35 protein-coding genes (1 of these 35 running past the window's edge) are annotated in these 57,671 nt (G+C 72.9%); 17 read left to right on the top strand and 18 right to left on the bottom strand.

The genetic code is table 11. The features are described from left to right. The 9 genes from AB0M79_RS23335 to AB0M79_RS23295 all read left to right on the top strand — a co-directional run. A protein-coding gene (locus tag AB0M79_RS23335; protein WP_364217300.1) for a pyridoxal-phosphate dependent enzyme crosses the window boundary here: on the top strand, window positions 1-798 show its 3' portion. Its footprint begins 219 nt before the window's first position; 798 of the gene's 1,017 nt are visible here — the last part of the coding sequence; its start codon lies off the left edge, out of view; it ends in the stop codon at window positions 796-798. A gap of 3 nt (window positions 799-801) precedes the next feature. Beyond that, window positions 802-1,875, top strand: a complete 1,074-nt coding sequence (locus tag AB0M79_RS23330) for an ornithine cyclodeaminase (RefSeq protein WP_364217298.1) — start codon at window positions 802-804, stop codon at window positions 1,873-1,875. Between the two features lie 90 nt (window positions 1,876-1,965). Continuing rightward, entirely contained in the window at window positions 1,966-2,337 is a 372-nt protein-coding gene (gene panD, locus AB0M79_RS23325) for an aspartate 1-decarboxylase (protein WP_357534205.1), read from the top strand. 177 nt (window positions 2,338-2,514) lie between these two features. Then, window positions 2,515-14,214, top strand: coding sequence for an amino acid adenylation domain-containing protein (locus AB0M79_RS23320; protein ID WP_364217296.1), 11,700 nt, complete (start codon window positions 2,515-2,517; stop codon window positions 14,212-14,214). Further along, a complete protein-coding gene (locus AB0M79_RS23315; RefSeq protein ID WP_364217294.1) occupies window positions 14,211-19,724 on the top strand; it encodes an amino acid adenylation domain-containing protein in 5,514 nt (1,837 codons plus the stop codon). The genes AB0M79_RS23320 and AB0M79_RS23315 overlap by 4 nt, the downstream gene beginning before the upstream one ends. Continuing rightward, the gene (locus tag AB0M79_RS23310; protein ID WP_364217292.1) at window positions 19,718-20,791 is read left to right on the top strand and encodes a saccharopine dehydrogenase NADP-binding domain-containing protein; all 1,074 of its coding nucleotides are present in this window, start codon (window positions 19,718-19,720) and stop codon (window positions 20,789-20,791) included. Before AB0M79_RS23315 ends, AB0M79_RS23310 begins: the two co-directional genes overlap by 7 nt. Next, window positions 20,788-22,047, top strand: coding sequence for a Gfo/Idh/MocA family oxidoreductase (locus tag AB0M79_RS23305; RefSeq protein ID WP_364217290.1), 1,260 nt, complete (start codon window positions 20,788-20,790; stop codon window positions 22,045-22,047). The genes AB0M79_RS23310 and AB0M79_RS23305 overlap by 4 nt, the downstream gene beginning before the upstream one ends. After that, window positions 22,044-22,817, top strand: a complete 774-nt coding sequence (locus AB0M79_RS23300) for a thioesterase domain-containing protein (RefSeq protein ID WP_364217288.1) — start codon at window positions 22,044-22,046, stop codon at window positions 22,815-22,817. The genes AB0M79_RS23305 and AB0M79_RS23300 overlap by 4 nt, the downstream gene beginning before the upstream one ends. Before the next feature lie 159 nt (window positions 22,818-22,976). After that, window positions 22,977-25,376, top strand: a complete 2,400-nt coding sequence (locus AB0M79_RS23295) for a helix-turn-helix domain-containing protein (RefSeq protein WP_364217286.1) — start codon at window positions 22,977-22,979, stop codon at window positions 25,374-25,376. An 11-nt stretch (window positions 25,377-25,387) separates the two neighbouring features. Here AB0M79_RS23295 and AB0M79_RS23290 read toward each other — a convergent pair whose 3' ends face one another. From AB0M79_RS23290 to dpgA, 13 genes are read right to left on the bottom strand one after another with little or no spacing between them, the layout of a single operon-like run. Next, on the bottom strand, window positions 25,388-27,133 hold the full coding sequence (locus AB0M79_RS23290; RefSeq protein ID WP_364217284.1) for an ABC transporter ATP-binding protein: 1,746 nt from the start codon (window positions 27,131-27,133) through the stop codon (window positions 25,388-25,390). Then, the gene (locus tag AB0M79_RS23285) at window positions 27,130-28,821 is read right to left on the bottom strand and encodes an ABC transporter ATP-binding protein (protein WP_364217282.1); all 1,692 of its coding nucleotides are present in this window, start codon (window positions 28,819-28,821) and stop codon (window positions 27,130-27,132) included. Before AB0M79_RS23285 ends, AB0M79_RS23290 begins: the two co-directional genes overlap by 4 nt. Before the next feature lie 53 nt (window positions 28,822-28,874). Next, window positions 28,875-29,630, bottom strand: a complete 756-nt coding sequence (locus AB0M79_RS23280; protein WP_364217280.1) for a protein phosphatase 2C domain-containing protein — start codon at window positions 29,628-29,630, stop codon at window positions 28,875-28,877. Beyond that, window positions 29,621-31,270, bottom strand: coding sequence for a hypothetical protein (locus AB0M79_RS23275; RefSeq protein WP_364217278.1), 1,650 nt, complete (start codon window positions 31,268-31,270; stop codon window positions 29,621-29,623). The genes AB0M79_RS23280 and AB0M79_RS23275 overlap by 10 nt, the downstream gene beginning before the upstream one ends. Beyond that, a complete protein-coding gene (gene pseB, locus AB0M79_RS23270; RefSeq protein WP_364217500.1) occupies window positions 31,267-32,268 on the bottom strand; it encodes a UDP-N-acetylglucosamine 4,6-dehydratase (inverting) in 1,002 nt (333 codons plus the stop codon). Before pseB ends, AB0M79_RS23275 begins: the two co-directional genes overlap by 4 nt. A gap of 34 nt (window positions 32,269-32,302) precedes the next feature. Next, window positions 32,303-32,980: a PIG-L deacetylase family protein gene (locus AB0M79_RS23265; RefSeq protein ID WP_364217276.1), complete on the bottom strand. Its 678-nt coding sequence runs from the start codon at window positions 32,978-32,980 to the stop codon at window positions 32,303-32,305. Beyond that, a complete protein-coding gene (locus AB0M79_RS23260; RefSeq protein WP_364217274.1) occupies window positions 32,980-34,740 on the bottom strand; it encodes a carbamoyltransferase C-terminal domain-containing protein in 1,761 nt (586 codons plus the stop codon). Before AB0M79_RS23260 ends, AB0M79_RS23265 begins: the two co-directional genes overlap by 1 nt. Then, complete coding sequence (locus AB0M79_RS23255; protein WP_364217272.1) at window positions 34,733-35,947, bottom strand: DegT/DnrJ/EryC1/StrS family aminotransferase; 1,215 nt, start codon at window positions 35,945-35,947, stop codon at window positions 34,733-34,735. The genes AB0M79_RS23260 and AB0M79_RS23255 overlap by 8 nt, the downstream gene beginning before the upstream one ends. 12 nt (window positions 35,948-35,959) lie before the next feature. Next, window positions 35,960-37,273, bottom strand: a complete 1,314-nt coding sequence (locus tag AB0M79_RS23250) for a peptide ligase PGM1-related protein (RefSeq protein WP_364217270.1) — start codon at window positions 37,271-37,273, stop codon at window positions 35,960-35,962. After that, window positions 37,270-38,643 carry a PLP-dependent aminotransferase family protein gene (locus AB0M79_RS23245; RefSeq protein ID WP_364217268.1) on the bottom strand — a complete coding sequence of 458 codons (1,374 nt, stop codon included), beginning with the start codon at window positions 38,641-38,643 and terminating at the stop codon, window positions 37,270-37,272. The genes AB0M79_RS23250 and AB0M79_RS23245 overlap by 4 nt, the downstream gene beginning before the upstream one ends. Next, window positions 38,640-39,956 (bottom strand): (3,5-dihydroxyphenyl)acetyl-CoA 1,2-dioxygenase DpgC, encoded by a 1,317-nt coding sequence (dpgC, locus tag AB0M79_RS23240; protein WP_364217266.1) that lies wholly within the window; start codon window positions 39,954-39,956, stop codon window positions 38,640-38,642. The genes AB0M79_RS23245 and dpgC overlap by 4 nt, the downstream gene beginning before the upstream one ends. After that, window positions 39,953-40,759: an enoyl-CoA-hydratase DpgB gene (dpgB, locus tag AB0M79_RS23235; protein ID WP_364217264.1), complete on the bottom strand. Its 807-nt coding sequence runs from the start codon at window positions 40,757-40,759 to the stop codon at window positions 39,953-39,955. The genes dpgC and dpgB overlap by 4 nt, the downstream gene beginning before the upstream one ends. A gap of 10 nt (window positions 40,760-40,769) precedes the next feature. Further along, window positions 40,770-41,879, bottom strand: coding sequence for a 3,5-dihydroxyphenylacetyl-CoA synthase DpgA (gene dpgA, locus AB0M79_RS23230; RefSeq protein WP_364217262.1), 1,110 nt, complete (start codon window positions 41,877-41,879; stop codon window positions 40,770-40,772). Window positions 41,880-41,905: 26 nt separating this feature from the next. On the opposite strand from dpgA, the gene dpgD reads away from it, so the two are divergent. Further along, window positions 41,906-42,706 carry an enoyl-CoA-hydratase DpgD gene (gene dpgD, locus AB0M79_RS23225; protein ID WP_364217260.1) on the top strand — a complete coding sequence of 267 codons (801 nt, stop codon included), beginning with the start codon at window positions 41,906-41,908 and terminating at the stop codon, window positions 42,704-42,706. Window positions 42,707-42,755: 49 nt separating this feature from the next. Here the strand turns inward: dpgD and AB0M79_RS23220 are convergent, their stop codons facing one another. Continuing rightward, window positions 42,756-43,883: a glycine amidinotransferase gene (locus AB0M79_RS23220; protein WP_364217258.1), complete on the bottom strand. Its 1,128-nt coding sequence runs from the start codon at window positions 43,881-43,883 to the stop codon at window positions 42,756-42,758. A 524-nt stretch (window positions 43,884-44,407) separates the two neighbouring features. On the opposite strand from AB0M79_RS23220, the gene AB0M79_RS23215 reads away from it, so the two are divergent. Continuing rightward, window positions 44,408-45,634 (top strand): cytochrome P450, encoded by a 1,227-nt coding sequence (locus AB0M79_RS23215; RefSeq protein ID WP_364217256.1) that lies wholly within the window; start codon window positions 44,408-44,410, stop codon window positions 45,632-45,634. Window positions 45,635-45,670: 36 nt separating this feature from the next. Beyond that, window positions 45,671-46,711: a methyltransferase gene (locus tag AB0M79_RS23210; protein ID WP_364217254.1), complete on the top strand. Its 1,041-nt coding sequence runs from the start codon at window positions 45,671-45,673 to the stop codon at window positions 46,709-46,711. Window positions 46,712-46,815: 104 nt separating this feature from the next. Here AB0M79_RS23210 and AB0M79_RS23205 read toward each other — a convergent pair whose 3' ends face one another. Both AB0M79_RS23205 and AB0M79_RS23200 read right to left on the bottom strand, forming a co-directional pair. Further along, window positions 46,816-49,077: a cellulose binding domain-containing protein gene (locus AB0M79_RS23205; protein ID WP_364217252.1), complete on the bottom strand. Its 2,262-nt coding sequence runs from the start codon at window positions 49,075-49,077 to the stop codon at window positions 46,816-46,818. Between the two features lie 284 nt (window positions 49,078-49,361). Further along, the gene (locus tag AB0M79_RS23200) at window positions 49,362-50,207 is read right to left on the bottom strand and encodes a maleylpyruvate isomerase N-terminal domain-containing protein (RefSeq protein ID WP_364217250.1); all 846 of its coding nucleotides are present in this window, start codon (window positions 50,205-50,207) and stop codon (window positions 49,362-49,364) included. 104 nt (window positions 50,208-50,311) lie between these two features. On the opposite strand from AB0M79_RS23200, the gene AB0M79_RS23195 reads away from it, so the two are divergent. Next, a complete protein-coding gene (locus tag AB0M79_RS23195) occupies window positions 50,312-50,776 on the top strand; it encodes a hypothetical protein (protein ID WP_364217248.1) in 465 nt (154 codons plus the stop codon). Window positions 50,777-50,809: 33 nt separating this feature from the next. Here AB0M79_RS23195 and AB0M79_RS23190 read toward each other — a convergent pair whose 3' ends face one another. Then, complete coding sequence (locus AB0M79_RS23190; RefSeq protein ID WP_364217246.1) at window positions 50,810-51,067, bottom strand: hypothetical protein; 258 nt, start codon at window positions 51,065-51,067, stop codon at window positions 50,810-50,812. A 292-nt stretch (window positions 51,068-51,359) separates the two neighbouring features. On the opposite strand from AB0M79_RS23190, the gene AB0M79_RS23185 reads away from it, so the two are divergent. From AB0M79_RS23185 to AB0M79_RS23170, 4 genes are all read left to right on the top strand, one after another. Next, on the top strand, window positions 51,360-52,181 hold the full coding sequence (locus tag AB0M79_RS23185) for an ABC transporter ATP-binding protein (RefSeq protein ID WP_364217244.1): 822 nt from the start codon (window positions 51,360-51,362) through the stop codon (window positions 52,179-52,181). An 83-nt stretch (window positions 52,182-52,264) separates the two neighbouring features. Then, entirely contained in the window at window positions 52,265-54,715 is a 2,451-nt protein-coding gene (locus tag AB0M79_RS23180) for an FtsX-like permease family protein (protein ID WP_364217242.1), read from the top strand. Further along, a complete protein-coding gene (locus tag AB0M79_RS23175; RefSeq protein WP_364217240.1) occupies window positions 54,709-56,055 on the top strand; it encodes a sensor domain-containing protein in 1,347 nt (448 codons plus the stop codon). The genes AB0M79_RS23180 and AB0M79_RS23175 overlap by 7 nt, the downstream gene beginning before the upstream one ends. Beyond that, entirely contained in the window at window positions 56,040-56,675 is a 636-nt protein-coding gene (locus AB0M79_RS23170; protein ID WP_364217238.1) for a response regulator transcription factor, read from the top strand. Before AB0M79_RS23175 ends, AB0M79_RS23170 begins: the two co-directional genes overlap by 16 nt. 143 nt (window positions 56,676-56,818) lie before the next feature. On the opposite strand, the gene AB0M79_RS23165 is transcribed toward AB0M79_RS23170, so the two are convergent. After that, window positions 56,819-57,148 carry a hypothetical protein gene (locus tag AB0M79_RS23165; RefSeq protein ID WP_364217236.1) on the bottom strand — a complete coding sequence of 110 codons (330 nt, stop codon included), beginning with the start codon at window positions 57,146-57,148 and terminating at the stop codon, window positions 56,819-56,821. Between the last annotated feature and the right edge of the window lie 523 nt (window positions 57,149-57,671).

Here is a 57,671-nt window from a genome sequence, read left to right as displayed (position 1 = left end):
GGCAACCTCGGGCTCGGCATGGCCCGCCTGCTCGCCGGCCTCGACTGCCGGCTGATCGCGGTCATCGACCCCAAGACACCGCCGGCCACCCGCGACGCGCTCACCAGAGCCGGCGTCCAGGTATGCTTCGTCGACGAACCCGACGGGTACGGCGGATACCTGCTCACCCGGCTGCGCACCGTACACACCCTGTGCGCGACCAACCCCGGCTACCGCTGGCCCGACCAGTACGGCAGCTTCGCCAACCCGTGGATCCACCAACTGACCACCGGGCCGGAGATCGCCGAACAGGGCGGCCCCGACCTCGACGCGGTCTACGTGGCGGTCTCCACCGGCGGCACCCTCGCCGGCATCTCGGCCCACCTGCGCACCCTCGACCGGCAGATCCGGATCGTCGCCGTCGACGCCCACGGGTCCCTGGTCACCGGCGCCCCGCCCGGCCGCCGCCTCATCGCCGGGATCGGGGCCAGCCGCCGCTCCTCGTTCCTGTCCGAGCACAGCTACGACGCCGCCACCTGGGTCGCCGACGCCGACGCCATCGCCGTCTGCCGCGTCTTCCTGGCCGACACCGGCGTCGCGCTCGGCGGCTCCTCCGGCTGCGTCCTGCACGCCTGCCTGGTCGACCTGGCCGGCGAGCAGCCGCCGACGAATCCCCTGTGCCTGTGTCCGGACGGCGGCGACCGCTACCGCGCGACGCTCTACGACGACGCCTGGCTCGACGAGGTCGGCGCCCGCGAAGAGGTGGAACTCGCCATGAAGAGGCTGCGCGCCGACGGCCTCCAGTTCAAGAATGGATAAACAGTGCTCGACCTACCCGGCTATCCCGACGCCGAACTGCTCTACCTGTCACGCGCACACGTCATCGAGTGCCTGGACGGTGTCGACCCGGTGGCGGTCACCGCGGAGGCGCTGAGGCTGCACACCCTCGGTGACACGATCCTGCCCGACGAGGCGTACCTGCCGTGGCAGACGAAGGCCGGTCACTCGGCCCGCTCACTGGGCATGCCCGGCGCGATCCGCACCGACGACGGCCTGGTCCTGGGCATGAAGGTGATCAACGCCAGCCTGGGCAACCCGGCGAACGGCCTGGCCCGCTCCCAGGGCCTGCTGATGATGCTCGACGCCGAGACCGCCTACCCGTGGGCGGTGATGGAGTCGGCGTACATCAGTGCCCTGCGCACCGCGGCGGTCACCGCGGTGGCCGCGCAGCGGCTCGGCCCCGACCCGATCGGCCGGCTGGCGGTGCTCGGCTGCGGCACGTTGGCCCAGGTGCACCTGCGGCTGCTGCCTTCGGTACTGGAGAAGCTCGCCGAGATCAGCGTCTTCGACCTCGACCCGGCCCGGTCCGCCGGCCTGGCCGACGCGCTGCGGGCCGACCCGGACACCGGACACCTCACGGTGACGAGCGCCGGCACGGCCCGCGAGTGTGTCGAGGGCGCCGACCTGGTGCTCGCCGTCACGGTCACCACCGAGGGCTACATCGCGTACGACTGGCTCAAGCCGGGCGCCCTGATCGCGCACGTCTCGCTCGACGACGTACTGCCCGAGGTGGTCACCCGGGCCGACCTCGTGTTCGTCGACGACTGGGGGCTGGTGAGCCACGACGACCGCCGCCTGCTCGGCCGGATGTGGCGGGCCGGCACCCTGCGCGACGCCGACGGGGCGTACCGGCCGGGGGCGACCCCCGACCCGGACGCCGCGCGGGTGCACGGCAGCCTCGGCGATGTCATCGCCGGACGGCACCCGGGACGATCCGCGCCCACCGACATCGTGCTCAGCAACCCGTTCGGAATGTCCATCCTCGACGTCGCGCTCGGCGCGGTGGTGGCCGAGACCGCGCGCGAGCGCGGCCTCGGCCTGCGCATCCCCCGCTGACCGGCACCACGGACCGTCGCCGTCCACCCAACAGTGGCCGGCCGGCAACGACCGCCGGCCGGCCGTCCGACGCGCCCAGGGAGCGACCCCATGTTCCGCACCATGCTCAAGTCCAAGATCCACCGAGCCACCGTCACCCAGGCCGACCTGCACTACATCGGGTCGCTGACCATCGACGTCGACCTGATGCGGGCCGCCGACATCCTGCCCGGCGAACTGATCCACGTCGTCGACATCGACAACGGGGCCCGGCTGGAGACGTACGCGATCGAGGGGCCCGCCGGCTCCGGGGTCATCGGCATCAACGGCGCCGCCGCCCGGCTGGTGCACACCGGCGACCTGATCATCATCATCGGCTACGGGCTGGTCACCGACGAGGAGGCCCGCAGCCTGGAGCCGAAGGTGGTCCACGTCAACGGCAAGAACGAGATCATCTCGCTGCACTCGAACCCGGGCGTCTGAGCGGACCGCCGGCATCGGGGCCGGCGCGTCCGCCTCTCGCGGACCCGATCCGGCGGCTGGCCCGCCGGTCCGTCGTGGACCGGTCGGGCCAGCCGTTGGCAACTAGTCGCCATGACTATTTCTTGCCGGGTGCGACATGATCGAGGCACCTCGGGGATTGATTACGTTGTCGCTGTGTTGACCGACGGCAATCGCTCATCCGGCGTATCCGCCCAGTTCATCCGTGTCGCCAGGGAGTTCCCGGACCGGGTGGCGCTGCGTTTCCTTTCCGGTGACGATACCGTCACCGAGCGAACGTACGCGCAACTGCTGGCCGAATGCGAACCCGTCGCGGCCGCCCTGGCCGCCCGCTTCTCCCCCGGCGACCGGGCCCTGCTCCTGCTGCCGCCGACCGGGCCGCAGTTCGTCGCCGCCTTCCTCGGCACCGTGCACGCCGGCCTCGTCGCGGTGCCGGTGCCGCTGCCGGCGTCCGGCCGGCTGAACCGTGCCGGCGACCGGCTCGCCGCCATCGTCGCCGACTGCGACCCGGCCGTCGCGCTGGTCGCCGACGCCACCGGCATCCCGGCCGGCACGCTGCCCGACGGGGTACGTGCCCTCGCGCTGGACGAGCTGCCGCCGGCCACCGCGACCGACCTGCCCGACCGCTCCCCCGACGACATCGCGTTCCTGCAGTACTCGTCGGGCTCGACCGGGACACCGAAGGCCGTCTGCAACACCCACGGCACGGTCCTGCACCAGGTCGGCCTGCTGACCGCGATGTGGGGAGCTCCGGAACCGGTCCACGTCGCCGGCTGGCTGCCGCTCTACCACGACATGGGCATGCTCCAGCAGGCGCTGCTGCCGCTGCTCACCGGCGGCACCACCACGATGATGAGCCCGGCCACCTTCGCCGCCGACCCGGGACGTTGGCTGCGCGCGGCCAGCACCTACCGGGCCAACTGGATCGCCGGGCCGGACTTCGGCTTCGCCCGGTGCGTCGAGGCCATTCCCGCCGACGAGGCCGCCACCCTCGACCTGTCCGCGATCCGGTACGTCGCCAACGGCGCCGAGCCGATCCGGGAGCAGACCGTACGCCGGTTCGCCGCGCACTTCGCCGCCGCCGGCCTGCCCGCCGAGGCGGTGACGCCCGCGTACGGGCTGGCCGAGGCGGTGCTCTGTGTGTCCAGCAGCCGGCGCCCGCGCGGCTTCCGGTCGGCCGACTTCGACCCGCGCGCGCTGGCCGAGGGCGTCGCCCGCGAGCCGGACGGCCCGGCCCGGCGGACGCTGGTGTCGTCCGGCAACTGGTTCCACGACCGCGAGGTGTCCATCGTGGACCCCCACACCGGCGCGGAACTGCCGGCGCGCGGCGTCGGCGAGATCTGGGTCAGCGGCCCCGGCCTGCCGACCGCGTACTGGGGCCGGCCGCAGGAGTCGGCCCGGACCTTCCAGGCGGTCCGCGCCGACGGACGCGGCCCCTGGCTGCGCACCGGCGACCTGGGCTTCCTCGACGAAGACGGCGAACTGTTCGTCTGCGGCCGGCTGCGCGACCTGATCATCGTGCACGGCGCCAACCACCACCCGAACGACCTGGAACGCACCGTCGAGCAGCGGGTCGACGCGGTCGCCGTCGGCGGGGCGTGCGCGGTGCAGCCCGACGACGGTGACGCGGTGCTGGTCTTCGCCGAGGTCGACCGGCACCTGCCCGACGCGGCGCTCGTAGAGATCGCCGCCGAGATCCGGGCCCAGATCCACGACCGGCACGAGATCGTGGTCGCCGAGGTGGCCCTGGTGCGCCGGATGGCGCTGCCGAAGACGACCTCCGGCAAGATCCGCCGGACCGCGACGGCGGCCGCCGACCGCGCCGGCCGGCTGCCGGTCCTCCACCGCGACGCCCTCACCACCGCCACGGACGCCCTCACCACCGCCACCGACCCCGCCAACCCGGGCGCCCACGCCACCGACGGCGCGGCCACCTCGTCCGCCGGCCCGGCCGGCTCCCCGGCCACCCAGGGCCACCCGCCGGTCACCGCCGACGCCGCGCCGGCCGCCGACCCCGCCGGCACGCTCGCCGTCGCGCACGAGACGCTGGGCGCGGTGCTGGGCCGCGACCGGGTGCCGATGGACACCGGCTTCGCCGAACTCGGGCTCGACTCCGTACGCGCCACCCGCTGGGCCGCCACCCTCGCCGACCGGACCGGCCGGCCGGTCCCGGTGTCGATACTCTTCCGCCATCCGACCCTGCGCCGGCTCGCCGCCGCGCTGGCCGGCGTCCCGGCCGCCCCCGCGGCACCGGTGCCGGCCACCGCGCCGCCCGGCACCGACGCGGTCGCGGTCGTCGGGGTCGGCGTACGCCTCGCCGGCGGCATCGACAGTCTCGACGCGCTCGGGGCGCTCCTGCACGCCGCCGGCAGCACGCTGCGCCCGCCGCCGCCGGCCCGGGCCGACGACGGTGTCCCGCTCACCCTGCCCGGCGGCTACCTCGACCGGGTCGACACCTTCGACGCGGAGTTCTTCGGCATCGGCGGCGCGCAGGCCCGGGCGATGGACCCGCAGCAGCGGCTGCTGCTCGAGGTCGCCTGGCACGCGGTCGAGGACGCCGGCCTGACCGCCCACCGGCTGCGCGGCACCCGGACCGGCGTCTTCGTCGGCCAGGGGCACCACGACTACGCCAGCCTCCCGCTGCGGATCGGCCGGCCCGACCTGATCCGGGCGATGCACGCCACCGGCAGCAGCATGAGCGCCACCGCCGGCCGGATCGCCCACCACCTCGGGCTGCGCGGCCCGGCCCTCACCGTCGACACCGCCTGCTCCGCCTCGCTGGTGGCCATCGACACCGCGCTGCGGCACCTCGCCGACGGCACCTGCGACCTCGCCCTGGCCGGCGGGGTGAACCTCGCCCTGTCGCCGGAGACCGAGCGGGCCCTCGCCGACGCCGGCATGCTGTCGCCGGCCGGCCGCTGCGCGACCCTGTCCGCCGACGCCGACGGGTACGGCCGCGGCGAGGGCGCCGCCGTCCTGGTCCTCAAGCCGCTGGCCGCCGCCCGGCGTGACGGCGACCGGATCCTCGCCGTGCTGCGTGGCAGCGCCGTCGCCCAGGACGGCGCCTCGTCCGGGCTGACCGTGCCCGACCCGGGCGCCCAGGCGGACGTGATCCGCGCCGCGCTCGCCGCCGCCGGCCTCGGTGCCGGCGACGTCGACGCGGTCGAACTGCACGGCACCGGTACGCCGCTGGGCGACCCGGTGGAGATCAGCGGGCTCGCCGAGGTCTTCGCCGGCCGGGACCGGCCGCTGCTCGTCGGCTCGGTCAAGACCAACCTCGGCCACCTGGAGGCCGCGGCCGGTGTCGCCGGGGTGCTGCGGGCCATCGTCGCCCTGCGCGACCAGGTCTGGCCGGGCAGCCCGACGTTCACCGCCGCCAACCCGCGGCTCGCCGGCACCGGCCTGGACTACCGGTTCCCGGCCGGCACCGAGACGGTCGACCCGGACCGGCCGCTGCGCCGGGTCGGGGTCAGCTCGTTCGGGTTCACCGGGACCATCGCCCACCTGGTGGTGGAGGCCGCACCGGCACCGGGCACCGCCGCACCGGCCACCGACGCCGGGCCGGACCCGGCCGGCTGGGTTCCGCTCGCCGGTGCCGACCCCGAGGCCGTACGCCTTCGGGCCGGCCGGCTCGCCGCCGCGCTGGAGGGGCTGGCCGCCGCCGACCGGGCCCGGCTGCTCGCCGGCTGGCGGCAGCGCCGCGACCACCTGCTGCCCTGGCGCGCCGTGCTCGACGCCACCGATCCGGCGACCCTGCCGGGGCGGCTCGCCAACCCGCCGGTGCCCGTACCGGCCCCGGCGCCGGGCCCGCTGGTGCTGCGGCTGCGCGACGGCGACCCGGTCGGCGCGCTGCTCGTCGGGCTGCGCCGCTGGCTGCCGGGTTGGGTCGCCCCGACCGGTGCCGGGCCCGACTGGCGGCAACTGCTCGACGTGCTGCACGCGCTGGGACTCGGCCCGGACCTGGTGCACGCCGACCCACGCTGGTACGCCGAGATCGGTGCCCACCCCGACGGCGTGCCGCCGCTGACCACCGAGGCACAGCCGGGGCTCGTGCTGGCCGTCGGCGCCGCTTCGTCCGATGTAGACGGCGTCGTGACGCTGGCGGTCGGCGACGGCGGGCGGGCCGGTGTCGCCGAGGCGTACCGGCGCGGCGCCCCGCTGGACTGGACCGTCTTCGACCCACCGGCCGGCGCCGACCCGCGCCTGCCGGCGTACCCGTTCACCGCGCACCGGCACTGGTATCCGGTGGAGCCGGCCGCCGCCGCGCCCGCCGCCGACCCGGCGGCACCGCTGACCCCGGACCGGATCCGGCACGACGTCGCCGAACTGATCGACCGTACGCCGGACAGCCTCGGCGCCGACGAGGACCTGGTCGCCGCCGGCCTCGACTCGGTACGCGTCATGGACCTGGCCGCCCGCTGGCGGCGGGCCGGCGCCGACGTGGCGTACGCCGACCTGCTCGCCCGCCCCACCCTGGCCGCCTGGTCACGGCGGCTGCTGGAGGCGCGCGACGAACCCGCCGCCGACCTTCCGGCCATCGTCGACGAGTACGCGCCGTTCGACCTCACCCCGGTCCAGCACGCGTACTGGGTCGGCCGCGACCCGGCCCAGCCGCTCGGCGGGGTCGGCTGCCACGTGTACGCCGAACTCGACGGCCACGGCCTCGACCCGGACCGGCTCGAACGGGCCGGGTACGCGCTGGCCGGCCGGCACGGCATGCTGCGGGCCCGGTTCGACGCCGACGGGCGGCAGCGGATCGCCACCGAGGCCGCCTGGCCCGGGGTGACCGTGCACGACCTGCGCGACCTGCCGGCCGGTGACGCCGGGGCGGCCCTGCTGGCGGTCCGCGACCGGCTGTCGCACCGGCTGCTCGACGTCGCCGCCGGCGAGGTCTTCGACCTGCGGGTGTCGCTGCTGCCCGGTGGCGGCACCCGGCTGCACGTCAACCTCGACCTGCTGGTCGCCGACGCGGCCAGCATCCAGATCGTGCTCGCCGACCTGGCCGCGCTCTACCACCGGCCGCAGGAGGCGCTGCCGGCGATCGGCACCAGCTTCGCCGCGTACCTGGCCACGTCCGGTGCCCGGGACCGGCGGCGGGACGAGGACCGCGGGTACTGGCGGGAGCGGCTGCCGGAGCTGCCGGCGCCGCCGCAGCTACCGCTGTCGGCGACGACGACCGACGGTGCGCCGCGCTTCGTCCGGCGGACCCGGCAGGTGTCGCCGGCGGCCTGGCGGTCGGTCGTCGGGCAGGCCCGGCGGCACGGCGTTACCCCGTCGATCGCGCTGGCGACCGCGTTCGCCGCCGTGCTCGGGGCGTGGAGCACCCAGCCACGGTTCCTGCTCAACCTGACCCTGTTCGACCGCGACGGCCGGCACCCGGACGTGGAACGGCTGGTCGCCGACTTCACCAGCCTGATCCTGCTCGACGTCGAGGTCGACCCGACGGCCGACTTCGCCGGGCGGGCCCGGACGGTCCAGGAGCGCTTCCGGGCCGACCTGGCGCACGCCGGCTACTCCGGCGTCGAGGTGCTGCGCGACCTGGCCCGCGAGCGGGGCCCGCAGGCGGCCAGCGCGCCGGTGGTGTTCACCAGCAACCTCGGCCGCGACCTGGTCGACGGCGACGTGCGCGACGCCTTCGGCGAGCTGGGCTGGACGGTGTCGCAGACCCCGCAGGTGTGGCTGGACCACCAGGTGATGGAGCACGCCGGTGGGGTGCTGCTCACCTGGGACGCGGTCGACGACCTCTTCCACGACGGGGTGCTGGACGCGATGTTCGGCGCGTACGGCCGCCTGGTGGACTGGCTGGCCGGCGCGGACTGGTCGGCGGTGCCGCCGGCGCTGGTCCCCGACGACCAGTTGGCGGTGCGGGCGGTGGTGAACGCCACCGACCACCCCATCTCCGGAAAACTCCTGCACGACGGCCTCTTCCACCACGCCGCCACCCGCCCCGACCACCTCGCCGTCACCGGACCCGACGGCACCCTCACCTACCAACAACTCGCCCAACAAGCCCTCCACATCGCCGGCTGGCTCGTCCACCACCACAACATCCAACCCGGCCAACCCGTCGCCATCACCCTCCCCAAAGGCCCCCACCAAATCGCCGCCGTCCTCGGCACCCTCACCGCCGGCGCCACCTACGTCCCCATCAACCCCCACCACCCCCACCACCGCAAACAACAAATCCACACCACCGCCGGCATCACCACCACCCTCGACACCACCACCATCACCCAAGCCCTCCACCACCCCAACCCACTAACAAAACCCACACCCATCCCCGACACCACACCCGCCTACATCATCTTCACCAGCGGATCCACCGGACAACCAAAAGGCGTCCAACTCACCCACCGCGCCACCCAAAACACCATCGAAGACATCAACCACCGCTACCAAACCACCCCCAACGACAACACCATCCAAATCAGCCAACTCGACTTCGACCTATCCGTCTACGACATCCTCGGCACCCTCACCGCCGGCGCCACCATCACCACCACCCCCGAAAACCAACACCCCGACCCCCACACCTGGGCCCACCTCATCCACCACCACAAAGTCACCATCTGGAACACCGTCCCCACCCTCCTCGACATCCTCCTCACCACCGCCCAACCCCACCAACTCACCACCCTCCGCCTCGCCCTCACCAGCGGCGACTGGATCCCCCTCGACCAACACCACCGCCTCACCACCAAAAACCCCAACACCCAACACATCGCCCTCGGCGGCGCCACCGAAGCCGCCATCTGGTCCAACCACCACCACATCACCCACATCCCCACCCACTGGACCTCCATCCCCTACGGCACCCCACTACGCAACCAGACCTACCGAATCACCGACCCACACGGAAACGACCGACCCAACTGGGTCCCCGGCGAACTCTGGATCGGCGGACAAGGACTCGCCACCGGCTACACAAACGACCCCGAACGCACCAACACCCAATTCCCCACCCACCACAACCAACGCTGGTACCGCACCGGAGACCAAGGCCGCTACTGGCCCGACGGCACCATCGAATTCCTCGGCCGCACCGACCACCAAATCAAACTCAACGGCCACCGCATCGAACTCGGCGACATCGAAACCCACCTCCACACCCACCCCCACATCCACCACGCCATCGCCACCACCACCAACCAACAACTCACCGCAGCGGTCACGGTCGACGACCCGGTGCCCGCGTCCGCCGGGGCCGCCGTCACCGCCGTGGGCGAGGTGCTGCTCGCCGTACCGCGGCCGTCCACCGTGGCCGGTGACACCGGCGCGGTCGAGACGGCGCTGACCGAACAGGGCCTGGTCCGGCTGCTCGACCTGCTCGACCCCGACGCCTTCGGCGCGCACACGCCGGTCGGGCCGGCGCTGGAGCGGTGGCGGATCGCCACGCCGATGCGCCCGCTGGTGCGGCGCTGGCTGGACTGGCTGGCCGACCGGGAGGTGCTGGCCGGCGCCGGGGACGGGTACGCCGCCGGTCCGCGGCTGGCCGCCGTACGCGCCGCCGCCGACACCGCCGGGCCGGAAAACGCCTCCGAGGGCGCCGCCGCGACCGGCGGCCGCGCACTGGCCGGCGTCGCCGACCGGCTGCGCGCCACCACCGGACGCCTGCTGGCGATCGTGCGGGGCGAACAGGAGGCGGCCGTACTGCTCGACGACCCGGTGCTCGCCCCGGAGGCGCTGGTCGACGCCCAACCGGCGACGGCCGCCGCGCTGGCCGCTCTCGCCGACCGGCTGGCCGCCGCCGCGGACCGGCTCGACCGGCCGCTGCGCGTCGCCGAGTTCGGCGGGCGCGGCGGGCGGACCGCCGCCCGGCTGCTCGCCGGCCTCGACCCGGCCCGCGTCGAGTACACCCTGTTCGACTCCTCCGCCGGACTGCTCGCCACCGCCCGCGAACACCTCGCCGGCCTGCCGCACCCGGTACGGCTGCACCGGCTCACCGGCACCGTCGACGAGTCGGCCCTGCACCGGTTCGACGTGGTCGTCGCCAACAACTCGCTGCACCGCGAGGCCGACCCGGCCGCGGCGCTGGCCATCGTGCGGCTGCTGCTGGCCCCCGGCGGCGTACTGGTCGCCCTGGAGGCGGCCACCCTGTCACCGCTGGCGCTGGTCACCGTCGCCGTACCCGAGCGGGGGTTCGCCGACCTCGACGGCATCCGGCGCGGGCAGCGTGATCCGCTGCTGTCCGCCGACCGGTGGCGCGACCTGCTCGCCGACGCCGGGTTCGCCCTGCCGGCAGTGGCCGGCACCGACGGGGGGCACCGGCCGGCGGAGGCCGGCACCGACCGGGGGAACCTGTGGCTGACCGCCGCCCGTCCCGCCGACGCGCCCGCCGTCGACCTGGCCGAGGTACGCCGCTGGCTTGCCGAACGGCTGCCGGCGTACCTGGTGCCGGCGCGGCTCGCGGCACTGCACCGGCTGCCGCTGTCGGCGAACGGCAAGGTGGACCGGGCCGCGGTACGCGACCTGCTCGCCGACGCCGCGCCGGACACCGCCGGCCCGAGCGACGCCCCGGACACTCCGGCCGAGCGGCTGCTCGCCGGCATCTGGAGCGAGTTGCTGGACGCCCCGGTCGGCCGGGACAGCGACTTCTTCCGGCTCGGCGGCGACAGCCTGCTCGCCACCCGGATGATGGCCCGGCTGCAGGCGGCCGGCGTGACCGGCGCCCGGCTGCCGGCCCTGTTCGCCGCCTCCCGGCTGGCCGACTTCGCCGCCACCCTCGAAGTGGCCGCCCCGGCGGAACGGCCGGCGGGCGCCCCGGAACCGGCGGCGGCGCTGGCCGCCGACGACGACGGCCGCCACGAGCCGTTCGAGCCGACCGACGTGCAGCGGGCCTACCTCTTCGGCCGCGGCGACCAGTTCGCGCTCGGCGGGGTCGGCACCCACTACTACACCGAGTTCGACGGCGTGGACGTCGACCTGGTACGGCTCGAGGAGGCGCTGGCCCGGCTGGTCGACCGGCACGACATGCTCCGGGTCGTCTTCGACGCCGACGGGCGGCAGCGGGTGCTGCGCGACGTACCCCGGCTCACGATCCCGGTGACCGACGGTGCCGGCGACGGCGGCGAGGCGCTGGCCGGGCTACGCGCGGACATGTCGCACCAGGTTCTCGACCCGGCCCGGTGGCCGCTGTTCGACCTGCGGGCCGTCCGGTACGGCGACCGGCGTACCCGGCTCGGGCTGAGCCTGGACAACCTGGTCCTCGACGGGCTGAGCATGCGGATCTTCTACACCGAGCTGGCCACCCTGTACGACGACCCGGACGCGGTGCTGCCGTCGGTCGGGGTGTCGTTCCGCGACTACCTGCTGGGCGCCGGGCCGAGCGCCGAGCAGGTCGCCCGGTCCCAGGACTACTGGCGCAACCGGGTCGTCGACCTGCCGCCCCCGCCGCAACTGCCGCTGCGGACCGACCCGGAGACGGTCACCCCGCGTTTCGTACGCCGGGAGGCGGCACTGTCGGCGGCGGACTGGCGTACGGTCACCGACCGGGCCCGCGAGTACGGCCTGACCCCGTCGGCGGTCCTGCTGACCTGCTACGCCGAGGTGCTCGCCGCGTGGAGCGCGAGCACCGAGCTGACCATCAACCTGACCCTGTTCGACCGGCGGGACGTGCACCCCGACATCAACCACGTGCTGGGTGACTTCACCTCGCTGCTGCTGTTGGCCAGCCGGCCGCGGCCGGGGCAGGGCTTCCTGGACCGGGCCCGCCGGTTGCAGGAGCAGATGTGGCGCGACCTGGAGCACCGGGACGTCTCCGCGGTCTGGGTGCTGCGCGAGCTCGGCCGGCTGGACGGCACCGGCCGGGCGAGCATGCCGGTGGTGTTCACCAGCGCGCTCGGCGTCGCCGACGAGGTCGCCGACCACACGCCGCGCCGGTTCCCCGAACGGGTCTGGGGCATCTCGCAGACGCCGCAGGTGTGGCTGGACCACCAGGTCTACGAGGACCACGGCGGGATCCGGTTCAGCTGGGACGCGGTGGAGGAACTCTTCCACGACGACGTGCTCGACGACATGTTCCGCGCCTATCGCGGGGTGCTGGCCCGGCTGGTCTTCGCCGACTGGACGGAGCCGACGCCGGGCCTGACCCCGGCCAGTCACCTGGCGGTGCGGGCGGTGGTGAACGCCACCGACCACCCCATCTCCGGAAAACTCCTGCACGACGGCCTCTTCCACCACGCCGCCACCCGCCCCGACCACCTCGCCGTCACCGGACCCGACGGCACCCTCACCTACCAACAACTCGCCCAACAAGCCCTCCACATCGCCGGCTGGCTCGTCCACCACCACAACATCCAACCCGGCCAACCCGTCGCCATCACCCTCCCCAAAGGCCCCCACCAAATCGCCGCCGTCCTCGGCACCCTCACCGCCGGCGCCACCTACGTCCCCATCAACCCCCACCACCCCCACCACCGCAAACAACAAATCCACACCACCGCCGGCATCACCACCACCCTCGACACCACCACCATCACCCAAGCCCTCCACCACCCCAACCCACTAACAAAACCCACACCCATCCCCGACACCACACCCGCCTACATCATCTTCACCAGCGGATCCACCGGACTACCAAAAGGCGTCCAACTCACCCACCGCGCCACCCAAAACACCATCGAAGACATCAACCACCGCTACCAAACCACCCCCAACGACAACACCATCCAAATCAGCCAACTCGACTTCGACCTATCCGTCTACGACATCCTCGGCACCCTCACCGCCGGCGCCACCATCACCACCACCCCCGAAAACCAACACCCCGACCCCCACACCTGGGCCCACCTCATCCACCACCACAAAGTCACCATCTGGAACACCGTCCCCACCCTCCTCGACATCCTCCTCACCACCGCCCAACCCCACCAACTCACCACCCTCCGCCTCGCCCTCACCAGCGGCGACTGGATCCCCCTCGACCAACACCACCGCCTCACCACCAAAAACCCCAACACCCAACACATCGCCCTCGGCGGCGCCACCGAAGCCGCCATCTGGTCCAACCACCACCACATCACCCACATCCCCACCCACTGGACCTCCATCCCCTACGGCACCCCACTACGCAACCAGACCTACCGAATCACCGACCCACACGGAAACGACCGACCCAACTGGGTCCCCGGCGAACTCTGGATCGGCGGACAAGGACTCGCCACCGGCTACACAAACGACCCCGAACGCACCAACACCCAATTCCCCACCCACCACAACCAACGCTGGTACCGCACCGGAGACCAAGGCCGCTACTGGCCCGACGGCACCATCGAATTCCTCGGCCGCACCGACCACCAAATCAAACTCAACGGCCACCGCATCGAACTCGGCGACATCGAAACCCACCTCCACACCCACCCCCACATCCACCACGCCATCGCCACCACCACCAACCAACAACTCACCGCAGCGGTCGTACCGAAGGAACCCGATCTCGACCCCGACGAGATCCGGGCCTACCTGGCGCGGCGACTGCCGGCCTACCTGGTGCCGGACCGGATCGTCGTGCTCGACGCCCTGCCGCTGACCCCGAACGGCAAGGTCGACCGGGCCGCCGTGGCCCGGCTCGCCCGGGTCGACGCCACCGGTGCCGACCAGGACCCGCCCCGCGGGCCGGTGGAGACCGAACTGGCCCGGATGTGGTCGGAACTGCTCGACCTGCCCTCGGTCGGCCGGCAGCAGAGCTTCTTCGCCCTGGGCGGCAGCTCGCTGACGGCGACCGGCCTGGTCGAGGAGATCCGGCGCCGCTTCGCCGTACGGCTGTCGCTGCGCGAGCTGTACGCGTCACCGACCATCGCCGGCCTGGCCGACCTCATCGACGAAGAGGTCGTCGCGGAACTCGAAGAAGGAACGCTGTGAACAACGACCCCGACATCCGTGCCCTGGTCATCGAACTGGAACGGGCCGGCGTGCAGCTCTGGGCCGAGGACGGCAGGCTGCGCTTCCGGGCGCCGAAGGGCGCGCTGAGCGCCGAGCGGATGACACAGCTCCGGGAGCACCGGGAAGCGCTGATGCGGCACTTCGACGGCACCGCCGGCGGGCTGGTCACCGACCCCGCGAACCGGCACGAGCCGTTCCCGCTCACCGACGTGCAGTCGGCGTACCTGCTCGGCCGGCACGACGCGTTCGCGTACGGCGGGGTCGCCTGCCACGGCTACTTCGAGGTGGCGTTCACCGGGCTCGACCCGGACCGGCTGGAACGTGCCTGGCAGCGGCTCGTCGACCGGCACGAGATGCTGCGCGCGGTCGTCGACGCCGACGGGCACCAGCAGATCCTGCCCGGGCCGCAGGCGTACCGGGTCGACGTCACCGACCTGCGCGGCGCGGACCCGGACACGGTCGCGGCGGCCCGGGCGGCGGTCCGCGCCGAGCTGTCCCACAAGGTGTACGACCCGCGCACCTGGCCGATGTTCGGGCTGCGGGTCACCCGCGCCGACGACCGCGACCTGCTGCACTTCTCGATCGACCTGCTGATCGCCGACTACGCCAGCATCCAACTGCTGATCGCCGAACTCGACCAGCTCTACCTGGACCCGAACGCGGCGCTGCCGCCGCTGGACATCAGCTTCCGGGACTACCTGCTGACCGAGCGGACGACCCGCGACTCGGCGGGCTACGAGGCGGACCGGGCCTGGTGGGACGCCCGGCTGGACGACCTGCCGGCCGGCCCGGAGCTGCCCACGGTCGCCGCGCCAGCCGCCGGGGCGCCCCGGTTCCGGCGCTGGCAGACCGCCCTGGACCCGGCGCGCTGGGCGGCGCTGCGCGACCTCGCCGCCGGCCGCAAGCTGACCCCGACCGGGGCGCTGCTGGCCGCGTACGCGGAGGTGATCGGGGCGTGGAGCCGACGGTCCCGGTTCACGCTGAACCTGACCCTGCTCAACCGCCCGCCGTCGCACCCGCAGATCGCCCGGCTGGTCGGCGACTTCACCTCGGTGACCCTGCTGACCGCCGGCCCCGACCCGGACGAGCCGGCGGCCACCCGCTTCGCCGACCGGGCCACCGGTCTGCAACGGCGGCTGTGGGAGAACATCGACCACCGGCGGTTCTCCGGGGTCGAGGTGCTGCGCGCGCTCGGCCGGCGCCGCGGCCCGGACGCGGCCCTGATGCCGGTGGTGTTCACCAGCACGGTCGGGCTGACCGAGGGCGGCACCGGCACCGGGTTCACCGGCACCGGCGAGCTGGTGTTCGGGGTCAGCCAGACCCCGCAGGTGTGGATCGACTGCCAGGTGATGGAACACCACGGCGAGCTGCGGATCAGTTGGGACGTACGCGAGGGGGTGTTCCCCGACGGGCTCGTCGACGCGATGTTCGAGGCGTACGCCGACCTGGTCGGGCGGCTCGCGGACGGGTCGGCGGCCTGGGACCAGGTCGGGCCGGTGCCGCTGCCGGCCGCGCAGGCGCTGCGCCGGGCCGCGGTCAACGACACCGCCGCCGACCTGCCGGTGGGGCTGCTGCACGAGCCGGTGTTCGCCCAGGCGGCCCGTACGCCGCAGCGGGTGGCGGTGGTCGCGGACGGCCGGGCGCTGACGTACGCCGAGCTGGCCGGCCGGGCCGCGGAGGTGGCCGGGTGGCTGCGGTCCGCCGGGTGCCGGCCGGCGGATCCGGTTGCGGTCGTCATGGACAAGGGCTGGGAGCAGGTCGTCGGGGTGCTCGGCGTGCTGCTGGCCGGCGGCGTCTACGTGCCGGTGGACACCAACCAGCCGCCGGCGCGGCGGGACCTGATGCTGTCGACCGCCGGGATCCGGCTGGTGCTGACCCAGTCGTGGCTGGACCGTCCGGACGCCAAGACGCTCGACGTCGACACGCTTTCCGGCGGGCCGGCACCGGAGGCCGCCGACGTGGTCCCGGCCGGGGTCGGCCGCGACGACGCGGCGTACGTCATCTTCACCTCCGGCTCGACCGGCACGCCGAAGGGGGTGGTGGTCAGCCACGCCGCGGCGGCGAACACGGTCGCCGACGTCAACGCCCGGTTCGGGGTCGGCGCCGACGACCGGGTCCTCGGTCTGGCCAGTCTCGGCTTCGACCTGTCGGTGTACGACATCTTCGGCCCGCTGGCCGCCGGCGGGGCGGTGGTGCTGCCGGCCGCGGACCGGCGCGGCGACCCGTCGCACTGGGCGGAGCTGGTCGCCACCCGTGGGGTCACGGTCTGGAACTCGGTGCCGGCGCAGTTGCAGATGCTGCACGACTACCTCGCCGGGGCGCCGGACGGTGAGGGGCGTCCGGCGGTGACCGGGCTGCGGCTGGCGCTGCTGTCCGGTGACTGGATCCCGGTCGCGCTGCCGGACGCGGTCCGCCGGCAGGTGCCCGGACTGCGGGTGGTCAGCCTCGGCGGGGCGACGGAGGCGGCGATCTGGTCGATCCACCACCCGGTCGAGGCCGTCGACCCGGCGTGGCCGAGCATCCCGTACGGCCGGCCGCTGGCCAACCAGAGCTTCCACGTGCTCGACGGGGCGATGCGGCCCCGGCCGGACTGGGTCCCCGGCGAGCTGTACATCGGTGGTGCCGGGCTGGCGCTGGGCTATCTCGGCGACCCGGCGCGCACCGCCGAGCGGTTCGTCACCGATCCGGTGACCGGGCAGCGGCTCTACCGCACCGGCGACATCGGCCGCTACCACCCGGACGGGACGATCGAGTTCCTCGGCCGGGAGGACTCCCAGGTCAAGATCAAGGGGCACCGGATCGAACTCGCCGAGGTCGACGCGGCCCTGTCGACGTACCCGGCGATCGGGGCGGCGGCGACCGTCGTCGACGGCACCGGGCCGCTCGACCGGCGGCTGGTCGCCTTCGCCGAGCCCCGGCACCGGCCCGCGCCGCCGGAGGTGGCGGAGGCGACCGCCCGGGTCGCCGACGCGGCCGGCCGGGCGGCCGGCGCGCTGGCCCGCGAGGTCGACGGTACGGCGGTCCGGCAGGTCGTCGACGCGCTGGACCGGGCGGCGCTGCACGCGATGCGGGACGCGCTGCGCCGGGCCGGCGACCTGTTCACCGACCCGGCGGCGGTGCACGGGCTGGCCGACGTGCTGGCGGCGGCCCGGGTCGCGCCCCGGCACCACCGGCTGGTCCGCCGGTGGCTGGCGGCGCTGACCGCGCACGGGCTGCTGGACGCCGTGCCGGGCGGCTGGCGGCTCGGCACGGCCGGGGCGGCGCCCGCCGGCGGCGAGGCGCCGGACTGGGACCGGATCGAGGCGCTGGCGACCGCGCACGGCCACGGCGCCGAGCTGATCCGCTACCTGCGCACCAGTGCCCGGCACCTGCCCGAGCTGCTGCGCGACGAACTCGACCCGCTGGCCCTTCTGTTCCCTGAGGGCAACCTGGACGTGGCCCAGGCCGCCTACCGGGACAACCTGATCAGCCGGTACGTCAACACCGGGCTGGCCGCCGCGCTGCGGGCGATCGCCGCCGCGCAGCCGGCCGGGCGGCCGCTGTCGGTGCTGGAGATCGGCGCCGGGGTCGGCGGCACCACCAGCGACCTGATCGACGCCGTCGACGGGCACCTGGTCGACTACCTGTTCACCGACGTGTCGCCGTTCTTCCTCGCCGAGGCGCGGACCCGGTTCGCCGACCACCCGTGGCTGCGGTACGGCCTGTTCGACCTCAACGCCGACCCGCGCGACCAGGGCTACGAGCCGCACTCGTTCGACGTGCTGGTCTGCGCGAACGTGCTGCACAACTCCACCCACGCCGGTGAGGTGCTGGAGCGGATCACCGAACTGGTCCGGCCCGGCGGCTGGCTGCTGTTCATCGAGGCGACCCGGGACAACTACCCGCTGATGGCGTCGATGGAGTTCAAGGAGGGGCTGACCGACTTCACCGACGAGCGGGCCGCCGCCGACCGGACGTTCCACACCGGACAGTCGTGGCGGGACCTGGTCGCCGGGATCGACGCCGAGCTGGCGTTCTGCCTGCCCGCCGACGACGAGCCGCTGTCCGCGGTCGGCCAGCACGCGTTCGGCGTACGGGTCAAGCCGCACCGCGACCCGGTCGACCCGGACGGCCTGGACGCCCACCTGCGGGCCCGGCTGCCCGGCTACATGCTGCCGGCCCGGGTCTGCACCGTCGACGCGCTGCCGCTGACCGGCAACGGCAAGGTCGACCGGGCGGCGCTGGCCGGCCGGCTGGCGGCCCCGGCCCGGTCCGGCGGCGACGACGGCCCGCTCGACGAGCCGCGCACCGACCTGGAGCGGCGGCTCGCCGACCTGTGGGCCGAGCTGCTCGGCACCGCGCGGATCGGGCGGGACGTCGACTTCTACACCCTGGGCGGCGACTCGCTGCTGCTGTCCAAGCTGGTCGGGATGGTCCGCGACCGGGTGCCGGAGGCCGCCGGTCACACCTGGGACCAGCTCCTGCGGCAGATGCTGCGGACCCCGACGGTCGGCGGTCTCGCGGACTGGCTCGGCGCGGCCGACGGCTCCGGGCCGGTGACCGCCACCGACCGGCAGTCGCCGCTGGTGCCGCTGGCCGCCGGCACCGACGCCGACGCGCCGGTCCGGGTCCTGGTCCACGACGGCAGCGGCACGCTGGCGCCGTACCGGGCCGTGGTGCCGCTGCTGCCCGGCCCGGGCGCGGTGTACGGGCTGGCGATCGCCGACATCGAGAGCTACCTGCGGCACGACCCGGCATCCCTGATCGGCCGGCTCGCCGGGGAGTACCGGCAGGCGCTGGCGGCGACCGGCCGGACCCGGTTCGAGGTGATCGGCTACTGCCTCGGTGGCCTGCTCGCCACCGAACTGGCCCGGCAGCTCACCGAGAGCGGGGCGGAGGTGACCGGGTTGCGGGTGGTCAGCAGCTACCGGGTTCCGTACACCGTCGAGGACGACCTGGTCGCCGAATGGGCCTTCGCGCAGCTCATCGGCGTCGACCCGGCGGTGCTCGGCTATCCCGACGACGAGACCGTGCTGGCCCGGGCGCTGTCGACGGTGCTCGCCGCGACGCCGGGCCGGATTCCGACGGGCGCGTTCGCGGCGCTGGACGGCGATCCGGCGCTGCGGTCGGTCGGTTCCCGGTTCCGCCAGCTCGCCGACCGCTCCCCCGCCGACCGGCTCGCCGCGCTGGCCGCGGCGGCGCCGAACGGACCCGACGGCGACGAACCGCTCGGCACCGTCGGCACCGCCGCCCGGGTGTTCCGGCAGAGCCTCGACGCGGCCAGCCGGCACCGCGCCGACCCGTACGCCGGGGACATCACGTTCCTGCGCCAGAACAGCGAGATCCACTTCCTGCCCGGGCTGGGTGCCGACATGACCGCGTACTGGCACGACATCTGCCTCGGCGAGCTGCGGGTCGTCGACATCCCCGGCGACCACTTCACCTGCCTGCAACCGCCGTACGCGGCGCGGGCCGCCACCCAGCTCGGCGGGACGGTGGCGCCGTGCTGACCGTCGGGGTGCTCGGCGCGAGCGGGGCGGTCGGCCGGCAGGTCGCGCACCTCCTGGCCGGAGCCGGGGTCACGGTCCGGCTGGGCGCCCGCGCCGGGGTGCCCGACGCGCCGGCCGGGGCCGAGGTGGTGGCCGTCGACGTCACCGCCCCGGCGGCGTTGCGCGCCTTCTGCGCCGGCTGCCACCTGGTGGTCAACTGTGCCGGGCCGTCGTACCGGCTCAGCCCGCGGGTCGCCGCCGCCGCGGTCGCCGCCGGTGCGGCGTACGTCGACGCCGGTGGCGACGACCTGCTGCGCGACCGACTGTCGTTCGCCCCGGTGCCGGTGGTGCTCGGCGCCGGGCAGAGCCCCGGCCTGTCCGGGCTGCTGCCGCGCTGGCTGCGGGGCACCGGCGGCGGGCCGGTCGGATCGCTGCGGGCCTGGTTCGGCGGCCTCGACCGGTTCAGCCCGGCGGCCGCCGCCGACATGGTGGCCAGCCTGCACGACGGCTACGGCGAGGCGATGGCCGGCTGGCGGGACGGGGCGGCGGCGCCGCGTACGGTCGAGCCGCTGCTCGACGTGAGCCTGCCGCCGTTCCCCGGCCGGGTGACGGCGTACCCGTTCCTGACCGGCGAGGCCCGCCGGCTCGCCGTCGAACTCGGCGTACGCGACGGCGCGTGGTTCAACGTCTTCGCCGGCCGGCAGACCCTGGCGGTGCTCAACCGGCTGCGGGCCGGGACGGTCGGCGACCCCGCCGGGTCCGACGCGGCCGGCCGGCTGGTCCGGGCCGCCGAGGTCGACCTGGCCGGGCAGCGCCCCTACCAGCTGATGGTCGTCGAGATCACCGACGACCGGGGGACGCGGACGCTGACCCTGCGCGCCGACGACGGCTACCGGCTCACCGCGACGGTCGCGGTCGAGGCCGCCGCGGCGGTGCTGGCCGGCACCGTACCGCCGGGTGCGTGGCTCGCCGCCGATTTGCTGGACCCGGCGGTGGTGGTGGAGCGGCTGCGCCGCGACGCGGCGTGCACCGTGTTCGAGGTGACCGACGGGCCGCGCGCCGCAGCGGTCGAGGAGGGAGTGCTGTGACCCGGCGGCTGCGGTTCGTGGTGTGCGGCACCACCTTCGGGCGGGTCCACCTGGCCGCCCTGCGCGACGGCCCCGCGTGGGGCGAACTGGTCGGGGTGCTGGCCCGGGGCAGCGCCCGCTCGGCGGCCTGCGCGCGGGAGTACGGCGTGCCGCTGTACACGTCGGTCGACGAGTTGCCGGACGCCGTCGACGCGGCCTGCGTGGCGGTCCGGGCCGGGGTGGCCGGCGGTACCGGCAGTGAACTCGCCGCCGCCCTGCTCGACCGGGGCGTCCACGTGCTCCAGGAGCACCCGGTGCACCACGACGAACTCGCCGACTGCCTGCGGCGGGCCCGCCGCAACAAGGTGCTGTACCGGCTGAACGACCACTATCCGCAGCTCGCCCCGGTCCGGGCGTTCCTGCGGGCCGCGGCGGTGCTGCGCCGGCACGGCCCGCCCCGGTACGTCGAGGCGGCCACCAGCATCCAGGTCGCGTTCGCCCTGGTCGACATCCTGTCCCGGGCCCTGCCGGCGATGCGGCCGTGGGCGGTGGCCGAGCCGGCGGCGTGGCCGGAGCAGATGACCGGTCTGCTCGACGCGGCCCCGCCGCTGCGCGGGGTCGACGCGGTGCTCGGCGGGGTGCCGGTCGGCATCCGGGTGCACAACCAGCTCGACCCGCACGACCCGGACAACCACGCCCACCTGATGCACCGGATCTCGGTCACCACCGACGCCGGGACGCTGACCCTGGCCGACACGCACGGGCCGGTGCTGTGGAGCCCCCGGCTGCACGTGACCGGCGCGGGCGCGAACGGCGACGGTCCGGCCGACGGCGCCGGCCCGGCCGGTGACCCGTACCTGGCCCGGCCGAGCACGGCGGTGCTGCCGGGCACCGAGCCGGTCGACTACGCCGACGTGCTGCGTGACCTGTGGCCGGCGGCGATGGCCCGCACGATGGCGGAGTTCGCGGCCGCGGTCACCGCCGGCGAGGACCCGATGCGGCTCGGGCAGTCGCACCTGACGGTGTGCCGGGTGTGGCAGGAACTGACCGGCCGGCTGGGGCAGCCGGAGCTGATCGTGGGCAGCCCGCCGCCACCGGTCGGCGTCGCCGACCTGACCGGCCTCGACCCGGCCGACGGGCCGGCCCCGGGCGACGGACCGGTCCCGATCGGCGCACCGGCCCCGGTCGGCGCGGCGACCGGTCCGGCCGGCGCGGGCGCCGGGGCCGGCGCGGCGGTCCCGAGGCAGCGGGGCACGGAGCCGGCGGTGGCCCGGTGAGGGCGGCCACGGCCGGCGACACGACCTGGCTGCGGCGGTACCGGCCGGTCCCGCACGCCGAGACGCGCCTGGTCTGCCTGCCGCACGCCGGCGGCGGCGCAAGCTCGTTCCGGCGCTGGCCGGCCCGGCTGCCGGCGCACCTGGAACTGCACGCGGTGCAGTACCCCGGCCGCGAGGACCGGCTCACCGACAGTTGCGTCACCGACTTCGCCCGGCTCGCCGACCTGGTCACCGACGCGCTCACCCCGTTGCTCGACCGACCCCTGGCGCTTTTCGGGCACAGCATGGGCGCGGCGCTGGGCCACGAGGTCGCCGCACGGCTGGCCCGGCGCGGCTTCACCCCGGCGCACCTGTTCGTCTCCGGCCTGCCCGCGCCGTGCCACCACCGGCCGGGCACCGTGCACCTCGGCGACGACGAGGCGCTGGTCGCCGAACTGCGCCGGCTCGGCGGCACCGACGACCGGGCGCTGGACGACCCCGAACTGCGCGCGGTCGTGCTGCCGTCGGTACGCGCCGACTACCGGGCCTTCGAGACGCACCGGCCGGCGCTGGTGCCGCCGCTGGGCTGCCCGGTGACCGGGCTGGTCGGGGTGGCCGACCCCACCGCGTCACCGGCCGAGGTGCGGGACTGGGCGCACCACACCCGGGCCGCCTTCGCACTGCGTACGTATCCCGGGGCGCACTTCTACCTGGACGACGTCCACGAGACGGTGGTCGCCGACGTGGTGGCCGCGCTCGGCCCGGCCCGCCGGGTCAGCGACCTGCCCTGACCAGCCGTCCGATGTCCACTGTCGTGATTGGACCGTACCGGGTGGGATCGGTACGGTTCGTCACGGGCTGAGCATGGCGAGCACCACACACCGCTCCCCCGACCGGTGCCGGGTGTGCAAGCATCGATCGGCGTTGCGCGAGCGCGCGTAGGCGGGTGGTTGGGGGAAGCCATACCCATTGATCAGGAGCAGCGTGAGCGGTTCGGCGACCGGCTCCGGAGCCTCCGGCGGAGCCTGGGCCTGACCCAGGAAGGGCTGGCCGAGGCGTCCGGCTCCAGCGTCCGCGGCATCCGGGAGATGGAGCGGGGGCGGGTACGCAGCCCGCAGCGGCGCACCGCCGTCCTGCTCGCCGACGCGCTCCGACTCGCCGGGCCGGAACGCGGCCGGTTCCTCGACCTGGCCCGCGCCGAACGGCAGCCGCCGCCGCACCCGGCACCGGTCGACGCGGCCGCTCCCGCCCAGCCGGCGGTCGTACCCGGTGAGCTGCCCGCCGCCGTCCCCGACCTGGCCGGCCGGTCGGACGCCCTCGACCTGCTCTCGGCGCTGGCCGCCACGGACACCGGGGCCACCCGCGTCGTCGTCCTGCACGGTCCGCCGGGGATCGGCAAGACCAGCCTCGCCGTCGCGGCGGGGCACCGGCTCAGCCCCGCGTTCGGCGACGGGCAACTCTTCGCCGACCTCCAGGACGCCGACCCGGCCGACACGCTCGCCGGGTTCCTGCGCTCCCTCGGGGTGCCGGACAGCCTCGTCCCGGCCTCCCCGGCCGAGCGGGGCGGGCTGTTCCGCACCCTGACCCGCGACCGCCGGCTGCTGGTCGTCCTCGACAACGCCGTGAACGAGGCCCGGGTACGCCCGCTGCTGCCGGCCGGGCGGCACTGCCTGGCCCTGGTCACCAGCCGCCGCCCGCTGACCGGGCTGGCCGGCGCGATCCGGCAGCCGCTCGACCTGCTGGACCCGGCCGCCGGCCGGCAACTGCTGGCCGCGATCGTCGGCGCCGACCGGGTCGCGGCCGAGTTGGCCGCCGCCGACCAGCTCGTCACGCTCTGCGGGCGGCTTCCGCTGGCCGTCCGGATCGCCGGCAACCGGCTCGCCAGCCGGCCGCAGTGGTCGGTACGGCGGCTCGTCGACCTGCTCCACGACCAGCGCCGGCGGCTGACCGTGCTGACCGCCGGGGACCTGGACGTCCGGGCCGCGTTCGAGGTCTCCTACCGCCAACTGGACCCGGCGGCGGCCGCGGTGTTCCGGCGCGCCTCGCTGGTTCCCGGCACCGACTTCGACGAAAGCCTCGTCGCCGCCGTCGCGGGCACCGACGAGGAGGCCGCGGCGCTCGCCGTGGAGGAACTGGTCGAGGCCGGGGTGCTGCTGTCCGCTGGCGACCGGTACCACTTCCACGACCTGGTCCGGCTCTACGCCGCCGAACGTCTCGACCACGAGGAGGACCCGGCCGACCGGGCCGCCGCGCACGACCGGATGGTCGGCTGGCTGCTGCGCCGCACCGAGCGGGCCGGCGTCGTGTTCGAGCCGGACGCCGACCGGGCGGACGCCCTCTTCGCCGACGACCGGACGGCGGCGTCCTGGTTGGACCGCGAATCCGGCAACTGGCTGGCGGCGCTGCGCGACGCGGCCCACGCCGGCCGGCACACCGACGTGGTCCGGGTGGCCCGCTCCTTGCACTGGTACTCCGACGCGAACAGCCACCGGCACCCCTGGGACGAGATCTTCTCGCTCGGGGCGGCCGCCGCCCGGGCCGCCGGCCACCCCCGCGACGAGGCCGCGCTGCTGAACTTCCTCGGCTGGGCACACTACTTCTGCCGGGACCGCAACGCCGAGGCCCAGACCGTCCTGGACCGCGCGCTGGAACTGGCCCGGCGGATCGGGGACCGCCGGGAGGAGGCGTGGGCCCTGACGTACTCGGCGGCGATCCTGGTCCGCACCGGCCGCGCGGCGGCGGCCCTCGACCCGTGCCGCCGGGCCGTGGGCCTGTTCCGTCAGGCCGGGTACGCCCTCGGCGAGCACTGCGCGGCGAGCGCCCACGGCGCGGCGCTGGCCGCGCTCGGCCGGTACGCCGAGGCAGCCGACCTGCACCGGGAGGTGCTCGCGTTCTACCGGCGGGACAACGGCCTCACCCGTACCGGTGCGCAGGTCACGCAGGGCGCGGCGATGATCTCCCTCGGCGGGGCCCTGGCCGGCCTCGGCCGCTGGCGGGAGGCCGCCGACGAGTTCGACCAGGCCCGGCGCAACTTCCAGCGGTGCGGCGCGACGTTCAGCGAGGCCCATGCCACCTACCGGTACGGGCTGGCGGCGCGGGAGCTGGGCGAGGTCGACGCCGCGACCGACGCGCTGCGGCAGGCGCTGGCGCTGTTCGCCGCGCTCTCCAGCCCGTGGTGGGAGGCGCGGACCCTGCACGTCCTCGCCGCCCTGGCCGACGACGACCGGCCGGCGGAGGCCCGGGCGCTACGCCAGCGGGCGCTGGACCGCTGTGGCGAACTGGACGCCCCGCAGGTGCGTACGCTGCGGGCGGCGCTGCGGCGGGAACTGTCCGACCAGCCCGCCGGGTAGACTCCGCGGCCCTAGCCGTGCCAGGAGCGCCAGAGGGCCGCGTAGGCGCCTCCGGCTCGTACGAGTTCGTCGTGGCTGCCCGACTCCACCACCCGGCCGTCCTCCAGCACCACGATGCGGTCGGCGTCGTGCGCGGTGTGCAGCCGGTGGGCGATGGCGATCACGGTGCGCCCCTCCAGAACCGCCGCCAGGGACCGCTCGACGTGCCGCGCGGCCTTCGGGGCGAGCAGTGATGTCGCCTCGTCCAGGACCACCACCTGCGGGTCGGCCAGCGCCAACCGGGCCAGCGCCAACTGCTGGGCCTCCGCGGGTGACAGTGCCGCTCCGCCCGCGCCGACGGCGGCGTCCAGCCCCCGCTCGGCGGCCCAGTCCCAGGCGTCCAGTGCCTTGAGGATCTTCTCCAGTTCGTCGTCGGTGGCCGAGGGTTTCGCCATGACGAGGTTCTCGCGCAGTGTCCCGGCGAAGACGTAGTGCTCCTGGGTGACGAGCGCGACCCGGCGGCGCAGGTCGTCCAGCGGCAGGTCGGTCAGGGCCGCGTCGTCGATGGTGACCGTGCCGGACGTCGGCGGCTGGATGCCGGCGACGAGCCGGCCGAGGGTCGACTTGCCCGCGCCGGACGGGCCGACGACCGCGAGCCGCTCCCCCGGTTCGACCCGTAGGGTGACATCGCACAGGACGTCGTGGCCCTCGCGGTAGGCGAAGTTGACACCGTCCAGCCCGACCCGGCCACCGCCGCCGGCCGCGGGCACCGGAAGCGACGCGCGGGCCGGGGCGGCACCGTGCACGCCAAGGGTTCTCGCCAGCGACGCGCCGCCGATCTGCAGCTCGTTCAGCCAGTACAGCAGCACGTCGACCGGGACGATGACCTGCTGCACGTAGAGCGTGGCCGTGGTGACCGCGGCCAGGGTGACGTGCCCGTTGAGGTAGAACACGCCGCCGAGCACCAGGGTCGCGGCGACGGGCAGCACGTACCCGACGTCGCTGATCGGCAGGAACACCGAGCGCAGGTACAGCGTGTAGCGCTCCGCCCGGTAGGACTCGGCGATGTCGGCGTCGGCGCGGGCCGTGCGGCGGTGCGCGACGCGCAGGGCCTCGACCGTACGGGCGCCGTCCGCGGTCTCGGTCAGCCCGTCCGTGATGCGCGCGTACGAGGCGCTCTGCCGCAGGTAGCCGTCGCGGGCCCGGCGCAGGTACCAGCGGGTGGCTGCCCACAGCACCGGCACCGCGACCAGGCAGGGCAGGGCCAGCAGCGGGTCCACGAGGATCAGCGCGCCGACGGTCAGCACGATCGTCGTGCCGGCGAACAGCGTGTCGGGCACGGCCTGGCGCACCGCGCGGGAGAGCATGTCGACGTCGCGGGTGGTGCGGTTGACCAGATCGCCGGTGCCGGCCCGCTCGACGACGGCCAGCGGCAGCGCCAGGACGTTGTCGACGAACTCCTCGCGCAGTTCGGCCAGGACCGTCTCGCCGAGGCGGGCGGAGGCGTAGACGGCAGCGGCGAGCAGGATCACCTGCGCCACCACGAACACGAGGATGAGCACGACGGCGTGGGTGACCTCGGCGGTGCCCCGTGACACCTGTTCGATGAGGTTGCCGAGCAGCCGCGGCGCGACCAGGCCGGACGCGGCGGCGAGGGTGTGCAGTGCGAGGGCGCCGAGCAGGGGGCCGCGGTGCCGCACGGCGATGCGGCGAGCCTGGGACCGAACCTCCCGGGCCGATGCGACGGGCAGCGTGTGCGGGGTGTCGTCGGTGTTCACGCCTCGTCCTCCCGGGCGACGATGGGCCGGTACCGGGCATCGCCACGCAGCCCCGGGTACGTACCTTCGCCGACGACCCGGCCCTCGACGACGACGGCGACCCGGTCGGCGGCGTTGAGCATGATCGGGCTGGTCGTGAAGACCACGGTCGTACGCCCGGCCCGGGCCTGGCGCAGGCGCTGGGCGACGCGTGCCTCGGTGTGCGCGTCGACGGCGCTGGTCGGCTCGACGAGTACGAGCACGTCCGGGTCGGCCTGCAGCGCGCGGGCCAGGCGCAGTCGCTGCCGCTGCCCGCCGGAGAACTCCTGCCCGCCGCCCACGACCGTCTGGTCCAGACCGTCGGGCAGCATCTCGATGATGTCGCTCGACGACGAGGCCTCGATCACGGCGCGCAGCCCGTCGGATCGGTCGGCGGGGTCGAGTTCGTTACGCAGCGGGCCGTCGAAGAGCCGGTCCTCGTTGGTGGCGACCAGGATGCGGGCGCGGACCTGCTCCAGCGGCGCGTCGCGCAGCGGCACCCCGCCGAACGTGGCGGTCGTGCCGGTGTGCCGGCCGAGGCGGTCGGCGAGCAGCGCGGCGTCCGACGGGGTCGCGCATGCCACCGCCACGAACCGGCCGGGCTGCACCCTGAGTCCGGCGTCGGGATCGACGAGTTCCGCCGGGCCGTCCGGCAGCGGTGTCGTGCCCGAGGCGTGTTCGGGTTCGATGTTCAGCAGCCGGATCACCCTCGCGGCGGCGACGTTGCCCCTGGTGAACTGGTCGGCGCCGTCGGCGACGCGGCGCAGCGGGGTCGCCAGGAAGACCGCGTAGCCGTAGAAGGCGACCAGCTGCCCGACGCTGAGCCGGCCGTCGAGGACCGACTCCGCGCCCAGCCACACGACGGTGACGAGCAGCAGCCCTGGCAGGAAGGTCTTGGCGGCGTCCAGGGCGGCCTCGACGCCGGCGACCCGTACGCCGGCTCCGCGCACCCGCTGCGACATCTGTCGGTAGCGGTGGGAGAACTGGGCCTCGCCGCCGATGCCGCGCAGCACCCGCAGGCCGCTGCTGATGTCCACGGCGTGGGTGGTCAGCTCGGCCTGCTGGTCGCGCAGGTGCTGCTGGCGGCCGTGCAGCGGTCGCAGGAGCAGCCCGACCGCCCAGACCATGACGGGCACCCCGACCAGTACGACGACGCCGAGCTGCCAGGACGTGGCCAGCATGATGCCGGCCACCACGATGATGACCACGACGGCGCCGGCGAACCGGCCGGTCGTCTCCAGCGCGGCACCGAGCTGGGTGATGTCCGCGACGCCGACGCTCACGACCTCGCCGGTGGAGGCCTGCTTGCGCAGGGTGCCGCCGAGCCGGGCGGCCCGCGCGGTGACGAGTTGCAGTGTGCGGTACGCCGCACCGAGCGAAGCGGTCAGCCCGTACCGGTCCTGCATGAGACCTGTCAACGCCTGCACGACACCGAGACCGAGGATCGCGGCACCCCACCACAGCAGTGCCGGCTGGTCCCGGGCGATGATGCCGTCGTCGATGGCCACGCCGATCGCCGCCGGAATCAACGCCTGGGCGACGATGCAGGCGATGCCGGCGAGAGCGCCGAGCAGGATCGGTACGCGGAACTGGCCCGCGAGCCAGAACAGATAGCGCAGTGACGATCGACAGTCCGGTGTGACAGCTGAGGATTCCGGGAAGTTTCGCACGCACTCTCGCATCCGGGAGACGGCGGACGCCAACAGGAAATGAACTTAACTATTCAATCATGGAAGTGGCAGAGGGCCACCGTCGCATCGTCGTACGCCTTGTCGTCGGGGTCGGCGGGCGGTGCGGCGCGTTCCGCCGCCCGGGTCGCGGCCACCAGCGCGGCGGGCCCGTCGCGCCTCAGCACGGCGAGCAGGTCGTCCCACGTCCAGCCGAAGCGCTCCACCAGCCGGGCCGCCCCGTCGGTGAGCACGGCGGCGCAGTCCAGCTCCGCGACAGGCACCGAGCCGGTCAGCGCCTCGGCGGCGGCGTCCGGCCGCGCCCCGACGACCCAGAAGCCGCCCGGCACATTGCGTCTGTCGTGCAGCCGCGACCAGGGCAGGTGGTAGAAGCGGCGGATCCGATCGTCGGAGACCACCGTGACCCTTCCTCGCCGGTCGCGCAGCAGCAGCACGGCGTCGCCGAGGACAAGGTGCTCGATCCGGTCGCCCCGCAGCCGCAGCATCGCCACGGTCGCCGACGGGCTGCGCGGGTCATCGAGGTCGCAGGTGTCGGCATGGGCTGCGCGGACCGTCCCGGCAGCGTCGCGCAGGAGCACCGGCAGCGGCACCCCGTCCGGGTCCGTGCCGAGGAGCCGGCCCAGTTCGCCCGCGATCGAGCGGGCGAACCAACGGACCCCGTGGCGGCAGCCGGAACCGAAGCCGGGCTCGGCGGTCGCGCCGTCGAGCGCCACGGCGAACGTGTCGCCGGTCACGACGGCGTCCTCGTTGTCACCGCCGGGCGCGGCCCGGCTGAGTGCCGTCACCTCCACGTCTCATCCGCCTCGTAGGCCAGCCACTGGCCGACGGTGCGGATGCCGTCGGCAAGGCCGATGCCGGGTCCGTCCCGCCTGACCGGTCCCCGGCCCGCGGTGTGGGGACCGTCGCCATCCAGGACCGGCACCGGCTTGATCGCCCGCGAGACCAGCACGGCCAGCTCCGCCGGGTCCACCGGCGGGCCCGCGTCGGGCGGGTCGGCCGGAGCGCCGTCGAGCGCCCTGGCGACCGCGGAGGCGATGTCCCACACGTGCGAGTACGACGTCGCCCGACAGGTGCGATCCACGACGATCGGCTGGGCGACGAGCGACCGGGCCACATAGTCGTCGAGCGGTCGGCAGCGTACGCCCGGACCGTACGGGACACCGGTCCGCACGGTCACGGTGCCGCGCCGCGGGCCCGTGCCCACCACCCGGACCGCGCCGTCGGTCACCTCCACCGTCACGTCCTGGCCCCGGTCGACCAGCTCGCCCTCGAGGGTCCGCCGAAGCGACGGCGCCGCCGGCGGCGGGCACGGCACGTCGACCACCCGACGGTGGCCGCCGGGACGGCGGTTCCCGGGCGGGCGGGCGGCCACCGGGCCGTGCAGCCCGGCGACGATTCCGGCCAGCGCGAGCTCACCGAGCGGTTCCCGCAGCGTCAGCAGCTCGTGGGCGTCGACGCTCGTGCACAGGCCGCCCGGGCCGATCGACCGCGCGGCCCGCACCGCCAGCGGGTCCGACGTCAGCGCCGCCACGTCCTGGCCGGGGCGGCGGCTCACCGCACCCGTCGCGTACGCGGTGCGCCACACCTCGAAGAGCACGTCGTCGTCGAACCGCTCGCGCAGCGCGGCGGACCGGTCCAAAGTGGCCTCGAAGGCCTTGACACAGTCGTCCACATCGATGCGCAGCCGGCTACTCCAGCGCTGCGGACCGATCGTCGACCAGCGGCCCGCCGGCTCACGCACGGCGCAGAGCGCGAGGCCGAACTTGTAGAAGGGCAACGCCTCCGGCTCCGCCGCGCCGGCGAGCGACCAGTCCGTGCCGGGCGGCGGCTCCCCGTAGCACGCGGAGAGCCGCAGCCCGTGGGCGTCGTTCTCCGCCACGCTGGGGAAGTCGCCGTGCTCGACGAGGTTCGGCACGGTCACGTACGTGCGGACCCCCCGCGCGGCGAGGTAGCGGGCCATCACCACGTCACCGGCCCAGGTGCCGGCGTGTCGCCGGGCGAACGCCGGGAACCCGGCCCCGACGGCCGCCGGCAGCATCAGCGCGACCGTCGGGGTGTACTCCTGTGCCGCGCGCACCCACCGGGCACCGGCCAGCGCACCGAGCCGAACCGCCGCGCCGGTGCGCGAGCACCAGTTGGCGTGGAACACCACGGCCGCGTCCGGTGCCCCCGCCGCGGCCCGGGCCGCGTGCTCGGCGAAGCCCGGCACCAGGATCGCGTCGTCCTCGAGTACGACATGGTGCGTCGAGCCGGAGGGGATCGACGACCATGCCCTCATCGCCGTACGCAGCCCGGTCCGCGGCCCGTCCGGCCACGGGTCGAGCACGAGCTCCAGCAGCCCCGGCGGGGCGGCGGCCAGCAGCTCCCGGCCGGGCCCGAGCCGGCGCGGATGTGCCATCACCGCGCCGGTGAGCCGAACCGGCCCGCTCACCGCGACGCCACCAGGGTGCCCGACTCCCCCGGCCGGTCGATGACCTCGATCAGCTCGCGCAGCTCCTCGACGCCGAGCCAGGCGGTGTTCAGGTCCGAGCGGTAGCGGAAGCCCTCCTCGACCTGCCGGCATCCCTCCGGGACGGGGTAGCCGGCGCGCCGGATGGTCGGCATGACGACATACCGGTCGGCGGTCTGGAACGTGCGCTGGCTGTCCTCCGCGGCGATCAGCTCCTCGTGCACCTTCTCCCCCGGGCGGATGCCGACCTCGTACGTGGGGCAGCCCGGCGCGATCGCCTCGGCCAGATCCGAGATCCGGATGCTCGGGATCTTCGGCACGTACAGCTCACCGCCCCGCATCACGTCGAAGGTCTCCACGACGAACCGGACCGCCTGGTCCAGGGTGATGAGGAAGCGGGTCATCCGCTTGTCGGTGATGGGCAGGCTCGCGCCGGTACGCGCCAGCCGCCGGAACAGCGGGATGACCGAACCGCGGCTGCCCATGACGTTGCCGTAGCGCACCACGGAGAACCCCGTCGGACCGCCGTCGCTGGAGGTGAAGAGCTTGTCCGCGACCATCTTCGTGGCGCCGTACAGGTTGATCGGGCTGGATGCCTTGTCGGTGGAGAGCGCCACGACCTGCCGCACACCGGTGGCCGTGGCGGCGTCGATGACGTTCTGCGAACCGACGACGTTGGTCTTCACGAACTCCCCGGCGTGCCCCTCGGCCGTGTCGACCTGCTTCAGCGCGGCCGCGTGCACCACGAAGTCCACGCCGCGCATGCATCCGGTGAGCCGATCGCGGTCGCGGACGTCGCCGATCACCGGGCGCAGCCGCGTCTCGGCGGGGAAGAGCTGGCGCATCTCGTACTGCTTGAGCTCGTCACGGGAGTAGACGAGGACCAACTCGGGGTCCAGGTACGTCAACGCGTGCCGGATGAACGCCTTGCCGAACGACCCGGTGGCGCCGGTGACGAGGATGGTGGAGTTACGAAGGATGCTCATCGACATCATTCCTTTTCGGGCCGACCCGTCAGGTGCGCAGTTCACGGATCAGGACGAAGGGCTCGGCGTAGGCCCAGCCGACGCCGCTGCCCCAGCTCTCCGCGTTCGCCCTGATCGCACGTGACGACCGCGGGTGCGGCCACGGCCGGGTCTCGGTCTGGTAGCAGGAGAAGGCGGACACCTTGTCCTCGATGGTGGCGGTGACATCGACGAAGACGTTCGGCGCGAACGACGCCTCGAACGGTGGCGTCCACTCGATGCCGGACGTGGTGGCGTAGCTGAGCACCCGCCGTACCGAACTTCCGGCATAGGGACGCGTCGCCACCATGACCGAGCGGAAGACCGTGCGGTGGTCCATGTTGACGTCCGGATGGACGGTGTAGACCGTGTCGGGGCCGAACTCGTCGACCGCCTCCTCCACGACCCGGTTCACCTCGACGTGCCCGACGGTGTCCAGGCGCATGTCGGGCAGCGTGCGCTGCATGCAGTGCGTCACCCCGAGGGTCTTCGCCGCCGCCTCGGCCTCGCGGAACTTCTGCTGGGCGATCTGCTCGTCACCCGGATACTGCGTCGAACTGCCCTCGGAGACCCACAGCACCGCGACCTCCGCGCTCTCGTGCAGCGCGTGTTTCGCGATGGTCCCGCCCATGCCGAGGATCTCGTCGTCGGGATGGGCCGCGACCACGAGGATGCGCCGCTGTGCCATTACCTGCCTCCTGCCATGTCGGTCGGGTGTTTGCGCACGATGAAGTCGCCGACGGCCAGCACGTCCAGGCCGGTGGCGAAGAACGTCCGCAGCGCGTCCTCCGTCGTGGACACGATCGGCTCACCGCGGACGTTGAACGAGGTGTTGAGCACCACCGGCACACCGGTGCGCTCACCGAACCGCTCGATGAGCCGGTGGTAGCGGGGGTTCGCCGACTCGTGCACGATCTGCACCCGGGAGCTGCCGTCGACGTGCACGATCGCCGGAGCGTCGCGGCGCAGCGCTCCGCTCGCCGGGAACGCCATCGTCATGTACCGCGAGTCGGTGTGGTGCTCGAAGTAGCGCCCGGCCGCCGAAGCGATCATCGACGGACCGAACGGGCGCCACAACTCCCGCTGCTTGACCGCGGCGTTGACCCGGTCGCGGACCTCGACGCTGCGCGGGTCGGCGAGGATGCTGCGCTGCCCGAGGGCCCGCGGTCCCGCTTCCAACCGCCCCTGGCACCAGGCCACGAGCCGGCCCGCGGCCAGGTCGGCGGCGACCGTCTCGCAGACGTCCTCGCTGCGGGTGTACGCGACGCCGGCGTTGCGCAGGACCCGCTCGATCTCCTCGTTGCCCTGCTCCGGGCCCCACGCGAGGGATGCGAGCGGCGGTGGCAGCGCCCCGGTCTCCCGGTGGCAGGTGACCAGCGCGGCACCCACCGCCTGGCCGTTGTCGGCGCAGAGCGGGTGGGCGAAGACGTCGGTGACCTCGGGCAGCGCGAAGATCCGCGAGTTCATCTTCACGTTCAGGCCGACCCCACCGCCGACACAGACATCGGAGACGCCGGTCCGCGCGATTCCCCAGCGAATCAACCGGCACGCCGCCTCCTCCAGCGCCTGCTGCACCGCGAAGGCGAGATCCATGTGCCAGCGGGTCACCGGGTCGCGGGGCAGGCGCGGCGCCGCGCCGAGCAGCTTGACGAGCTTGTCGGTGAACCGCCGCGAGTAGCGGTGCTCCCCGTAGTGGATGTAGGACGGGTCGAGCCGGTACTCGACCCCGTCGGAGGCCGGCAGCAGCACCTGGCCGACGAGGTCCGCCAGGATCGGGTCCGGCCCGCCGTGCGCGGCGAGGCCCATCACCTTGTACTCGCCGTCGTAGGCGTCGAACCCGAGATACTCGGTGAACGCGGCGTAGAACCAACCGAGGGAGTGCGGCATGCACACCTCGCGCAGGGGCGTGAGCACCTCGCCCCGCTTCAGCCACAGGACGGTGGTGTGCTGGTCGCCGGAGCCGTCCAGGGTCAGCACGACGGCCGACTCGAACGGCGACTCCATCGCCGACTGGAACGCGTGGGTGTAGTGGTGCGGCGCGAAGCGGATCGGCGGGAACGTGATGTCGCCGAACTGACGCCGCCAGTGGTAGTGGTGCTTCGCGGTCTGCCCGGCGATGTCGAACTCACGCAGACAGCCGCGCTGCCAGTCCAGGGTGGCCTGGTCCAGCGGCCATTCCCGCGCCATCGCGTCGAAGAACCGCCGCATCCGGCCATCGGTGTAGGCGGCCAGGTCGTAGCCGATGGTGACCGATGCGACCTCGTCGAGTCGCACCCCGACCGTCTCCAGGCAGTAACGCAGCGCCCGGTCCGGGTAGCGCCCCGGCGCGTGCTTCACCCGCAGGAAACGTTCCTCCTCGGCGTAGGCGACGACACGACCGTCGACGACCGCGGCCACCGCTGGGTCGAACTCGGCGGTGGATATTCCGAGAAACACCTGGTCAGACATGTTCGACACTCCTGATCCGCGGGGTGGACCGCACGGCCTGCGCGACGCCGTCGGCGTGGGCCTGGATGCGGCGGACGACCGCGCAGATCCGGTCCACGACGTCGTCGGTCATCCCGCTGTACAGCGGCACCGCGACGACCGCCGCGGCGCGGGCCTCGGTGTTGGGCAGCGGCCCGGACGCCACCTGGCGGTAGGCGGTCTGGCGGTGCACGGGCGGGTCGAAGTAGTTGCGGGTCGGGACGTTCTCCGCGCGCAGCGCGACGACGAGGGTGTCCCGGTCGAGGCCGAACCGCGCCGGGTCGATCGTGAGGGAAAGATCCTTGTGGGTGCTCGTCGCGCCGGGCGGTACCCGCGGAAACTCGATCCCGGGTACGTCGGCGAGCGCCGCGCGGTACCGGTCGACGAGCGCCAACCGGCGAGCCAGCAGGTCCGGGAAGCCCGGCAGCTGGTGCAGGGCGAGCGCCGCGGACAGCTCCGGCATCCGGGCGTTGAGGCCGACGAAGAGGCTGTCGAAGGTGCCCGGGTTGCCGTACTCCCTGGCGGTGCGCAACTCCCGGGCGAGGTCCTCGTTCGCGGTGGTGATGATGCCGCCCTCGCCGGCGGTGAACGGCTTGGTCGGGCTGAGACTGAACACCTCGGCGAGTCCCTTGCCGCCGACCCGCGTACCGTCGGGGTAGACCGCGCCGAACGCCGGGGCCGCGTCGAGCAGCAGCGGCACCCCGCGCGCCGCGGCGACCTCGGCCAGGGCGTCGGCGTCGCACGGGGTGCCGAAGACGTGCACCCCCAGGATCGCCACGGTGCGGTCGTCGACCGCGGCGGACGCGGCCGACGCCGACAGACCGAACCCGCCGGATTCGATGTCGGCGAAGACCGGCCGCAGGCCGTTCCAGCGCGCGGCGTGTGCGCTGGCCATGAACGTGAAGCTGGGCATGACGACCGCGCCGCCCGGGCTCAGGCCGCGCATGAGGAGCATCAGCCCGCTCGTGCAGCTGGACACCGCCACGGCGTGCGCGACACCGAGGAACCGCGCCAACTCGACTTCCAGTGCGGCGAGGTGACCGCCTTTGGTCAGGGTGCCGCCGGCGACGATGTCGCCGAAGACAGCCAGGAGGTCACCGTGCTCGCGCAGCAGTGGCGGCCGCGCCAACGGCGGCGTCTCGGTGAGCAGCGGCCGGCCGCCGAGCAGGACCGGCTCTTTTACCGACATCGGGTGCCCCTCTCAGCTCGGCTGCTGCGGGAACAGCGAGGCGAGCCGCTCCTCCAGCACCCGGATCGCGTCCATGTCGGGCGCCACGGCGCAGTACCAGACCGATCCCGCGTCCGGGTCGTAGGCGCTGCAGAACAGTGCGCCGGTGCGGGTCGCCGGGTCGTAGGCCAGACCGGCGGCCTCGACCGCGTCCACCGCCTCCCGAAACGACGGGGCCCGCCAGCCGACCCGCTCGAACAGGACCCGGTCGCGGGCGAAGTCCGGCCCCACGACCCGGCGACCGAGGACCTCGTGCAGGTGCGTGGAGCCGGTGATCCGGCCGTTGTACTCGGTGAAGTAGACCGCGCCGCCGGGTGTCACGATCGCGTCGGCGGAGAGCCAGCCCCGGTAGCCCATGGCGCGTAGCGGCTCGCAGAGCCGCCGGGCGTGCTCGGTGACCGCGGCCATGCGGTCGGCCGGCTGGTCCGGTGCCGGAATGGCCTGCGCGTTGGCGATCGGCACGTAGAACATCTCGCCGTCGGTGCCGAACTGGATCCCGCCATCGGTGATGAGCAGCTCGGAGAAGACCGCCCGGCTTCCCGGGAAGTACTCCTCGACGACGAGGCGGTGCCGGCCCCCGCTGGTGTACCTGTCCCACTCGGCGGCGATGAACTTCGCGACCGCCGGGCGGTCCGGCATGATCGACACGCGGGGAGCGCCCAGGGGCTGGACGCCCTCGCCGCGGCTGAGGATGTGGTTGCCGACGCCGCCGGAGTAGAACTCGTGCTTGATGATCACCGCGCGGTCCTCGGCGAGCAGATCCCAGATCTCCTGTTCCGCGGCCGCCGGGTTGGCGCAGACGGCGCCCTGCGGGATGGGTACCCCGGCGCCCGCGGCGACGGCCCGGAAGACCGCCTTGCTGTTGACCAGCGCGCCGCCGCCCTGGCTCACGAACGCCTGGCCGGGCAGCAGGTCCGCCGCGCCGACCCGGCGGGCGAGGGCGACGACGGGCGCGGCGGGCCAGGTGGCGAGGACCTGCTCGACCGTACGGCCGGCGAGGGCCGCGTCGAGGTCGGCCAGGAACGACGGGTCGGCGAGGCGGTCCGCGGTCAACCGGGCCGCCCCGTCGGCGCCGGGCGGTGGCACCAGCAGCCGCAGCGAACTCCGGTCGACGCCGAGCACACCGGTGACGTAGTCGACGTAGTCGTCTTCCGGCAGCGCCGGCAGCACCAGTACGTCGCCCTCGCGGGCGAACCAGACCAGCCGCTGCGCCCACCAGGCCGCGCCGGCCTTCTCGAACTCACCGACCAGGTCGATGTCGGTGCTGTTGCCGATGAGCAGTCTCACCGCGTCACATCCTCACTTGTCCGGTTGGTGCGGAAGATCGCGGACGCGCCGGCGCCGTCGTGGTGCGCGGGCAGCCGGCTCAGGAACCGGGCCAGGCGGGCGACGCCCTCCTCGATGCGGTCCGCGGTCAGGTAGCTGCAGGACAGCCGCAGCCGGTTGCGACCGCCGCCGTCGGGGTGGAAGCCCGCCATCGGGGTCCACAGCACGCCGTAGTGCTGCGCGCAGTGCGACAGCAGCGTGAGGTCCGCCGGGACCGGAAGGTCCATCAGGACGAAGAACCCCCCGTCGGGCCGGTTCCACCGCACGGTCGGCGGTGCGACCGGCGCGACGTGGCGGTCCAGCGCGTCGAGCAGCCCGCGCAGGCCGCGCCGGTACGTGGCGGCCCGCGCCCGGCCGAGCGCCGCCAGCGACCCGCCGTGGCGCAGCAGCATGCCACCGACGACGGCCTGGCAGACCGGCGCCGTGTTGATCGTGGTCATGCCCTTGAGCGCGGCCAGTTCGACGGCGAGCAGCCGGTCCCCGCCGGCACCGCGCACCGTCTGGTCGGCCACGACGAAGCCGACGCGCGCGCCGGGCAGGCAGACCTTGGCGAACGAGCCGACCATGACGACCCGGCCGGTCTCGTCGAGTTCCTTGAGGCCGGGCAGTGTGTCGCCGAGCGGCGCGGTGAACCCGTAGACGTTGTCCTCGATGATCAGCAGGTTCTCCCGCTCGGCCAGCGCGAGCAGGCGCCGTCGGTCGGGCAGGCCCATTCGGGTCCCGCCCGGGTTGGCGTAGTCGGGCGCGACGTAGACCGCCCGGACGCGGCGGTTCCGGCCACGCGCCTCGGCGCAGAGCGCGGCCAGCCGGTCGAGGTCCGGGCCGCCGGGGGACTCGGCGAACGGAGCGACGGCGATGTCGAGCAGCCGGGCGGCCCCGGTGATCCCGGGGAAGCACGGGCTGCTCACGGCGAGCACGTCGGCGCCGTCGCGAAACAGCGCCCGCAGGACCAGCAGCAGCGCCTCCTGGGCGCCGACCGTCACGACGATCGCCTCGGACGGCACGTCGGGTCCGCCGTCGGCGCGCAGGGCCGCCGCGACGAGGTCGTTGATCAGTCCGGCGCTCGGCCCGTACTCGAACAGCAGCCGGCGCGCCCGCTCCGGGCCGATGCCACGGGTCCGTTGCACGTGCGCCAGGTAGCTGTCGACGTACCCGGCCAGGTCGGCGCCGGCCAGGTGCGTCAGGTCGGGGGCGCCCGGCGCGAACGAGATCGCCTCGGGATAGCGGGCCATCACCTCGTTGAGGAAGCCGATCGAGCTCAGCGCGGGATCGCGCAGCGACGGGTGCAGCAGCTCCTCGTCGAGGTGGACCCGCACCGCGGCGCCGGTCATGCCGGCGCTCCGGCCCTGGCGACGACGTCGGGGCTGTGCAGTCGGCAGGCCTGCACGTAGGCGAACTCGGCCAGGTAGGCGCGTAACGCGTCGGTCGGTTCCTCGGCGAGGTTGAGCATCCGACGGTTGGCGAGGACCGCCGCGGAGTCCAGTTCGGCGGCCGCGCGTCGCGCCGCGTCACCCACCTCGTCCGGCGGCACGACGTCGTCGCAGAGGAGCCCGGCGTCGGCGTCGCGGGCGTGGACCCGCCGGCCGCCGAGGATGATCCGGCGGGCCAGCCGTGCCCCGGTCAGCCTGGCGAGGCGCAGGTTCGCCGCGCCCGGGACGATGCCCTCCTTCGCCGCCGGCAGGCTGAACCAGGCGTCCGCGCCGGCGACGACCCGGTCGGCGACGAGCAGCAACTGCATGCCGCCGCCGATCGCGAACGTGTCGACCGCCGCGACCCACGGCTTCTGCGCGTCGGTGCCGTCGTCGAGTCGCAGTCCGTGCACGAGCTTGCTGACGTAGCCGAGCTCCCGGCCCAGCAGGAAGCCGGTGAAGGAGATCCGCCCCGCGACGAGGTCACGCAGGTTGATCCCGGCGCTGAACACCCGGCGACCCGCGTAGCGGGGGTGGGTCATGATGCCACCGCGCAGCAGCAGCACCCGTACGTCGTCGTGGAGCAGGGCCAGGTCCACCGCGGTCTCCATCGCGGCGACCTGCGCGTCGTCCTCCGCGTTGAGGCAGTGCAGGTTCTGCATGGTCAGCCGGGCCACGCCCGCGTCGCAGTGCAGAGCGACCGGGCCGAGGTTCAGGCCGCCCTCGGAGCGCAGCCGGGGCAGCAGCTCGACGGCCCGGGCCGTCGGGCGGCGCATCGACTCCAGCAGGTGCGCGCCGGCCGAGGGCGAGCGCAGCAGTCCCCGGAAGAACAGTCCCTGATCGATCTCGCGGCCCTCCTTGTCCCGCTGCGGGAGTGCGCGTTCGGCAGCCAGCTGCGTGCCGGTCGGTACCAGGCCCGGGAAGGCCTCGGCGGCGGCCGCGGCGAGCTCGGCCACGCCCCGGTGGACGCGCAGTCCGTCGGTCAGCGCGGCGTGCACGGCCTCGGCGTGCCGGCCGACGAACCGGTCGCGGGCCGTACGGCAGGCGGCGTGGATGCGGTCGGCGAGGTGCTGCGCCGCGCCGTCGCGGTCGTACCTGGCGGGCAGCGCGGCGAGCAGTTCCTCGCCGCGCCCGGTGTAGGCGGACAGCGTGGCCGCGTCGGCTTCCAGCGGGCCCCCGACGGTAGGCACGTCGGTCTGCCAGCGCTCCACACGGGCCCGCGGATCCGTCCTCATCGGCCCGATCCGCCGTCTGTCTCGTGGCCGGTCCCGTGCTCTGCGGCTTCCCGGTCGGGGTCCGCCGGACGGTCGGGGTCGGCGCGGTCGGCGGTGCCACGGATCCGCCCGGTGGCGTCGCCGCGCGGGTGTGCGCGGCGCAGTTCCCGATCGCAGGCGGCCAGGTGCGACCCGAGCGCGTCCTCGAACGGCGTGGAGGCGGCCTCCAGCAGCAGCTGCCGTCGGACCCGCAGGTCAGCGCCGGCGGCTCGCCCGAGCAGCACCACGGCGGCCTGGATGGCGTCGGCCGCGTCGTCGGTGATCTCGTCGACGAGGCCGATGTCCAGGGCGCGCCGGGCGGACAGCTCGTCACCCCACAGCACGATCTGGCGGGCCCGGGCCACGCCGATCTGGTGCACCAGCCGGTGCGTTGCCATGCCGGGCCAGAAGTGGCCGTCGTTGACCGGCAGCAGCAGTTGCAGGTTGATGGTGGCGATGCGGTAGTCGGCGGCGAGCAGCACGTCCAGAGCCGGCCCGCCACAGGTACCGCCGGCCACGGCGATCGTCACGACCCCGAGCCTTTCCAGCCGCCGTACGGCGCGTTCCCACCGGTTGACGTCCTGGACGCCGACGTCGCCGGGCCAGCTGCGCTCGACGGGCGGGATCGTGCCGAGCCGCAGCACGATGACCGAGGGGGATCGCCGCTCCTCCGCCTGGACGCACGCCGACTGGAGCAGCCCGGTGAGCTCGCGCAGCGACTGCCGGTCATCGACCTCCAGGTAGATGCCCTGGTCGCCGACCAGGTCGAGCATGTGTCGTGCCATCGCCATCTCCTCACCAGCGCACGAGCGCGAGCTCGATGGTCGAACCCGGTCCCATGGTCATCAGCACGCCGTAGTCGCCGGGCACGACCGTGTCCTCGGCGAGCAGCCGCTCGTACGAGAACAGGAAGGACCCGCTGGACAGGTTTCCGTGGTCACGCAGGACGCCGATCGTGTGCCGCACGTCGTGCCGGCTCAGCCCGAGGTTGACGCGTACCGAGTCGACGACCTTCCGGCCCCCGGAGTGCACGATCCAGTGGGCGACCTGCGAGCGCCGCAGGCCCGCCGCACCGAGCAGCCGGTCGATGGACTCCTCGGCGTTGGCGCCGACGACGTAGGGCACCTGTGGGTCCAGGTAGAAGCTGAACCGGCCGGCGTCGTCGTCCCAGTCGTAGCGCATCGCGCCGACCGCGTCCGGGATGATGTGGCTGGCGAACCGCAGCAGCCGCGGCCCGGGGCGGACGCCAACCGGTTCGCGGCTGCCGTCCGGTTCGCCGCCGTCCGGTTCGCCGCCGGCGACGAGGGTGACGGCCGCGGCGCCGTCGCCGAAGAGGCTGTTGACCACGGACGTGCGCATCGTGCCGTCGAAGACGTACGCCGCCGAGCACGCCTCGATACAGACCATGACGGCGAGGTCGCCCGGGTGGGTGCTGGCCCAGCCGGCGGCCGCGTTGAGCGCGTTGAGCCCCGCGTTGCAGCCCATGCCGACGACGTCGAGACGCGAGCAGTCGACGTCGAGGCCGAGCTCCTTGATGAGCAGCGCGCTGAAGCCCGGGGTGAGGAATCCGGTCGAGGATACGCAGCACAGGTAGCGCACGTCGCGAAGGCTCACCCCGGCCCGACGGAGGCACACCCGGACGGCCTCGGCGCCGGTGCGTAGGCCGTTCGTCAGGTGCTTGCGCAACAGTTCGCCCTGCGTCTCCGGGCGGTGCGCGCCGTCGGGACCGACGGGTGGCAGGACGAGGTTGCGTCGCTCGATGCCGCCGTTGAGAAACACCGACCGCACCCGCGGGTCGGTGATCCGGAATGCCTCCAGCAGCTCTGCCTGGGTGTAGGAGTCCGGAGGCACCGCCGTGCCCACCGCCGTGATACGTGGCAGGGCCGGCGCCGGTGTGACGCTCATGCTCGCCGCCGCAGTACATTGACGGTGTGCGGCACTCCCGGGTCACCTACGAGAAGTCGGGCCGCGTCGCCCACGTCACTCTCAACCGGCCCGCCGTGCTCAACGCGATGGACCTGCGGATGCACGAGGAGCTCCGCGAGGTGTGGGACGATTTCGAGGCCGACGACGACGTGTGGGTCGGCGTGCTGTCGGGGGCCGGCGACCGTGCGTTCAGCGTGGGTCAGGACCTCAAGGAGCTGGCCGCGCGGATCGAGGCCGGCACCGCCGGTCAGTCCACTTTCGGCAGTCGTGACCTGCCCGGCTGGCCGCGGCTCACCGAGCGGTTGCAGCTCGCCAAGCCGCTCGTCGCGAAGGTCCGTGGCTACGCCTACGGCGGTGGGTTCGAACTGGCCCTCGCCTGCGACATCATCGTCGCCGCCGAGGATGCCCGGTTCGCGTTGCCGGAGGCCCGCCTCGGTCTGGTGGCGGGTGCCGGCGGGGTGTTCCGGCTTGCCCGGCAACTGCCGTTGCGTACCGCGCTCGGGCACCTCATGACCGGCCGGCCGCTGACGGCCCGCCGGGCCTACGAACTCGGCCTCGTCAACGACGTGGTGCCGGCCGGCGAACTCGACGAGTGCGTCGCCGGGTGGGTCGACGACCTGTTGCGCTGCGCCCCGCTGGCGGTGCGCGCGGTGAAGGAGGCCACGGCCAAGGCGGCGACCATGCCGCTGGAGCAGGCATTCGCGAGCCGCTTCGTCTGGGAGGAACGACGCGTGCGCAGCCGCGACGCCCGGGAGGGGCCGCTGGCGTTCGTGCAGAAACGCCCGCCGGAGTGGTCTGGCACCTAGCAACGGCACGGGTACTCCTGTCGAGGGGTGGGATCGCGGCGAAGCGGCTCTACAGGTAGTCCTCCGGCCCGCCCTCGCGGACCGTGTCGAGCGTGAAGCAGTGGAAGCCGCCGCCGAACAGGCGCCGGTGGCGGTGCCGGACCGGCACGGTGGTGAACCCGTGGCGCTCCAGCGTCCGCATGAGGTCCGGACACGCGTCGTTGACCAAGACGGTGTCCGGGCTGACGCTCAACACGTTCATGTCGATGAAGGGGCTGGTCAGGACGAGGTCATCGTCGTCGTACCGCGGGAAGGTGTTCTCCGTCGGGAGCGGCGGAATGATCATCTTCCACTTCCGCAGCGGCTCGGGCAGGGCCTGCGCGACGGCCTCCGAGCGCACCAGCAGCACACCGGGACGCAGTGCCAGGACCATGCTGTCGATGTGGCTGTCGCTGAGGCGGAAGACCCGGTGGATACGGAAGCGGCCCTCGAGGTGGCGCTCCAGCCAGTCGCAGGCCAGCGCGTGGTTCGCGGTCGAGACGTTCACGACGATGTCGCGGCCGAGGCGCAGGCACTGCGCACCGTCGAACATCATCTCGGGGCCGACGTCGTAGACCGACTCCCGCGGGTCCTCGATCACCTCGGTCGGACCGCCGGCGGTGCTGTTGACGTAGGAGAGGTCGAACGACGCGTCGGTCATGATCGGCCGGGGCATGACGGTCCAGCGAGCGCCGCGGCGGAAGTAGTCGGCGAACACGGGCGTCAGGAACTGGGTTTCGAAGTACCGCGATCGGATCATCGGCGGCGTCTCGATGATCTCGTCGCCCAGGATGACGGTGTTGTCCCGCACGTTGAGCGGCGGCACCACCGCGGCGGACCAGGCGAGGGTGCGGACCTGCGTGGTGGTCTCGTCCAGGCGCAGCGGCCGGTGTACCCGCACGTCGAGCGACTCGAGGGTCTTCGCGATGCCCTCGACGTCCTCGTTGAGCTCGTCGACGTAGCGCTGCTTGATCGTCGAGCGGGTCGGGCCCGACGCCGGGCCCGACGACAACCTGGGGTAATACCATTCGGTTCGCACGATGTTGTCGTGGAAGAACAGGTCGAACGACAGTTCCCGCTCATGGGAAGTGTAATTCTCGGCGGACCCGACAATGACTTCTTTGAGCGGCGACCATTCGTCGTAGCTATTGAGTTCCATGCACCTTCCCCAAGGAATGCGGACACGGTTCATGGCACGAGCCCGGGATGGCACGTGTCCATGAAGCGAAGTGTCAGAGACAGGTCAGCAGCGCGTTGAAACAAGCTTCAGCAGCCGAATCGGCCGGCGGTCGAGGTTGGACCCCAAGAGGCAGAGGGCGCGTCAGAATCGCACCGAAAGGCCGTATGGTCGCCTCGGAAAGCGTTCGCCCAGATACATGTGAACACTCCCCCGTGGAACGTCAGATGCAACTGTTAGGACCCTAAACTGAATCACTGCACCCGTCAAGACATTGACGGACGTGCTCGTACACTCATATGCTCTGCCACCCAACGGGGGATTCACGGGACCGCTGACGATCGCGGTTCACTCGTCGCTGCGCCCATCCGGCCGGCGACGGCTTCCGGCAGCCCCGAGAACGTCCCCGAGGCGTTCGCGGGCGCGCCCTTGCGTGACGGACGGTCCGACGGCGGACCGGTCGACACCCCGCGACAAGCACGATCGGCGATCAGGAGCGGACCGGCGTGACAACCGACGTGACCCAGCAGCCCAGCAGCACCGGCTCCGAACCGGCTGGCATGCCGACCCTACGCAGCAACCCCTTCGACCCTCCCGACCGTCTCGCCGAGCTGCGGCGGACAGGCCCCGTGACCCGCCTGCGCTACCCGGACGGACACCTCGGCTGGCTCGTCACCGGTCATGCGGTCGCCCGCGCCATCCTCGCCGACCAGCGTTTCAGCGCCCGCTCGGAACTCAAACGGGTCCCGGTCGCCCGCCCGAGCGTCGCCCCGTTCTACGGCCGGCCCGCCCTACCCGGCTGGTTCCTGGACATGGACCCGCCGGACCACACACGATTGCGGCGACTGCTCGCCGGGCACTTCACCGTCCACCGGGCCGAGGCGCTGACCCCGCGCATCGAGCGGATCGTCGCCGAGCGTCTCGACGCCATGGCGGCCGCTGGCGGCCCGTGCGACCTGGTGGACGTCTTCGCGCTACCGATCCCGTCGATGGTGATCTGCGAGCTACTCGGTGTGCCGTACGCCGAACGCGCCGAGTTCCAGCGAAACAGCGTGACCCTGTTCAGTCTCGAGGTCACCGCCGACGAGGCGGACGCGGCCATGGCGGCCCTCGATACGCTGCTGCGCGACCTGGTGCGCCGGCCCCGTCAGGAGCCTCCCGGTGACCTGCTCGGTGCGCTCAGCGCGAGCGGCCGACTGAGCGAGGAGGAACTCACCGGCGTTGGCGTGCTGCTGCTCACCGCCGGGCACGAGACCGTGGCGAGCATGCTCGGCCTCGGCACGTTCGCCCTGCTGTGCCACCCGGAGCAGTTGCGGCTGCTGCACGACGGGAACGTCGACGTCACCAACGCGGTGGACGAGTTGCTGCGGTACCTGTCCATCTTCCACTTCGGCGTACCCAGGACGCCCCTGGAGGATGTCGAGATCGGTGGGGTGCCCATCCGTGCCGGCGAGAGCGTGACGGTCTCGCTGCCGGCAGCCAACCGCGACCCGGCCCGTTTCACCGGCCCGGACACCCTCGACCTCGCCCGGCCGGCGCGGGGCCACCTGGCGTTCGGCTTCGGCGTGCACCAGTGCATCGGTCAGAACCTGGCCCGGGTCCAGATGCGCATCGCCTATCCGGCTCTGCTGCGCCGGTTCCCCTCGCTGCGCCTGGCTGTGCCGACGCAGGACGTCCATCTCTCCGTCGACATGGGCTTCTACGGCGTCCACCATCTGCCGGTCACCTGGTGACCGGTGGTCCCGCACCCCGATGTCGAAAGGACCAGCATGACCACAGCAGCGATCTCACCGGACGACCCGATCTACGAACGGTTCCACCTCATCGTGAACGGTCCGGCCCTGTTCAACGCCGTCGTCACCGGGCTCGACCTGGGTGTCTTCGCCCTCCTGTCGCGGCACCCCGGCACCGGCCCCGCCGAGATCCAGCAGGCCGCCCGGCTCCCGGCACACCAGACGCGGGTCCTGATGCACGCGCTGTGCGCGACCGGCCTGGTAAGGCGTCGCGACGGCGGGTACCACAACACCCGCGCCGCCGAGGAACTGCTGACCTCCGACGGTCCGGCCAGCTGGCGGCACATCCTTGCCGGCTGGCAGCAGATCTACTACCCGGCGTACCCGCACCTGACCGAGGCGATGTCGGCCGGCACCAACACCGCGCTGGCCGCGCACCCCGGGACCGAGCCGACGCTCTACCAGCGCCTGGCGCACCAGCCGGAGCTCGAGGCGGTGCTGCACCGCTCGATGTCCGCGTTCACGCTGCAGACGATGCCGGCGTTGCTCGACAACCCGGAGATCGCCACCGTCCGGCACCTGCTGGACGTCGGCGGCGGCGATGGCACGACCGCACGGGCGTTCGCCGAGCGTTTCCCGTCGGCCGAGGTGACCATCTTCGACATGCCGAGCGTCACCCGACTCGCCGGCGACACCCCCGACGGCGACCGGATCCGGCTGCACCCGGGAGACCTGTTCGCGGATCCGCTGCCGGCCGGAGCGGACGCCGTGCTGTTCAGCCACGTCCTGGAGGTCTTCTCCGGCGAGCAGATCCTCACCCTGCTGCGGAAGGCGTACGAGGCGCTACCGGCCTCCGGGCGGCTGTTCATCTACGGCTTCCACGCCTCCGACGACGAGGACGGCGGCGTCTACTCGGCCCGGCTCTCGCTCTACCTCAACGTGCTCGCCACCGGCACCGGCATGACGTACCCGGTCGGCGACTACGAGCAGTGGGCACGGCAGGCGGGTTTCGGCGACGTCAGGTCGTACACCGGCCTGCCGTACGAGCACGGCCTCGTCGTGGCGACGAAGGAGTAGCCTGCGTGCCCGGCACACGACCCGCCCGCCCCGCCCCGACCGTCGCGAAGCATCGAGCCGGATCCGGGTGCGGCCCCGGGCCGGGCGGGCCCGGGGCCACGTCGTCAGCGGAGGTAGACGTCGGGGGCCGGCGGGTTGGACATGCCGGCACCGATGAAGAAGCCCGGGTGCGGCGGCTGGTTGTAGGCGGTGTTCTGCCAGGCGATCGCCACCCGGTACTGCAGGTCGTGCATCAGGGTGTGGATCCGGCGGTCGGTGGGCGTCGGGGTGCTGTAGATCCGCAACGCCCGGCTGTCCGTGGTGCGCCAGACGACCTCTTCGCGCCAGTCGCCGAGGATGTCGCCGGACAGCGCCGGAGTGGCCTTGGTGCCGTTGTTCGACGCCACCCCGCTGCCGTTGAGCAGCCGGGTGTCGCCGCCGGTGCCGTACTTGTCGATCCGGGTGGCGTCGAGCAGTTCCCGGACCGGGTCGCCGTCCCACCAGATCAGGAAGTTCGTCGACGACGGCTTGCGGCCGACGTTCGCCCCGGTGACGCTGCGCAGGCCGTCCACCGCCGAGGACCAGGATTCGGCGCCCGGGCTGCCGGCGTAGATGTCGCCGGCCACGCCACGCCCGTTGTCGCCGCCGGGTGCCGTCTGCCAGATCAACTGCCCGGTACGGGCGTCGGCGAGCCACGACGACGGGCTGGACGCGTTCTCGCTGACCTTGAAGTACTCCAGTCCCGGCCGGTTCGGGTCGAGATCGCCGACGTGGCCGGCGTCGCCGTGCCCGAGGCGGTTGGTCCACAGGCCGCGCCCGTCGTCGTCGACCACCATCGCGCCGTAGACGACCTCCTGCCGGCCGTCGCCGTCGACGTCGGCGATCGACAGCGAGTGGTTGCCCTGCCCGGCCCACGCCGATCCGTTGGTCGAGGAGTTGGAGTCGAACGTCCAGCGCCGGGTCAGCGCGCCGTTGCGGTAGTCCCAGGCGACGATGACCGAGCGGGTGTAGTAGCCCCGGGCCATGATCAGCGAGGGGCGGGTGCCGTCGAGGTAGGCGGTGCCGGCCAGGAACCGGTCCACCCGGTTGCCGTACGAGTCGCCCCACGACGAGACGGTGCCCCGGGCCGGTACGTAGTCCGTGGTGGCCGCGATCGCGCCGGTCCGGCCGTCGAAGACGGTCAGGTACTCCGGGCCGGCGAGCACGTAGCCGGAGGAGTTGCGGTGGTCGGCCGACGCCGAACCGATCACCTGCCCGGTGCCGGAGCGGGTGCCGTCGGCGGTCTTCATCGCCACCTCGGCGCGGCCGTCGCCGTCGTAGTCGTAGACCTGGAACTGGGTGTAGTGCGCGCCGGCCCGGATGTTGCGACCCAGGTCGATGCGCCACAACCGGGTCCCGGTCAGGGTGTACGCGTCGACGTAGACGTTGCCGGTGTAGCCGGACTGCGAGTTGTCCTTGGCGTTCGACGGGTCCCACTTGACCACGAACTCGTAGCGGCCGTCGCCGTCGAGGTCACCGACCGAGGCGTCGTTCGCGGAGTACGTGTACGACTCCCCCGACGGGGTGCTGCCAGCCGCCGGAACCTGCAACGGCACGTCCAGGTATCCGCTCGGGAACTGCAACGCGGCCGGGGACGCCGCCTGCTCGACCCCGTTGATCACGGCCCGGACGGTGTAGCCGGCGTTGGCTGCGGCGCCGGCGTCGAGGTAGTTGGTGGCGCCGGTGATCGGCGTCGCGTTCAGCCTGCTGCCGCCCCGGTAGAGGTTGAAGGACACACCCGTGGTCTCGGTGCCCAGCAGGCGCCACGAGACCAGGTTGCCGTTGCCGGACCGGACACTGACCAGGCCCCGGTCCAGGTTCTCGGCCTGCCGGGTTCCGGGCGCCGGTGGCGGGGTCGTGGGTGGCGGTGTCGTCGGTGGCGGGGTGGTCGGTGGCGGCGTGGTCGGGCCGGAGGTGGTGGCGGTCGGCGTGACCCCGCCGGTGCACGTGGTGCCGTTGAGGACGAAGCCGGACGGCACCGGGTTGCTGCCGGTCCAGGAGCCGTTGAAGCCGAATGCGACGTTGCCGTTCGTGGCGATGGTGGCGTTGTAGCCGACGTTGCGGGCGGTCACCTGGGCACCGCTCTGGTCGACCGTGGCGTTCCATGCCTGGGTGACCTGCTGGCCGGCGGCGTACGACCAGGTCAGGGTCCAACCGTCGATCGGGTCGCCGAGGTTGGTGACGGTGACGTTGGCGCCGAAGCCGCCCTGCCACTGGTTGGTTGTCTGGTAGTCGACGCGGCAGCCGGCGGCGGCCGCCGACGCGAGCACAGCGCCGAAGGTGCTGAGTGCCAGCGCGCCGAGCGTGGTGGTGGCGAGCAGGGTGATTCGATGTCTGGACAGGTGCATGGACGATCGCCTCCGGGGATCCGGATGCGTACCACCGGAACTCTGCGCCCGGGTCGCCACAGCCGCCGAGGCGCCGACCTGCCCGGGCCGGCGTCCGCCGGCCTGCCGGGCGCGGCGGTGGATGCGGTGCGGCGACGGTGGGGTCGCAGATCGGTTGGAAACGCCGTTGAAAGGACGGTTCCGGCTCTCCCGCATCGTAGGGCAACCGCTTTCCACGCACAACATCGAAGGCCGCCACTGGCACCGCGGCCGCCGTCGCGTGCCCCGGCCGGCGCGGCCCGCCGTCAGGACGGCATGCGCATCGTCGCCATGAAGGTCGGCAGCAACCATGGCCGCCGTCCACCGACGGACAGCTTCCCGGCGAGCACCGCCCGGACCCGGGAGACCCGCCCGAAGAGCATCAGGCCGAACGTGGCGGGATCGTAGGAGACCCGTACGTCCGGTCGGGGGTCCGGCTCCTCCACGGTCACCAGCCCGTCGGTGAGGGCGAAGGTCACCGCGGGGCTGACCGTGGAACGGAAGGTGACCGAGAGGCGGCCACGGCGTACCGGGCCGTCGTGGTCGACCAGCCGCCCGTAGCCGCAGCGGACCACCCCGACCAGGAACAGGTCGAAGAACAGTGCGGCGTCGCGCGGATCGATCTCCCACCGCGCCCCGGTGGCCCGCGCGATGTCCCAGGCATGGATGTTCAGCTCGTTGAGCAGGTGCGCGAGCAGCCCGGCCATCGGCAGGCGGGCACCACCCAGCCAGCTCACCTGGGGCAGTGGACCGACCTCGGACGTGGCCGCGAGCAGTTCGTCGACATCGGACCGCAACCGGGCGGTCAGCGTCGGCACGTCGCGTTCGGTGAAGTCGGCCAGGATCCGGCGGTTCATGTCGGCCACCGTGTCGACGGTGGTGGCCGCCAGGAGGTCGCCGAGCGGGCGCCCCGGCAGATCCGGTGCCGCGTCCCGGACCAGCGCGACGTCGACCGCGGCAACGCTGACCAGGTGGGCCAGCGTGTCCGCGACAGTCCAGTGCGCGGTCACCACCCGGTCGGGCGGCACGCCGTCGACGAGAGCGAGCAGTCGTCGGAGCACGACCGGTACGGAGCCACGTACCCGGTCCCATTGGTCGGCAGTCACCATCATGCCGTCCACGATGGCTGGTCGACGTGACGGTTCGCTACCCGAGATCGCCGATCTCCGCCGGGACGGACGTACGATCCATGCCATCGTCGCGAAAGGAGCCGCTGATGATCAACGATGAAACGCTCACCCGTATCAATCAAGGCGTGCAGTTGCATCATCGTCACGGCCAGCGTGAGGCTGCCCGCGACTTGTTCGCCCAGATCTGGGACGAGATCGGTGGCGAGCGAGGCGATCCCTTGCATGTCTGCGTCCTCGCGCACTCAATGGCCGATGTGCAGGACGACGTCCACCAGGAGCTGGTCTGGGACGAGCGAGCGCTGGCGGCGGCCGACCTGCTCACCGATGCTCGGGTCGCGCGGGCCGGGGTGCCGATGTCGGTGGCTGGTTTGTATCCGTCGTTGCATCTCAACCTGGGTGAGTGCTACCGCAAGGTCGGCGATCTCGGCCGTGCCCGGGAGTGCCTCCAGCGTGCGCAGGCGGGGATCGGCGCGCTCGGCGATGACGACTACGGGCGGCTGATCAAGGGCGGCCTGGACCGGCTGGCGCAGCAGTTGGCGACCGCTGGGTAGCCGCGGTCGGAGTCGATCATCTTGTCGGCGTCGTCACCATCGTCGCCTGGTCGGCGAGGATGGCGGTCGGTATGCGCCGGCCTTCGAGACCAGCCGCCCGTCCGACACCTTCGCCGACGGCATCCGTAGGTGCCGGGCTGGGTACAGGGCCACGTCGAAGGTCGGCCGGCCCTGCCGGAGCACCATTTGCAGCCGGGCGAGATGATCGTTGATCGCCCGGTAGTCCGGCCAGTTGGGTCCGCCCTTGGCACCCCACGCCTCGCCGAACGAGGTGTTGCCCCCGTACGACATGCCCGGCCACACCGCCTGGCCGGACGGCCCCTCCCCCTTGGTCAGGTACGGGCAGCCCGCGGTACGACTTCAGTAGAGCGCCGACCCGAGATGTCAAATATTCCTTCCATTGGTACGGGTGACATGGTTCGCGCCGCTCGCAGGGCGACCGGTGGAGCGTCGGCCGAAACGCTCCTCGAGCTGACGACCGCCGAAAACGGTGACGGGCCGGACCAGGTCCACGTCGACGGCCCACCCTTCACACGAGGTCCCGCGTACGCCCGACGGTAATGCCTGGGTTACCGCGAAGTGTGTGGCTGGCGCCATCGATCTGCCCGGGGCGTTCGCGTGGGATGGACGTATGAGTCTTTCCTCGTCTCCCCCGCGGCCGGAAGCCCCGGCGAACGCGCCCGTCGTATACGCCGCCGAGTTGGTCAAGTCCTTCGGGCGTCAGGGTGCCGCCGTGACGGCTCTGGATCGGGTTTCGGTCGCGTTCGAGGCTGGCCGGTTCACGTCGATCATGGGGCCGTCGGGGTCGGGCAAGTCGACGTTGCTGCATTGTCTGGCGGGTCTGGAGCGTCCGAGTTCGGGTTCGGTGGTCGTGGCCGGCGCGGACCTCGCGCGTCTGTCGGATACGCAGTTGACGATGCTGCGGCGCGACCGGCTGGGATTCGTGTTCCAGGCGTTCAACCTGATACCGACGCTGACCGCCGAGGAGAACATCACCCTGGGTGAACGTATCGGTGGGCCTCGGATCGATCCGGAATGGATGTCTCACGTGGTGCGGGTGCTTGGTCTCACTGATCGTCTGCGGCATCGGCCCAGCGAGCTTTCGGGCGGACAGCAGCAGCGGGTGGCAATCGCGCGGGCATTGGCGCATCGTCCGGCGGTCGTGTTCGCCGACGAGCCGACCGGGAACCTGGACTCCCACACCGGCGGTGAGGTGCTGCACTTCCTGCGGCTGGCTGTCGAGCGGTTCGGGCAGACGATCGTGATGGTGACGCACGATCCCGCCGCCGCGGCGCACTCGCACCGGGTCGTGTTCCTCAGAGACGGTCGCGTGGAGGGCGAGCTGCGGAACCCCTCGGCCGAGGCGATCCTGGCCCGGCTGACGCCGAGAGGGGCAGCGGCGTGATCGTCCTGGCGTGGCGGAGTCTGGTGCGGCGGAAGCTCGCCATCTTGGCGGCCCTGTTCTCGGTCGTGGTGGGATCATCGCTGGTGACGGCGACTCTTCTGATCGCCAGCTCGCAGGAGCAGCAAGGCGCCGCGAGCGTGACGAGCTGGCGGTTCGAGGCCGTCGACGCCGTGGTCAAGCCGCCGGCGAACGTCACCTTGAACAGCGGGCTCGTGCTCGATCTGCCGTCCATGCCACGGCTGACCGGCGAGCAGATCGACGCCATCCGCAACGCGCCCGGTGTCACGGCGGCTGCTTTGGAGTCGCCGTTCCCCGCCTACATGATCGCCTCGGATGGCACGGTGATCGGCGACGCCTTCACCCGTTCCTGGGGGCATCCATGGTCGACCGCGCTCGCCGACGCCGCCTCGCTCAGTACCGGGCGGGAGCCGAGCCGGCCAGGTGACGTGGCGGTCGATGAGTCCGTGGCGACAGCCGCCGGCATCGACGTGGGTGACCCGGTACGGGTCGTGCTGGCCACCGGCACCGAGGAGTTCACGGTGACCGGCATCGTGAGTCGGCCGGGTGAGCAGTTCGAGCACGCCCTGTTCTTCGACGGCGAGACGGCCGTACGGTTCGGCGGCGCCCCGGTCGCGGCATTGGTGTCGACCACGGACATCGATGCGCTGCGAAAGGCCGTCCCCGGCTTCCAGGTGCTCACCGGCGAGGCCCGCGCGGGTAGCCTTCAGCTCGATCTGCGCCAGGCCGAGCTCGCGGGCGGGTCCAGCCAGTTCCTCATGGTGATCGCATTCCTGGCGTTGGCGATCGCGGTGTTCGTCATCTCCAGCACCCTCACGGTCTCGATCGGGCAGCGACGACGTGAGTTGGCGATGTTGCGGATCGTCGGCACCAGACCGCGGCTGATTCGCCGCCTCGTCACCTGGGAGGCCGCCATCATCGGCGCGCTCGGCGGTGTTGTCGGAGCAGGCGTCGGTATCGCGCTTGCCGAACTGGCACGTCAGTTCTTCATCGCACAGGGACTGATGGCCCGGGGAGCCGTGGTGTCACCGGAGCCGACAGCGCTGTCGGGCGGGGCGGCTGCCGCGGTGCTGGCGGCGCTGGTGGCGGCCTGGCTTCCCGCACGACGAGCGACGCGCATCGCACCGCTGGAGGCGTTGCGCGAGTCCGACAACCCCAGCGGCGCGACGGGGCGAGGCAGGGTCGTCTTCGGATGGGTGCTGCTGGGGACGGCTGTCGTCTGCCTGGCGGGAGCGTTCGCCCTGGGAGGTCCGGTCACGACCCTGGGCGGCACGATCGCGCTCATGCTCATCGTGATGGCGTTCCCCCTGCTCATCGGCGCCTCGGTCGTGCTCGGGTCGACGCTGTTGCGGGGCGTCCTGGCGCCGCTGGGCGGACTGCTGCGTCGGTGGTTCGGCGGCTTCGTCGCGGAGCGGTCGATCCGCTCCGACCTGCGTCGCGCGGCCGGGGTTTCGGTGCCGCTGACCCTACTGGTGGCGGTCAGCGCGGTGCTGCTGTTCCAGGACAGCGCGAACTACCAGGCGCGCTCCCAGGTCTATGCCGATCAGGTGACCGCCGATGTCGTGGTGACCGGAGGTGTCCAGCTCGGCGTGCCGTTCAGCGCGGTCGACGCGCTGGCGGACGTGCCGGGTGTCGCGGCGGCATCCGGCAGCATCTCGTCGCGCCTGATCCTCGACGATCCACCGACGATGCGCTCGAACGGCACGGTGACCGGCGTGGACCCGGCCGGATTCGATCAGGTGCTCGACTACGAGGTCGTGGCCGGGACGTGGGCGGACTTCGACGAGGGCAGCATCGCCATGTCACAGATCGTCGCCGACGAGAAGGGCTGGCAGATCGGCGACCACGTGGCCTTCCGCTATCCGGATGGAACACCCGGTAGCGCCCTACTCAGCACGATCTACCGTGACCCGATGGGCGTCAGCGACACGGTCCTGCCGCTGGACACGCTCACCCCGCACGTCCTGGAACCCTTCGCCTCCGCCATCTATGTCGCCCTCGATCCCGGCACCGGCCGCGGCGATGCCTTGACCGCCATCAACGGTGCGCTGTCGGCCGCCGTCCCCGGGGCACAGGCCACCGACCGTGACGAGCATCTGGCGCAGGTGGCGGCGCAGGCCAGCGGCGACAACTGGATCGTCCTCATGGTCGTCGTCATCCTGGGCGGCTACGCGGGAGTCTCCGCGATCAATGTGCTGATCTCGTCCACCATGTCCCGCAAGCGCGAGTTCGCGCTGCTCCGACTCGCCGGGGCACGCCGCCCGCAGGTCGCCGGGTCGCTCCTGGTCGAGGCCCTCGTGGTCGCCACCACCGCGGCCATCGCCGGCACCGCCATCGCGGCCATCACGATGATCGGCTACGGATACCTGCTCACCGACACGATCTGGCTGCCTTTCGTCGGCCCGGCCTTCCTCGCGATCGTCGGGTGCGCCTACCTGGCCGCGTTTCTCGGGACTCTCGCTCCCGCGCGCACCGCGATGACGGCCGATCCACTCGAAGGGGTCCGGGCATGGTGATGCCCCGCGCCGCCTCCGACGAGCAGGCGAAGATGGACCGCGTGCGGATTCCGGTACCTCCGGTCGAGTCTTCGGGGCGCGCGACGATCGCGACCCCCGGCGCGGCGTTGCGTCGTCATCCGATGCGTCTCCTGGTGACCTCCTGGCCGTGGCGGTCGCTCGCCTATCTCGCGACGACCCCCGCTGTCTCGATGGTGTGGGCGATGACCTGCTGGCCCCTGCTGGCACTCGCGGGCCTGCCTCTCGGTCGCGTCGAACGCTGGCGCCTGCGGTGGGTGGATCGCAGACCCGTCCCGAATCCGCACGCCGCGGCCGCCTCGCCGGGGTTCGCCACCTGGATGCGACTGCGGGCTCGTGAACGGGTCACGTGGACCGAACTGCTCCACGGCGTGGTCCTGGTACCGCTGTCCGTGCTGAGCTTCGCCCTGCTCACCGTCGTGCTACTCGTTCCCGCCGCGACCATCGCTTCCAGCATCGCGTTGTTCGTCCTCCTCGTCCTCGGTGTCGATCCCACCGCCGTCACCACCGTGTCGGACCTGCCGACCTCGACGGTCAACGAGAACCCGCTCGCTCAACTCGGCTTCGCCGCCCTCGGCGCACTCGTCCTGATGCTCGGCCTCTATCTGGTGACCCTTGCCGCCGAAGGCCAGCGACACCTCACTCGCCTGCTCATCAGCGAGCCGGACACCAAGCTCGCCGGGCAACTGGACGACATCACGCGGTCCCGTGCGCGGATCACCACCGCTTTCGATGCCGAAAGGCGGCGGATCGAGCGTGATCTGCACGACGGCGCCCAACAGCGACTCACCGCCGTGATCATGACGCTCGGTTCTCTGCGGTATCAGCACGACCGCGGGGACGACATCACGCCGCTCATCGACCAGGCCCGTGCCGACGCGCAACAGGCCGTCGACGAACTCCGTGACATCGTGCATGGCATCTATCCCGCCGCGCTACGCGACCATGACCTCGCCGAAGCGCTCGATGAACTCACCGTCCGCGCCGAAGCCGCCGGCCTGAGCACCTCCGCGCACATCGACCTGCCGGCCGGCCTGCCGGGCGATGTGGAGGTCGGCATCTACTTCGCCGCGAGCGAACTGTTCACCAACGTCGCGAAACACGCCCAGGCCGGTGCGGTCCTGCTCGCCGCACGTCACACACCGGACGGCACGCTGTACGTCACGGTCGAGGACGACGGCCGTGGCGGCGCACGCCCCGACGGCACGGGGCTACTCGGCGTCATCGACCGGATCGAGACGCTTGGCGGCCGCGTCAAGATCACCAGCCCCGTCGGTGGCCCCACCCGCGTCACACTGGAGGTCCCGTGCGCATCGTCATAGCCGAAGACGCCGCCCTGCTCAGAGAAGGACTGGCCCGGCTCCTCGCCACGGCCGGCCACGAGGTGGTCGCTGCCGTCGGGGACGGCAGCGCGCTCCTGGACGCGGTACGCACCCACCGTCCCGACCTCACGATCGTCGACGTGCGCATGCCACCGACACACACGGACGAAGGCATCGAGGCCGCACGCACACTGCGAGCGACCAACCCGACCGAACGCATCCTCGTGCTCTCGCAGATCGTCTCCGGCCGGGCTGCCGCCGACCTGCTCACCACGGGCGAAGGCGGGATCGGATACCTCCTCAAGGACCGCGTCGGCGACGTGGACGAGTTCCTTCGCGCGCTCGACACCATCGCCTCGGGCGGCGAGGTCATCGACCCCCAGGTGGTCCGCAAGCTCCTCCGGCACCGATCCCACCTCGACAAGCTCACCCCGCGTGAAACCGACGTGCTCGCACTCATGGCCGAAGGCAAGACCAACACCGCGATCGCCGAAACGCTGGTCGTCACCGAGGCGGCGGTCGCCAAGCACATCAACCGCATCTTCGCCAAGCTCGAACTCGGCGCCGACGACACCACGCACAAACGTGTCCAAGCCGTCCTGACCTATCTCCGGCGGTAACTGATGCCGCCACGGAGCCCGTACCGGTTCACCGCCGAGCGCCTGGCCGCGTACCAGGCGGGACACCTGTCCGTACTGTCCATCGCCGGTCGTGACATTGGCCGGCCAATCCAGTGCGGGACTTCCGATAGAGCCGTCCGTTGTCAGCGCTGGTGCGTGGCCGGCGCTTGCTGCCCAAGGAATTCCAGGAAGAGCCGGCAGAGGGCCGAGACGGCCCGCCTATGGTCGGTATCGTTGACGAGCCGGTCCTCGGTGGCATCTTCGCCGAAGGTCTCGACCAGCACCAGAGCCGAGAAGGCAAGGCTGCTGCCCGGATGCCGGGCGGACATCCACTCCTGGAACGCCGTCAATTCGCCCCGACCGCGCGCCAGAGCGAACCCCGTCAGCGCGGAATACGCTCGCTCGTACCTCGGCCGCCCGACGTACATGCCCAAGCGGCGGTCCATATGCCACAAGAACTCTTCCCAGCTCACTGCGAGATTGTCCCCCGATGCCGCCTGCTTCGGTGTGATCTACGGCTGTCGGCGTTGTGTACCGGGATGGCGCCGATCCTGTCTGGGGTCAGCCCCCCGGACAAGCCCGGGGAAGACCCTCGTACACATTGCCGCGACATGGCGTAGCCCTTCATCCTCCTCGTAAATGCAGGCCGCGCAGATGAAGAGATTGCGATCGTCCGGCCCTGGGTGATGCTGCGGCGCGTGCCCGCACTCGGAACACGGCTCACCCTCCCCACTGGTCATGCCGCGATCGTCGCAGGTGCACACGCTCAGTTCGGGAATCGGGTCGAGCCATACGCCGTGCCGGCTCGGCGAACATCGTCATCCGCGAGTCACGCCCCTCCTCACGCCGTCGCCCGCTCGGCCGGGTCGCGCCGGCGACTCGGCGTTGGCCCGGACGCTGTTCGGCTGAACCGGCACCGCCACCGGTGGCTCCCGGCCGGATCGTCGACCGGAAGCCACCGGAACCCGGCTAGCGCTGGGTGATGTCGGACGAACT

Origin of the sequence: Polymorphospora sp. NPDC051019 (assembly GCF_040683055.1) — a bacterium.
Classification (GTDB): domain Bacteria; phylum Actinomycetota; class Actinomycetes; order Mycobacteriales; family Micromonosporaceae; genus Polymorphospora; species Polymorphospora lycopeni.
The sequence above is the reverse complement of the archived record's forward strand: the minus strand, read 5'-3'. Positions and strand labels throughout refer to the sequence as shown.

Bases quoted from the DNA above. Each gene is read 5' to 3' on its own strand.
- panD (WP_357534205.1), top strand. From the start codon at position 1,966: ATGTTCCGCACCATGCTCAAGTCCAAGATCCACCGAGCCACCGTCACC.
- AB0M79_RS23210 (WP_364217254.1), top strand. From the start codon at position 45,671: ATGACCACAGCAGCGATCTCACCGGACGACCCGATCTACGAACGGTTC.
- AB0M79_RS23190 (WP_364217246.1), bottom strand. From the start codon at position 51,067: ATGTCGTACGGGGGCAACACCTCGTTCGGCGAGGCGTGGGGTGCCAAG.
- AB0M79_RS23265 (WP_364217276.1), bottom strand. From the start codon at position 32,980: ATGGCACAGCGGCGCATCCTCGTGGTCGCGGCCCATCCCGACGACGAG.
- AB0M79_RS23260 (WP_364217274.1), bottom strand. From the start codon at position 34,740: ATGTCTGACCAGGTGTTTCTCGGAATATCCACCGCCGAGTTCGACCCA.
- AB0M79_RS23255 (WP_364217272.1), bottom strand. From the start codon at position 35,947: ATGTCGGTAAAAGAGCCGGTCCTGCTCGGCGGCCGGCCGCTGCTCACC.
- AB0M79_RS23195 (WP_364217248.1), top strand. From the start codon at position 50,312: ATGATCAACGATGAAACGCTCACCCGTATCAATCAAGGCGTGCAGTTG.
- AB0M79_RS23205 (WP_364217252.1), bottom strand. From the start codon at position 49,077: ATGCACCTGTCCAGACATCGAATCACCCTGCTCGCCACCACCACGCTC.
- dpgB (WP_364217264.1), bottom strand. From the start codon at position 40,759: ATGGCACGACACATGCTCGACCTGGTCGGCGACCAGGGCATCTACCTG.
- AB0M79_RS23220 (WP_364217258.1), bottom strand. From the start codon at position 43,883: ATGGAACTCAATAGCTACGACGAATGGTCGCCGCTCAAAGAAGTCATT.
- dpgA (WP_364217262.1), bottom strand. From the start codon at position 41,879: ATGAGCGTCACACCGGCGCCGGCCCTGCCACGTATCACGGCGGTGGGC.
- dpgC (WP_364217266.1), bottom strand. From the start codon at position 39,956: ATGAGGACGGATCCGCGGGCCCGTGTGGAGCGCTGGCAGACCGACGTG.
- AB0M79_RS23200 (WP_364217250.1), bottom strand. From the start codon at position 50,207: ATGATGGTGACTGCCGACCAATGGGACCGGGTACGTGGCTCCGTACCG.
- AB0M79_RS23245 (WP_364217268.1), bottom strand. From the start codon at position 38,643: ATGACCGGCGCCGCGGTGCGGGTCCACCTCGACGAGGAGCTGCTGCAC.
- AB0M79_RS23175 (WP_364217240.1), top strand. From the start codon at position 54,709: ATGGTGATGCCCCGCGCCGCCTCCGACGAGCAGGCGAAGATGGACCGC.